This window comes from Psychrobacter sp. M4 (assembly GCF_055699795.1).
Genome location: NZ_CM146740.1, coordinates 2,191,519 through 2,249,189, shown reverse-complemented (window position 1 = coordinate 2,249,189; position 57,671 = coordinate 2,191,519). Strand labels below are relative to the sequence as shown.

General features: G+C 43.0%; 51 protein-coding genes and 1 pseudogene (2 of these 52 only partly in view). 39 read left to right on the top strand and 13 right to left on the bottom strand.

The genetic code is table 11. The features are described from left to right. The 5 genes and pseudogenes from ACR63N_RS09270 to ACR63N_RS09250 form a co-directional block, all read left to right on the top strand. On the top strand, positions 1–1,604 hold the 3' portion of the coding sequence (locus tag ACR63N_RS09270; protein WP_472781899.1) for a 5-guanidino-2-oxopentanoate decarboxylase. It extends 133 nt beyond the left edge of the window; only the last 1,604 of its 1,737 coding nucleotides appear in the window; its start codon lies beyond the left edge, outside the window; it ends in the stop codon at positions 1,602–1,604. A gap of 96 nt (positions 1,605–1,700) precedes the next feature. After that, positions 1,701–2,189, top strand: a complete 489-nt coding sequence (locus tag ACR63N_RS09265; RefSeq protein WP_367104096.1) for a YgjP-like metallopeptidase domain-containing protein — start codon at positions 1,701–1,703, stop codon at positions 2,187–2,189. A 175-nt stretch (positions 2,190–2,364) separates the two neighbouring features. After that, the gene (locus ACR63N_RS09260) at positions 2,365–2,787 is read left to right on the top strand and encodes a tetratricopeptide repeat protein (RefSeq protein ID WP_367107054.1); all 423 of its coding nucleotides are present in this window, start codon (positions 2,365–2,367) and stop codon (positions 2,785–2,787) included. A 210-nt stretch (positions 2,788–2,997) separates the two neighbouring features. Next, positions 2,998–4,578 carry an acetyl-CoA hydrolase/transferase family protein gene (locus ACR63N_RS09255; RefSeq protein ID WP_367104098.1) on the top strand — a complete coding sequence of 527 codons (1,581 nt, stop codon included), beginning with the start codon at positions 2,998–3,000 and terminating at the stop codon, positions 4,576–4,578. Between the two features lie 196 nt (positions 4,579–4,774). Next, positions 4,775–5,014, top strand: a pseudogene (locus ACR63N_RS09250) (hypothetical protein); the annotation flags it as partial. Between the two features lie 290 nt (positions 5,015–5,304). Here ACR63N_RS09250 and ACR63N_RS09245 read toward each other — a convergent pair. Further along, positions 5,305–6,114: an enoyl-CoA hydratase gene (locus tag ACR63N_RS09245; protein WP_472781898.1), complete on the bottom strand. Its 810-nt coding sequence runs from the start codon at positions 6,112–6,114 to the stop codon at positions 5,305–5,307. Between the two features lie 148 nt (positions 6,115–6,262). Further along, positions 6,263–7,420, bottom strand: a complete 1,158-nt coding sequence (locus ACR63N_RS09240) for a glycerate kinase (protein ID WP_367104101.1) — start codon at positions 7,418–7,420, stop codon at positions 6,263–6,265. A 128-nt stretch (positions 7,421–7,548) separates the two neighbouring features. On the opposite strand from ACR63N_RS09240, the gene cobT reads away from it, so the two are divergent. The 17 genes from cobT to amaA all read left to right on the top strand — a co-directional run bounded on the left by cobT (position 7,549) and on the right by amaA (position 28,669). After that, positions 7,549–8,595: a nicotinate-nucleotide--dimethylbenzimidazole phosphoribosyltransferase gene (cobT, locus tag ACR63N_RS09235; protein ID WP_367107051.1), complete on the top strand. Its 1,047-nt coding sequence runs from the start codon at positions 7,549–7,551 to the stop codon at positions 8,593–8,595. Continuing rightward, positions 8,595–9,431 (top strand): adenosylcobinamide-GDP ribazoletransferase, encoded by an 837-nt coding sequence (gene cobS / locus ACR63N_RS09230; RefSeq protein ID WP_367107050.1) that lies wholly within the window; start codon positions 8,595–8,597, stop codon positions 9,429–9,431. Before cobT ends, cobS begins: the two co-directional genes overlap by 1 nt. Before the next feature lie 176 nt (positions 9,432–9,607). Beyond that, entirely contained in the window at positions 9,608–10,171 is a 564-nt protein-coding gene (locus tag ACR63N_RS09225) for a histidine phosphatase family protein (protein WP_367104104.1), read from the top strand. 200 nt (positions 10,172–10,371) lie between these two features. Continuing rightward, positions 10,372–13,431 (top strand): contractile injection system protein, VgrG/Pvc8 family, encoded by a 3,060-nt coding sequence (locus ACR63N_RS09220; RefSeq protein ID WP_367107049.1) that lies wholly within the window; start codon positions 10,372–10,374, stop codon positions 13,429–13,431. Then, on the top strand, positions 13,431–15,716 hold the full coding sequence (locus ACR63N_RS09215) for a LysM peptidoglycan-binding domain-containing protein (RefSeq protein WP_367107048.1): 2,286 nt from the start codon (positions 13,431–13,433) through the stop codon (positions 15,714–15,716). Before ACR63N_RS09220 ends, ACR63N_RS09215 begins: the two co-directional genes overlap by 1 nt. A 17-nt stretch (positions 15,717–15,733) precedes the next feature. Continuing rightward, positions 15,734–16,399 (top strand): hypothetical protein, encoded by a 666-nt coding sequence (locus tag ACR63N_RS09210; RefSeq protein ID WP_367107047.1) that lies wholly within the window; start codon positions 15,734–15,736, stop codon positions 16,397–16,399. Between the two features lie 103 nt (positions 16,400–16,502). Continuing rightward, positions 16,503–17,156 (top strand): hypothetical protein, encoded by a 654-nt coding sequence (locus ACR63N_RS09205; protein WP_367107046.1) that lies wholly within the window; start codon positions 16,503–16,505, stop codon positions 17,154–17,156. Positions 17,157–17,512: 356 nt separating this feature from the next. Continuing rightward, positions 17,513–18,745: a M23 family metallopeptidase gene (locus ACR63N_RS09200; protein ID WP_367107045.1), complete on the top strand. Its 1,233-nt coding sequence runs from the start codon at positions 17,513–17,515 to the stop codon at positions 18,743–18,745. A gap of 2 nt (positions 18,746–18,747) precedes the next feature. Further along, entirely contained in the window at positions 18,748–19,170 is a 423-nt protein-coding gene (locus ACR63N_RS09195) for a hypothetical protein (RefSeq protein ID WP_367107044.1), read from the top strand. A 453-nt stretch (positions 19,171–19,623) separates the two neighbouring features. Beyond that, a complete protein-coding gene (locus ACR63N_RS09190) occupies positions 19,624–20,178 on the top strand; it encodes a hypothetical protein (RefSeq protein WP_367107043.1) in 555 nt (184 codons plus the stop codon). A gap of 46 nt (positions 20,179–20,224) precedes the next feature. After that, positions 20,225–20,758: a hypothetical protein gene (locus ACR63N_RS09185; RefSeq protein ID WP_472781897.1), complete on the top strand. Its 534-nt coding sequence runs from the start codon at positions 20,225–20,227 to the stop codon at positions 20,756–20,758. 195 nt (positions 20,759–20,953) lie between these two features. Further along, a complete protein-coding gene (locus ACR63N_RS09180) occupies positions 20,954–21,094 on the top strand; it encodes a GW dipeptide domain-containing protein (RefSeq protein WP_367107041.1) in 141 nt (46 codons plus the stop codon). Positions 21,095–21,309: 215 nt separating this feature from the next. After that, the gene (locus tag ACR63N_RS09175; RefSeq protein WP_367104115.1) at positions 21,310–22,257 is read left to right on the top strand and encodes a LysR substrate-binding domain-containing protein; all 948 of its coding nucleotides are present in this window, start codon (positions 21,310–21,312) and stop codon (positions 22,255–22,257) included. A gap of 260 nt (positions 22,258–22,517) precedes the next feature. Further along, the gene (hglS, locus tag ACR63N_RS09170; RefSeq protein WP_367107039.1) at positions 22,518–23,963 is read left to right on the top strand and encodes a 2-oxoadipate dioxygenase/decarboxylase HglS; all 1,446 of its coding nucleotides are present in this window, start codon (positions 22,518–22,520) and stop codon (positions 23,961–23,963) included. Between the two features lie 146 nt (positions 23,964–24,109). Further along, on the top strand, positions 24,110–25,600 hold the full coding sequence (gene amaB / locus ACR63N_RS09165; protein WP_367104117.1) for an L-piperidine-6-carboxylate dehydrogenase: 1,491 nt from the start codon (positions 24,110–24,112) through the stop codon (positions 25,598–25,600). Between the two features lie 274 nt (positions 25,601–25,874). Further along, on the top strand, positions 25,875–27,359 hold the full coding sequence (nhaC, locus tag ACR63N_RS09160; protein WP_472781896.1) for a Na+/H+ antiporter NhaC: 1,485 nt from the start codon (positions 25,875–25,877) through the stop codon (positions 27,357–27,359). A gap of 23 nt (positions 27,360–27,382) precedes the next feature. Continuing rightward, complete coding sequence (gene amaA, locus ACR63N_RS09155; RefSeq protein ID WP_367107038.1) at positions 27,383–28,669, top strand: L-pipecolate oxidase; 1,287 nt, start codon at positions 27,383–27,385, stop codon at positions 28,667–28,669. Between the two features lie 16 nt (positions 28,670–28,685). Here the strand turns inward: amaA and ACR63N_RS09150 are convergent, their stop codons facing one another. Further along, positions 28,686–29,684 (bottom strand): GlxA family transcriptional regulator, encoded by a 999-nt coding sequence (locus ACR63N_RS09150; protein ID WP_367107037.1) that lies wholly within the window; start codon positions 29,682–29,684, stop codon positions 28,686–28,688. Positions 29,685–30,049: 365 nt separating this feature from the next. Here ACR63N_RS09150 and ACR63N_RS09145 point away from each other — a divergent pair, with 365 nt between their 5' ends. The 3 genes from ACR63N_RS09145 to ACR63N_RS09135 are packed head-to-tail and all read left to right on the top strand — an operon-like array spanning position 30,050 to position 33,526. Further along, positions 30,050–31,870, top strand: a complete 1,821-nt coding sequence (locus tag ACR63N_RS09145; protein WP_367104121.1) for an acyl-CoA dehydrogenase — start codon at positions 30,050–30,052, stop codon at positions 31,868–31,870. 50 nt (positions 31,871–31,920) lie between these two features. Beyond that, complete coding sequence (locus tag ACR63N_RS09140) at positions 31,921–32,724, top strand: SDR family NAD(P)-dependent oxidoreductase (protein ID WP_367104122.1); 804 nt, start codon at positions 31,921–31,923, stop codon at positions 32,722–32,724. Between the two features lie 37 nt (positions 32,725–32,761). After that, positions 32,762–33,526: an SDR family oxidoreductase gene (locus tag ACR63N_RS09135; RefSeq protein WP_367104178.1), complete on the top strand. Its 765-nt coding sequence runs from the start codon at positions 32,762–32,764 to the stop codon at positions 33,524–33,526. 135 nt (positions 33,527–33,661) lie between these two features. Here ACR63N_RS09135 and ACR63N_RS09130 read toward each other — a convergent pair whose 3' ends face one another. The 8 genes from ACR63N_RS09130 to ACR63N_RS09095 all read right to left on the bottom strand — a co-directional run bounded on the left by ACR63N_RS09130 (position 33,662) and on the right by ACR63N_RS09095 (position 40,484). Further along, positions 33,662–34,732, bottom strand: coding sequence for a TRAP transporter substrate-binding protein (locus ACR63N_RS09130; protein WP_367104123.1), 1,071 nt, complete (start codon positions 34,730–34,732; stop codon positions 33,662–33,664). Positions 34,733–35,017: 285 nt separating this feature from the next. After that, the gene (locus tag ACR63N_RS09125; RefSeq protein WP_367104124.1) at positions 35,018–36,085 is read right to left on the bottom strand and encodes a 2Fe-2S iron-sulfur cluster-binding protein; all 1,068 of its coding nucleotides are present in this window, start codon (positions 36,083–36,085) and stop codon (positions 35,018–35,020) included. Positions 36,086–36,172: 87 nt separating this feature from the next. Continuing rightward, entirely contained in the window at positions 36,173–36,664 is a 492-nt protein-coding gene (gene paaD / locus ACR63N_RS09120) for a 1,2-phenylacetyl-CoA epoxidase subunit PaaD (RefSeq protein ID WP_367104125.1), read from the bottom strand. A gap of 37 nt (positions 36,665–36,701) precedes the next feature. Continuing rightward, complete coding sequence (gene paaC, locus ACR63N_RS09115) at positions 36,702–37,475, bottom strand: 1,2-phenylacetyl-CoA epoxidase subunit PaaC (protein ID WP_367104126.1); 774 nt, start codon at positions 37,473–37,475, stop codon at positions 36,702–36,704. Positions 37,476–37,503: 28 nt separating this feature from the next. Further along, a complete protein-coding gene (paaB, locus tag ACR63N_RS09110; RefSeq protein ID WP_367104127.1) occupies positions 37,504–37,785 on the bottom strand; it encodes a 1,2-phenylacetyl-CoA epoxidase subunit PaaB in 282 nt (93 codons plus the stop codon). A gap of 196 nt (positions 37,786–37,981) precedes the next feature. Then, positions 37,982–38,920, bottom strand: a complete 939-nt coding sequence (gene paaA / locus ACR63N_RS09105) for a 1,2-phenylacetyl-CoA epoxidase subunit PaaA (RefSeq protein WP_367104128.1) — start codon at positions 38,918–38,920, stop codon at positions 37,982–37,984. Positions 38,921–39,107: 187 nt separating this feature from the next. Further along, complete coding sequence (locus tag ACR63N_RS09100; protein ID WP_367104129.1) at positions 39,108–39,560, bottom strand: PaaI family thioesterase; 453 nt, start codon at positions 39,558–39,560, stop codon at positions 39,108–39,110. Between the two features lie 120 nt (positions 39,561–39,680). Next, the gene (locus tag ACR63N_RS09095; protein WP_367104130.1) at positions 39,681–40,484 is read right to left on the bottom strand and encodes an enoyl-CoA hydratase-related protein; all 804 of its coding nucleotides are present in this window, start codon (positions 40,482–40,484) and stop codon (positions 39,681–39,683) included. Between the two features lie 400 nt (positions 40,485–40,884). Here ACR63N_RS09095 and paaN point away from each other — a divergent pair, with 400 nt between their 5' ends. From paaN to ACR63N_RS09025, 14 genes are all read left to right on the top strand, one after another. Continuing rightward, entirely contained in the window at positions 40,885–42,570 is a 1,686-nt protein-coding gene (gene paaN / locus ACR63N_RS09090; protein ID WP_367104131.1) for a phenylacetic acid degradation protein PaaN, read from the top strand. A 212-nt stretch (positions 42,571–42,782) separates the two neighbouring features. After that, positions 42,783–44,324 carry a 3-hydroxyacyl-CoA dehydrogenase NAD-binding domain-containing protein gene (locus ACR63N_RS09085; protein ID WP_367107036.1) on the top strand — a complete coding sequence of 514 codons (1,542 nt, stop codon included), beginning with the start codon at positions 42,783–42,785 and terminating at the stop codon, positions 44,322–44,324. Further along, entirely contained in the window at positions 44,314–44,874 is a 561-nt protein-coding gene (locus ACR63N_RS09080) for a hotdog fold thioesterase (protein WP_367107035.1), read from the top strand. The genes ACR63N_RS09085 and ACR63N_RS09080 overlap by 11 nt, the downstream gene beginning before the upstream one ends. A gap of 99 nt (positions 44,875–44,973) precedes the next feature. Continuing rightward, on the top strand, positions 44,974–46,260 hold the full coding sequence (locus ACR63N_RS09075) for a phenylacetate--CoA ligase family protein (protein ID WP_367104134.1): 1,287 nt from the start codon (positions 44,974–44,976) through the stop codon (positions 46,258–46,260). A gap of 136 nt (positions 46,261–46,396) precedes the next feature. Further along, positions 46,397–47,173, top strand: a complete 777-nt coding sequence (locus ACR63N_RS09070; RefSeq protein ID WP_367104135.1) for an enoyl-CoA hydratase/isomerase family protein — start codon at positions 46,397–46,399, stop codon at positions 47,171–47,173. Between the two features lie 2 nt (positions 47,174–47,175). Beyond that, complete coding sequence (locus ACR63N_RS09065) at positions 47,176–48,012, top strand: enoyl-CoA hydratase-related protein (RefSeq protein WP_367104136.1); 837 nt, start codon at positions 47,176–47,178, stop codon at positions 48,010–48,012. Between the two features lie 44 nt (positions 48,013–48,056). After that, the gene (locus ACR63N_RS09060; RefSeq protein WP_367107034.1) at positions 48,057–49,418 is read left to right on the top strand and encodes a lyase family protein; all 1,362 of its coding nucleotides are present in this window, start codon (positions 48,057–48,059) and stop codon (positions 49,416–49,418) included. Positions 49,419–49,594: 176 nt separating this feature from the next. Further along, entirely contained in the window at positions 49,595–50,650 is a 1,056-nt protein-coding gene (locus ACR63N_RS09055) for a TRAP transporter substrate-binding protein (protein ID WP_367104179.1), read from the top strand. Positions 50,651–50,766: 116 nt separating this feature from the next. Next, positions 50,767–51,951, top strand: coding sequence for a bifunctional 3-oxoadipate enol-lactonase/4-carboxymuconolactone decarboxylase PcaDC (gene pcaDC / locus ACR63N_RS09050; protein WP_367107033.1), 1,185 nt, complete (start codon positions 50,767–50,769; stop codon positions 51,949–51,951). Positions 51,952–52,058: 107 nt separating this feature from the next. After that, on the top strand, positions 52,059–52,787 hold the full coding sequence (gene pcaH, locus ACR63N_RS09045; protein WP_367107032.1) for a protocatechuate 3,4-dioxygenase subunit beta: 729 nt from the start codon (positions 52,059–52,061) through the stop codon (positions 52,785–52,787). A 3-nt stretch (positions 52,788–52,790) separates the two neighbouring features. Continuing rightward, positions 52,791–53,414 (top strand): protocatechuate 3,4-dioxygenase subunit alpha, encoded by a 624-nt coding sequence (pcaG, locus tag ACR63N_RS09040; RefSeq protein WP_367107031.1) that lies wholly within the window; start codon positions 52,791–52,793, stop codon positions 53,412–53,414. Positions 53,415–53,490: 76 nt separating this feature from the next. Next, positions 53,491–54,711, top strand: coding sequence for a 4-hydroxybenzoate 3-monooxygenase (gene pobA, locus ACR63N_RS09035; protein WP_367104141.1), 1,221 nt, complete (start codon positions 53,491–53,493; stop codon positions 54,709–54,711). Between the two features lie 103 nt (positions 54,712–54,814). After that, the gene (locus ACR63N_RS09030; RefSeq protein WP_367104142.1) at positions 54,815–55,885 is read left to right on the top strand and encodes a TRAP transporter substrate-binding protein; all 1,071 of its coding nucleotides are present in this window, start codon (positions 54,815–54,817) and stop codon (positions 55,883–55,885) included. 57 nt (positions 55,886–55,942) lie between these two features. After that, entirely contained in the window at positions 55,943–56,734 is a 792-nt protein-coding gene (locus tag ACR63N_RS09025; protein WP_367104143.1) for a class II aldolase/adducin family protein, read from the top strand. Between the two features lie 22 nt (positions 56,735–56,756). On the opposite strand, the gene ACR63N_RS09020 is transcribed toward ACR63N_RS09025, so the two are convergent. Together ACR63N_RS09020 and yghU are read right to left on the bottom strand one after the other, a co-directional pair. Continuing rightward, positions 56,757–57,341 carry a TetR/AcrR family transcriptional regulator gene (locus ACR63N_RS09020; RefSeq protein WP_367104144.1) on the bottom strand — a complete coding sequence of 195 codons (585 nt, stop codon included), beginning with the start codon at positions 57,339–57,341 and terminating at the stop codon, positions 56,757–56,759. Positions 57,342–57,582: 241 nt separating this feature from the next. Beyond that, a protein-coding gene (gene yghU / locus ACR63N_RS09015) for a glutathione-dependent disulfide-bond oxidoreductase (RefSeq protein ID WP_367104180.1) crosses the window boundary here: on the bottom strand, positions 57,583–57,671 show its 3' end. It continues 772 nt past the right edge of the window; only the last 89 of its 861 coding nucleotides appear in the window; its start codon lies beyond the right edge, outside the window; it ends in the stop codon at positions 57,583–57,585.

The window sequence follows — 57,671 nt, the reverse complement described above, 5'->3', positions numbered from 1 at the left end:
GCGGCCTGCCCAGTACCGGTATTCGCCATATTACCCCGCGTCATGAGCAAGGCGCTGGATTCATGGCAGACGGCTACTACCGCGCCTCTGGCAAGGTTGGGGTGTGCTTTATTATTACTGGCCCCGGCATGACCAACATCATGACCGCCATGGCACAAGCGTTGGCGGACTCTATTCCGATGCTCATCATCTCAAGCGTCAACAACATAGCGCAAACGGGCAGCGGCGAAGGTCACCTGCACGAACTACATGATCAACAAGGCATGGTCAGCAAAGTCGCCCTCGCCAGCAAAACCATCTGGCAACCAGAAGCCCTACCTAAAACCATCGCCCAAGCTTTTGCTTTATTTAATGGCGGTCGTCCGGGTCCCGTGCATATCCAGTTGCCCATCGATGTCATCACCGCGGATGCCAGCCACGTTGCCAAACCGCCTACAAAAAACCAAGACGGCTCAAACCAAGCCAGCTCAAACCAAAACAGTTTAAATCAGTCCACAGCATCAACAGTTAAATTACCATCTCCTAATCCTGAACAGTTAGACCGCATTGTCGAGCAGCTACAAACCGCCAAAAACCCAGTCCTACTGTATGGCGGCGGCTGCGTCGATGTCGATAGCGACGCGCAGACACTGGCCGAGCTGATAGACGCACCAACCTTTTTAACTATTAATGCCAAAGGACTATTGCCGCCTGCACACCCTTTAAGCTTAGGCAGTAATCAATCCCTACCAGCGGGCCGAGCACTGATTGGAGAGGCTGACGTCGTACTAGCCATCGGTACCGAGCTTGGCGAGACCGACTATGACACCGTACTCGATGGCGGTTTCTCTATCAACGGCACACTGATTCGCATTGACTGCGATGCCGAGCAATTGCAGCGTCCCTTTATCGCCGATATTGCCGTATTGTCTGATGCGCAAAGTGCGATTAGCGGACTATGCCAGCGCCTAGAAAAAAGCGCTAAATCAGGATTAGATCATCAAGCTACCAATAAGGTAGAACAAGTTAAGCAAGTGATGACCCAAGAGATGCCTGCTAACTTCGCGGGACAAAACGCGCTACTAAAACTACTCAGAGATGAAGTTAAAGACGTCATCATCGTCGGTGACTCCACCCAGCCGGTTTATAGTGGCAACCATGGTTTTGAAGCACTAGCCACGCGTCGATGGTTTAATTCAGCAACCGGCTACGGCACCTTAGGGTACGGGTTGCCCGCTGCTATTGGTGCTATGCTCGGATCGAATAAACCGGTGATTAGCCTGATTGGGGACGGCGGTATTCAGTTTACCATTAGCGAGCTTATCTGCGCCGCTGAGCTTGAGCTACCACTCATTGTCCTATTATGGAACAACCAAGGTTATGGCGAGATTCGCACTTATATGGAGAATCGCGGACTGCCGCTGATTGGCGTCAGTATCAAAACCCCTAACTTTGAGCCACTAGCAGCAGGATTAGGAGCCGGGTATCGCCGGATCATCGCTAAGCAGCAACTACTAGACGCCCTACAAGAAGACACTCAAGGCAAGCAGCCAATCATCTATGAGGTGGATGAAAGCGATGAGTTTCTTAAAGAGTTGGGCGCGGTGTTTAGCTATTTTAGTTAAGTAGATATGACGACTTATATAGTCTATTTATTCTAAAATTTATATAGTGCTGCTGTTATAAGTTTTGTGCAGCACTTGTCTATTAGGCTGGTATTAATGACTTCTTTAAAATACATTGCTCATTACCCTGAGACTATCCAAATGCAAGCGGCTCAGCTGATTAGCAGCGGTCAGCTGGGTGATTATTTATCCAAAAATTATCCTAACACTCACCAAGTCCAAAGTGACAAGGCGTTGTATGAATATATCAACGCGCTAAAAAACGAGTATATGCGCAAAGTTAGTACGTTATCGCAGGTCAGCTATAGCGCTAAAGATAAAGTCCTTAAAAACGCGCTGGGCACGCATACTTTTGAGTCGCGCGTGCAAGGCAGTAAGCTTAAATCTCATAATAGTATCGCCGTAGCCAGCTTATTCAAAGAAGCGCCGCCGGAGTTTTTGCGGATGATAGCAGTGCACGAATTGGCGCATTTTAAAGAAAAACAGCATAACAAAGCCTTTTATCAATTGTGCTGTCATATGGAACCGAGCTACCATCAATTGGAGTTAGATACCCGTCTTTGGCTGCATTGGCGCGAACAGTAACTATAGTCAATACTAAATGAGATGGATACACTAGATTATGATGTGAGACTGGGATGAATTTTGTGCAGCCTCTGTCTGCGCAGGCACAGCACGCAAATAAAATTTATACCAGTCTCACTACGTCTTTTTTATATTGACCTGACTATATCGCCATTTATTTAATAGAGAAAAAGTAATGATCAATACCAAAATATATAAAGCGATTTATACTTTAGCAGAAGATCTATTGGAGGCGGATAACAAGGGCGATCAACAGCAGTTTGACGCGCTTTATGCCAAGTTAAAAGCGCTATGCATTGATAATGAAAATACTGACAAAGACCATCCTGAGCAGTGGGAGACGCTAGCTGACTTCACTGAGGACTTAGAAGCAGCTTTGGTTATTTACGATAAGGCACTGAGCAAAGCCAAAGCTATCAACTCCAAAGACCATTTATCCTCGATTGCTTATTCGATGGCGGTACTGCAAGTTGAGTTGGGCCGGAAAGACGCCGCTATCGAAAACCTACAACATGCCAAAATCAGTGCCAATAAAATCGAAGATAAAGAGTTTAAAGTTGAGATAGATGAATTGTTGGCTAAGTTATTAGCAGAGTAAGGAAGTAGACAAGTAGGCTATGACATTAACCTAGCCGCTGTATCTGTAAAAAACAGTCTAGTTTTATTAAAACAGATATACTTATGCCGATAGGCTTGTATTTTGTATCAAAATTGTCCAAAATACGGCAACGAAATCGTATCAGCGGCTTCGTCTCAATATGCCCTCACAAGGGGTAATTTTAATATGGAAGTTATTAGGAGAATCGGTATGTCAATTAACCATGAAGGTCGGGTACTGCACGAAGGTTTGCGCGAAAAAGTGATGTCTGCTGATGAAGCGGCTGCTTTTATCAAAAATGATATGAATGTGGGTATGAGCGGCTTTACTGGCGCAGGATATCCAAAAGCCATCCCTAAAGCGCTTGCTAAACACATGGAAGAAGCGCACGCTCGCGGCGAAGATTTTCAAATTGGCCTATTGACAGGTGCTTCTACCGCGACCGAATGTGATGGCGTATTGGCTGATGCTAATGGCATCAAATGGCGCACTCCGTATCAATCGGAGCCGGCTCTACGTAAACAAATCAATGCTGGTAAAGCCTATTACTTTGACATGCATCTATCGCACGTGGCGCAGCAAAGCACCATTGGTTTTTATGGCGACATGCATATGGCAGTCGTTGAAGTCGCTGGTATCTTGCCAGATGGTCGCCTGATTCCATCGACCTCAATCGGTACCAGCAATGCTTGGCTTGAAAATGCTGACAAAATCATTTTAGAAGTTAACGCGCAGCAAAGCTTGATGCTTGAGGGTATGCATGACGTCTTTAACGACATCGGTATGCCGCCTAATCGCAAACCCATTCCACTAGTCACTCCCGGCGGACGCATTGGTGTGCCGTACCTGCATTGCGACTTGGATAAAGTAGTAGCGGTAGTGTTGACCGACTCACCAGATCGTAATAGCAAATTTGCTGATCCTGATGAAAAGTCTAACAAGATCGCCAGCCATATCATTAACTTTTTCCATGACGAAGTTAAAAAAGGCCGGATGCCAGAGAATTTATTACCGATCCAATCAGGCGTCGGTAACGTTGCCAACGCGGTATTGGCAGGGCTTGAGAACAGTCCTTTTGAGAATTTGACTGGTTACACCGAAGTACTACAAGACGGTATGCTTGATCTGATCATGTCGGGAAAAATGACCATGGCCTCAGCTACCGCTTTATCATTAAGCCCAGTGGCATTAGAGAAGTTCAATGCCAATATCGAAGAGCTACGCGCGCGCATTGTCCTGCGTCCGCAAGAGATCACTAACCATCCTGAAGTGTCACGTCGTCTTGGCGTCCTTGCCATTAATGCGATGATTGAGTGTGACCTCTATGGTAACGTCAACTCAACTCACGTCATGGGCACCAACATGATGAATGGTCTTGGCGGCTCAGGCGACTTTGCCCGTAACGCTTATACGTCGTTCTTCGTATCGCCATCAGTGGCAAAAGATGGTGCAATCTCTTGCATTACGCCGATGGTATCGCATCACGATCACACCGAGCATGACGTCATGGTAATCGTGACCGAACAAGGTTTAGCGGATCTGCGTGGTCTTGCGCCGCGTCAACGTGCGCAAGCGATTATCGATAATTGTGCGCATCCGGATTACCGTCCGATGCTACAAGACTACTTTGACCGTGCCTCAGATACCGCTGGCATGCAAACGCCGCATATCTTGGACGAAGCCTTGTCATGGCATAAGCGCTATGTCGAGACTGGTGATATGCGCATAAAGCCAGAGGCTTCTAACGAGCAGAGCGAACAGATCGAACAGAAGAAATACAAAACGGCTTAATAGCGTTTAGTTTTCAGCTCATAAAAAAAAGGATACGGTATCTATATCGTGTCCTTTTTTTATTATTGGTTGAGACTTATGCCAGACCTTATTCAATTTTCTGAATTACGTTATAATTGGCAGCATGTATTTTTGCTGGATCAATATAGGACATTCTATGATGATATCCGCTTCAACTACCCAAACCAATCTAGCTGACCTGATTAACTATGCTCAAACCGTGCGCGATAAAATGACAGAAAACACAATCGTTATGAAGCAAATTACTAACAACCCCCCAGAGCAGGCTATGCTAGGCGACTTTCCAACGGCGATGAACCATGCGGTAATGGAGAACAGTAAAGCGCATTAAGAGCATATGATGCAATTGTTATCTGATCCTACCAAATTTCGCCAGTTCCCAAAGGTAGTTTTCAATATGCTACTAAGTGCGTAAGGTATGGTGAGATAATTGTAATTAAGTTTTTTATTAAAAATGTCCTACATAAGTTCAACTTTATTATCTATACTCCACATCAACTGCTATTATAGCTGAGCGATTATCTTGTAGTATAAATACTTATTTACTTTCAATAGTTTGGTTTTTTAGGAGTATAACTTGGGAATTATCGGTGTTATTTTATTTTTTATATAGTTTTATTTAGGATTAACAATAGAATAAAGCTGATGCTTTTTGCACCAGCCCTTTAAGCGAATCGTTAAATTCTTTTTAAACCAACCATTAATTTAACGCCCCGTCCACACTGCATGACGCTTCTCAATAAAGGCATCAATACCTTCGCCTACGTCGTCTGCCATCATATTACAGGTCATAATCTTACCAGCGTAGTCATAAGCCGCTGCTAGATCCATATCCAGCTGCTTATAGAACATGTCTTTGCCCGTGATAGTCGCCACCGAAGATTTGGCAATGATGGCATCAATTAACGACTGTAGCGTGTCGTCCAATTGCTCGCTAGAGGCAACGCGATTGATCAAGCCTTGTTGCAAAGCTGCATCAGCGTCAATAAACTCGCCGGTGATTAGCATCTCAAAAGCCTTTTTGCGCGGCAGATTACGACTGACAGCGACGGCTGGGGTGGAACAAAATAGTCCGACATTGATGCCGGAGGTGGCAAATTTAGCATGGTCAGCAGCCACTGCCAAGTCGCACGCCGCCACCAATTGACAGCCTGCTGCGGTGGCAATGCCTTGTACTTTAGCGATCACTATTTGCGGCATGCGGTTGATACTGAGCATCATCTGGCTGCACTGCTCAAATAGCGATTGATGAAAAGCCTCGTCCGTATTGGCACGCATCTCTTTTAGGTTGTGCCCGGCGCAGAACGCCTTACCACTGGCGGCCATCACTACCACGCGCACAGAGCTGTCATGAGTGATGTCATCCAGCTCTTTTTGTATTGCCGAGAGCATATCTACAGATAAAGCGTTGAATTGTTTGGGACGGTTCAAAGTCAGGGTAACGACGCCATTTGCGGCATTTTCTCTGATGACAAAAGGTTCGTTAGTGTCGGTGGTGGGATTGGCGTTTGACATTTATCATCCTTGATAGTTGATATAGAGTGGGGATTTGGGATTGCAAAGGTTTGTACAGCCACATAATTAATAGCCTGTGCTGCAAGTTATATCACAATTGAGACACGAATTGCACTCCAGTAAACAACGAACATACATTACTAACTATTTAAGAAGAAAGCTGCTGCCCCAAGCGCATAGCCGCTGCCATATTCATCGCGGTGGTTTCGATATTCTCGTAGCCGTTTTTTAAGACCTCATCGATAGGGTCCAGCTTTTGAATACTAGGCATGACCACATTAAAGGCTTTGGGTTGGGAGGTTTTTGAACTCTCCTTAGTTTTTGGTTGATTCACTGCACCGCAAATAGCGATAACTGGCTTGCCGTTTGCGCGTGCCAGCTTGCTAATACTGCCTGCAACTTTGCCCATGGCGCTTTGTGAATCAAGCATACCCTCTCCAGTAATGATTAAATCAGCACTGGCAATATGCTCATATAAATTAACTGCTTTAGCGACAGTATCAAACCCGGATTGCAGCTTAGCGTTACAAAATCTCATCAAGGCAAAGCCAAGACCACCTGCCGCGCCTGCACCCTTTATATTCTGATAATCCTTATCGCCTTGCTTATGACTTATCGTTGCAAAGTTATTCAAGGCATTGTCTAAAAGCTGCACTTGCTGCAAATTGGCGCCTTTTTGCGGGCCAAAGATAGAACTTGCACCCGTCTCGCCGCACAAAGGATTGGTCACATCGCAGGCCACTTCAAAGACCGTATCCAAAACCTTTGGATTGAATTTTGTATCATCTATTCGTTGCAAGCGTGCAAGCTGCAGACCACCTTGCGCCAAAGAGTTGCCATCATAATCATAAAAATTCATTCCAAGCGCCATTAGCATTCCGAGGCCCGCATCGTTGGTGGCACTACCGCCAAGACCAATGATAATGCGTTTTGCGCCCTCGTTTAGCGCATCCATAATCATCTCACCGACGCCATAGCTGCTGGTAACCAAAGGGTTTCTTTCACTACTCGTCAGCAAGTGCAAACCGCAAGCTTGCGCGATTTCAATCACCGCAGTGCCATCAGAGAGTAATAAATATTTTGCCGTGATAAGCTGCATCAGTGGGTCATGAACGCGCACTGACTTCCAGCGTCCACCAAGCGCATATGACAATACGTCTGAGGTGCCTTCGCCGCCGTCCGCCATCGGCAGTAAAGTATAATTAGCATTGGAAAAGACTTGGCTAAATCCTGACTTTATCGCACGGCAGACATCGATAGCGGCTAGGCTTTCTTTAAAGGAGTCGGGGGCGATAAGTATTTTCATAGGGTGCTCGAAGAAGTTAGTATTTTGTTTGAGGTATTCAGTTTATCAAACCTAATCATATCATCATAAATTAGATAATCTGCTACCATAGACGCCTGTTTTATTAATAATACGATTAGGATCAAGCTTTGACTACATTTATCACCCCTCCGATTGCTAACCTTGAGAACAACGACTTACGCGAGCAGCTGCAGCAGATCATGGATACCAAGACTAAACCGCTTGGTGCGCTTGGACGTTTAGAGGCGCTGGGACTACAAATCGGTATGATTCAAGGAACGACGACTCCGCATATCGAGCAACCGCAGATCCGCGTATTTGCCGCTGATCATGGTTTAACTAAGCATGGTACATCGGCGTATCCCAGCGCGGTTACCGCGCAAATGGTAAATAACTTTTTAAATGGCGGTGCGGCAATTAATGTGTTGGCGCGCCAGCATAACATTGAGCTAAAAGTCGTTGATGCGGGCGTAGTCAGTGATTTTGAGACTCATGCAGACTTAATAAGCCACTATAAAGTTCGCCAAGGTAGCCGCGATGCGCTAACTGAGCCTGCGATGACGGATGAGGAGTGCTTACTTGCGCTTAATAACGGTATGAAAGTAGCTGAGACGCTTAGAGGCAGTTTATTTATCGTCGGTGAGATGGGCATTGGTAATACCTCAGCCGCTAGCTTACTTTTAGCGCGTTTGGGCGATTTGCCGATTGCGGATTGCATTGGTCGCGGTACGGGTCTTGATGATGCAGGACTTGCGCATAAAGAGAGCGTTTTAACTCAAGTATTAGCGCGTCATCATGAGGCCAAATCACCATTTGAGGCTCTTGCAGCTTTGGGCGGGCTTGAGATTGCGATGATGGCAGGGGCGCTTATACAAGCGGCGAGTGATAGAAAGGTTTTGTTAATCGATGGTTTTATTGCCAGCGTGGCTTTACTCGTTGCCGAGCGTTTAGCGCCTGGCGTAGTGCAGTACGCGGTGTTTGCGCATCATTCCGCTGAGCCGGGACATATAGAGTTGCTAAAATTGTTAGATGCCAAGCCGTTACTGGATATGGATATGCGTTTGGGCGAGGGTAGCGGGGCGGCGCTAGCCTATCCTATTTTGCAATCGGCCTGCGCTATTATTAATGAGATGGCGAGCTTTAGTGATGCGGGCATTAGCGAAAAGGGTAATTGATGTCAGATAAATCTGAACAAACCTCTAAACCACTGCCCAAAGCAATCAAACACGAATGGACATTATTATTAGTTGCCACCCAGTTTTTGACCCGTTTGCCCGTTCCACAGTTTAGCCACTATGAGCCGCAGTGGCTACATCAAAGCAGTCGCCATTTTCCGGCAGTAGGCCTGCTGGTTGGACTGGCTTGCGCGGGCGTGTTTTGGTTGACCAGTAGCCTGTTTACACCACTTGTTGGTGCAGTAATAAGCACCGCTTTTGGCATTAAGCTTACTGGCGCTTTTCATGAAGACGGGCTTGCTGATACTTGTGATGGCCTTGGCGGCGGTCTCACCCGCGAGCGTACGCTTACCATTATGAAAGACTCACGCCTTGGGACTTATGGGGTTCTGGGACTTGTTTCAGCGCTACTGATTAAGATAAGCCTGTTAGCGTCTATGCCGGTATCTGTAGCTATTGTCGCTTTAATTATCGGACATACTGCCTCGCGCCTGCTTTGCATTAGCCTGATTGCGCTACTGCCTTATGGCGGCGAGATTGAACATGCCAAAGCCAAACCGATGGCGCAGCAATTAACCTCAAAACAAGGCATTATCGCTAGTGGCTGGCTAGTATTGGGACTAATTTTAGTTATTGTTTTATTCCCAAATACTATTAGTCAGATTAGTATTTGGCAGTGGGTTTTGGCTTTGCTATTGGGTTTAATTGCCACCGATTATATGCGCCGATTATTACGCAGACGCCTGCAAGGCTATACGGGTGATGGGCTAGGGGCAACGCAGCAATTAAGTGAAGTGGCGATTTATGCGGGGTTGGCGGCAGTATTACCGTTTTGATTTTTTTAAATCTCGACGTATTGGCTATTGTTGCGTTAATTTGAAACGAAGACAGTGTGGCTGGGAGAAATTTTTGTAGCCTCTGTCTGCGCAGGCATAGCACGCAAGAAAATTTTTACCAGCCGTACGCTTATTACAACTTTTCTATTATGTACTAACTGTAGGAACAATAACTAATGCTTCTATACATTTGGCGTCATCCTAAGCCGCTTGCCGCCAATGGTCTTTGTTTGGGTCACACTGATATAGGCGTCCATCCGCGTAAACTCAAACGCCTTGCCAATCAGATTCAGCGTTTTGTACGGCTGCATAAACTGCCAAAGGTGATTTGGGTCAGTCCTTTGCAGCGCTCGTTAAAAGTGGGTAAGATGCTAGCACAGAAGGGCTTTGAATGTCGTGTTGCGCCTGATTTGATTGAGCTGGACTTTGGTACATGGGACGGTCGATCTTGGTCAGATATTCCCAAACAAGAGATTGATAATTGGTGCGATAATTTTGCGCATTCTGCACCCTATAATGGTGAAAGCGTGCAAGAGCTATTTACGCGGGTAGAGGGGCAGATTCAGGCTTGGCAAAATAGACAGATTGATACCGGAGATAACGACTCAATACTAGCGGTCGGTCACGCGGGCTGGATTAATATGGCTAAAATGCTCGCTGCTGGAGAAGGAGTGCCGCAAGTGGCTGCTGACTGGCCGCGTCCCGTTGGCTATCGAGAGTTGAGTAGTTTGAGGTTTTAAAGTGCGTATTATATTTTTAAACGATGTCTCTAGTTGCTAAAATTAAACTTCTGTTACTTGTAAAAAACACTAAACATTATACTACTAATACTTGACAATATTTCAGTAATCTCTATACTTTTCTCATTACTCAGTTTAATAACTTTTGTTGATAAACTGTCCGTTCTGCTGTGACAGCAGCGATGATGAGAAACCCTTTTATGTCCTCACAACATGCCCGTCTGCACCAGCTCTACGTAAAATCTGATATCTTACCTTTTGATTCTCTATATCCGGTGGCCTTCTCATTAGCAAGCGCGATCAATCAGCTGGCTTTAGGAAATATCTTAATATACAGCCACACCTTTTTAGATGCAGGCGTTTGTTTATCTTTAATTGGCTCACCGCTTTGCCTTACCACCCTCAGCGCTGACCGCACGCCTACCTATCGTACTGGGCTTATTAACACGGTAAACTATCAGCACTCAGACGGCGCGACTCATTTTTATAGCCTAGAGGTAGTCACCCCTAACTGGTTACTCACCCAATCCATTCATACCCGCAGCTTTGTCAATCAATCCACGCTCGATATCATCACCGCCATCCTTAGTAATTATGACTTTGACTGGCAAATATCAGAGACGCTACTATCAGCAGATAGTATTCATACGCATACCTCATCCAGATTAACCGCACCATTAACGATGCGCAGCCAATCTGATGTCAGTGACTATGACTTTATTATGGGATTGCTATCTGACATTGGCATCTCAACCTTATGGATAAATGGCGACTCCATTGACAATCTCGGTCACTGGCTACTGTTAAGCGGTTTGGATGAAAGCGAGCTTGCACCCGTAGACTACCGCTACGCGACCTCTTCAGTACAATCAGGGAATGACACCGTTGATGAGCTACAAATGAGTGCCAAAAAGCTTGGTACATCTACCGTGGTCGTTCGCGCTGATGGTCTGGCCGCTGATACCATTTTCGAGGGACGCGCGTATGATGACTCACCACTGGCACTAGATACGACTGCCGTATTACTCGGTGCGCCATCTCGAGTGGATAGCGATGAAGCAGCCATTCGTCTTGCTGAGCAGTGGGTTGCTGCTAATCACTGCAACCGCGAATACTATACCGCCACCGGCCCGATGCGCGGCATACATATCGGCAGTCCGGTTCATATCGACAATTTACCGACCATCAATAGCTTATCAAGTTACTGCACCAGTTTGCAGATTATTGGTATTGAGCCTGACAGTGATAGCGTCTCCTATCATCATGCTACCTTGATAGAAAACTGGCTCACCCGTACTAGCAAACACGCTCATCGAAACCAAAGCCAAGAGCAGCAAACAGGCTTATCGAAGCCAAAGCCAAGCGCACACCGCCTGCATACCGCCATTCCCCAGTACGGGATTGAGATCGCCCAAGATACTGGGGTTTGGGTGACTGCCACCTTATTAGAGCAGTCTATTCCCTACGCGCCTTATCCAAGCAAGCAATCCTTTGTCAGCAGCACCTATACCGGTGTCACTCAAGCGCGCACCGGTGATCAAACTACCTCAGCGGCGCCAAGCTACGCCTCACAAGTTACCGATGATGGTCTGCAGCGTACCGTGACCACCCCCGTATCCGCGGGTATCAGCCCGCATGATGATGGCGTCACCCCGCCACTTAGATCCCTACAACTCTCCTCAGGTGCCACCCACGGCTGGCAGTTTGCCCCAAGACTCGGACAGTCGGTGCTGCTCAATCACTGGTATGGGGATAAAGACAGCCCGCTAATTAGCCGCAGCCTCTATGACGGTATTGGTATGGGTGATCGTGATGATAACGACATCACTACCCGTGACGCCGGACTCTCCAACCGGCATAACCTACAAAACGGGTCTTCTCCAAGATGGCATGGCGGCGGACTCAGTCACTCGCAAATCAAGGATGATGATAGTCACAGTGGCTGGATCTCTGGTATCGCTCAGTACGGATTGACCTCAGACTCTGAGGTCACCCTTCTCTTTGATGACACCCCAAACCAGATCGGCACGCAGTGGAGCGTTAATACCAACGCCCATGCTAACGCACAGCACCCAACGACCACCAACAAAGCAGTCTTCGCCCCTGACGAGCACGTCTTAGAGCTTGGCGTTCTACGTCATCGCTATAGCAACCATCAATCGACAACCAGCGGACAAGGCATCAACCTTGCCACTGACCATGGGCTGCAAGCCATAGCAGACAGTGGCGTGCTGCTCTCTACCTTTGGGATCCGGCACACCCAATCCGAGCATGAATCGGCTTGGGTCAATGACGCCGGACAACGTCAGCTGAAACTGGGGGCAGAGCTGACCGAGACCCTAATGGAAGCCAAACAAGCACACTTGCAATCAACGAGAGAGATAAATAGCGCCAACGATTCTATAAAAGCGTTTGAAAAGGCAGCGCAGGTGATGGACGAGACCCTACAAACTGAAGTCTTAGGTGCACCTGATGTGATGCTAGTCAGTAAAGACAGCATCCTGACCTCAGCCAGCAACACGCTAACCACAACCAAGACCATCGTTAGACAATCAGGCGCTACCCAATCGGATGTGGTGGCAGGCAGTTATACCTTAACAGCAGATCGTATCGAGTCGTTATCAGGTATCGCCGGACAGGCCGCAAAGTCGGGACTACATATCAGCGCCAATACCAAGCCAGTAGCGATACAAGCACAAGGCGGTGAGCTGCAATTGCATAGCCAGCAAGGTATGACCATCGGTAGTGAGTCGGGTCAGGTGAATATCGTAAGTCCCAAACGTATTAAGTTTCAGACCAGCGCGGGGGCGTCACTGACGATTGATGAGAGCGGGATTAAGCTGGTGTGTCCGGGTGAGATTAAGATTGAGGCGGTGAAGAAGAGTTTGGTGGGCGGGGCAAGAGCTAATTACTCATTACCGATGATGCCTGAGACGATTCCGCTGTTTAGTAATAAGCTGGATGTTTATGATTTGTTTTATCATAGCGATTTTAGTGAAGTTGATTATGTTGCGATGATGGACGATGGCCAGATTGTTGAAGGAACATTGGATGAACATGGGCGGACTGATAGATTGATGTCTATGGAGTCTAAAGGCGCTGAAGTGTTAGTAGGATATCTAGATAACTGGAGTATAGAAATTGATACAGAAGAGGAGGAGTCTGAAGCCATTGAAAATGTTGAATTTGAGTACTCAGATGAAGAGTGTCACTGTCAAGCATCAGAAGAAGATATTGATTTTTTAGAGGATGAAGAATAATGCCAAACAGTCAAAAGAAAATCACGGCAGGATTCATACTACTCGATGCAAATAGCAAACTTTTAAAAAATATTGAATATAAGGTTACAACAGTTGCCAATGAAAAAGAGCATCACTTAGTCAAAGGTAAGACTAATAGTAAAGGTGAAACTTACGAATTTGTCAAACCAATAAATACTAACGTTTGTCTGTATGTAAAAATAGGAACAAAAGACTTTCAAAGGGTTGCCTGCTTACTGCTACCTTCAACTGAGAAAAGCAAACTTAAAATGAGAGCAAGAGTTAGCGCTATTTTAATCGACTCAAAACTAGAAAAACATGGCGAAAGCCCAGGTAGTATTAAGCGTAAAGACTATCAAGTAGTCAAAGGCGACACTTTAGAAGGTATTGCTAAGAAACATAATACTAATGTAGCGCAGTTGAAACGCTTAAATCCAAAGATAAAAAATATTCATAAAATTTATGAAGGTAGTTGGTTAAAGGTTCCTGCTCACGTAGGAGACGCTAGTAAAGAAACTACGGACGACCCTTCTCCTAAATCAGAACCAATGGAACTAGATACAGTAGACTCTAAAAACGATACTTCTATAGATTCAGAGCAACCTTGGTATGAGGAGGTATGGGATAGTGTCAAAGAGACTGCTGATGAAGCAGACGCTATGATTGATAAAGCAGAAGAAGCAATCAAGCAGGGACAGCAAAAAGTAATAGATGAGACTGTTGATGCGGTAGAGAGTATCTCTGATGCAAGTGAGAAGCTATATGATAAAGTATTTGATGATAAGGAGGATACTATACCATCTAATACCAATCCTCCCCAAAATAAGGGTAAAGTTGATAAACCCAAATTAGATGTGAAGAAAGAAACTGGCAATAATCAAAAGGGTAACCCTACCGAACAAGTTACCTATAACAGTGATACGACTGTTTATCATATTTATTTTGATGGACGTATAGAACGTCAGCACCCCAAAGCAGAAAAATATGCTGCATTCGTTTATTATGATGAAGATGGCGGTAAACACTATTTAGGGAAAACTAAATATTTTAAAACGAAAAAGTGGATTAAAAAAAATATTTTAGGTACAAACTACGTATATTTGGTAAACATAGGTAGTGACAAAGATAATGGATTAACCGGAAGTACAAAAGAACAAGGGTTATCTAAATACCGAAAAGGGAATGTCGGTTACAATATATTTATGAACTCTAGTAGTCAACGTTATTACACTTCAGGAGCTGTAATGGCAGCTTTTTTAGGAGCCCTATGTAAGCTAGGATATGATGACATTTCATTTAATGGAGCGAGTAAAAAAGATGGAAGTCCTGGCGTGAGTTCAAGCCATATTAATGGTAGTTGTATCGATGTCAGATATCTTAGAAAAGATAAGGCTGCCAAAAAAGTTTTGTTACAGGATTCAGAATATGATCATGAGAGGACTTTGAGTATGGTAAATACTTTTCATGAATTTGGGTGGGGCACAGCGAAAAGGCTAAATGGAACAATAATCAAAATGTTAAGTGAAAGATTTACTAACAAAGTTGCAGGAGTTAATTCTACTACTTTACTACCACATTGTAGCCATTATAATAAAACGCGTCACAACAATCATCTCCATATGCAAGGTTTTGAGCCAAATTTAAGAGATATTGATGTTATCCATAAGGTCGATAATTCAGTAAATGAGAACTTTAAATCACTAGATTTAAACAGAGTTTTTGAAGCTATTGTTAAGGAAGAAGGGTTCACTACCTACATGTATTTAGATACTTCAACACGTGGCAATAAAAGTAAGGTTACTATTGGCTACGGCAAAATGATCGGTTCATCAGAAGAAGCAACTAAAATCCCATTTGAGATTGATGGGAAGGCTGCTTCTGCAACGCAAATTAAAGAAGATTGGAATAGGGTTTATAATTCAGTATCTGGAGTAAATACCTATAGACATACATATTTTGAATCAAAATCAACTATAAGAATAACTAAGTATACTGCTAAACAGCTAACTATTGAACATATAAGATCAGATCTACAAAATGCAAGAAAAAGGTTTCCTGATTTTGATAAATATCCCATATTAGCTCAAGAGGCAATTCTAGATATGAGTTATAACTTAGGTTTTTCAGCAACAGGAATTGATAAATTTCCTACTTTTTCTCAATATATTAAAGCTAAAGATTTTCTGTCTGCAGCTAAAGAATCAAATAGACCTCAATTAAAAGACTCAAGAAATATACATGTTAAAAAACTGCTAGAAGCAGCGGCTGAAGAATATAATAATTAATTAATAAAGGATTGTATATGAGATTGTCTTTAATACTTATTATAAGTCTAAATCTAATATCGTGTGTAGATAGTTCAAAGTTTTTTGCGATAGATATCCCAGAAAATAAAGAGCCGGTATACTTGTATAATATTGATATTGTAAACAGTGGGTTTAAAAATATTTCTATCGAAAATAATGAAATGTATTTTGATGATAGCTTTATCGATGGAGAGTTGACTAATATCAAATACAATGGGAGTTTAATAACTTTGAATAATTGTAGTGATCTAAAAAAATATAAGTTAGAAGAGATCGAGAACCTTGTTTTAACAGATCTATATATTTTAAAGAAACGAAAAAGAACATGTAATTTTCTCTCAAAGATTAAAAATATTTTAAATGAAGAAAAAAATAACGTAGTTTTAAGTCATGAAATAAATAAGAATGTATTATCTGAAGTTAATATTAAACAAATCCTACTCTCTACCGAAGAAAAATATGAAGATTTTAATTGCACTACACCACCATATAATAAACTTTCTAAAGTCTGCGAAAGTAATTCTACCCACATAAATATTATACCTGTATCAAATGAAGGAGACTTTACAGTCTTTTTCGTTGATTTTGAGTATGGACGTATGCAAGACTTTTATACAGTAACTCTCTCTAATCAGAGAATAGAATCTAAGATTCAGTTATAAAAGGTATTTTTAAATATAAATATTAAGCACTTCTCTTAATTATTTTAAATTATAAATATGAAGGTTGAAAGATGGTTTTTTATTTAAATATATGGAACTAATAATGAGTATATCTATGAAATTTATTATTTTGTGCTTGGCTCTAATGCAGACAGCATGCTTTTCAAATCAAGAAGAGAGTATATCTAAAGGTAGCCTCAATACTTATGATACTGTAGAAAATAAAATATCGATAAATAAAAAGACTATAGAAAATATTCAGTCAACAAAAAATATAGCAACTAATTTAAAGCATACATGGAAGAAAGATGACGACAAGATAGTAAATTCTAATGGACTTTCTAACTTTATTATTAACGATACCGTATCAACTATTGAAAGAAACATTCACAGGTCATTAGATATTAGTAGTATTTCAGATACTTGTTCAGTAGCAGAGTATGGTAATCTTATACAACTTCTATTTATGCAAAATAAACTTATATCCATTGAGGTGTTAAACAGTAACTATGTTACAGATAAAGGGTTTAAAGTTAATGATTCGGTTGCAACGCTAAAGCGAATCTATCCTGATATAGAATACGGAAGTTTTCAAAGCTTATCAGAAGATGCTATACAGACAGACTACTTTAAAACACTACCTAACAGCGATGGTAACTATTATGAATTTAGAGTATCAGACGTAAACAGTCATATCATTGATTCTTTTTCAGTCAATAATATTCAGTATGATTATAAAAACTTATGTGATATATAAGCTATTTATTTCTCTTATAAGATCTATGTATTTACTCATAGTATATTAATAGAAAATCTAATAAAAACGGAGAACTTATTTGTTAAACCTACTACTGTAACTATATAGAACTTGTTAATAGACAACCTATTATCGATTCAAATAGATCTGACGAAGTCACCTTCAACATAAAACTAGTCGAAGGCGACACAGGTAAGCCATTACCCAATACAACCTACCATCTCGAGTACAAGAACAATATCAAACCCCATAAAACCGACAGCTCAGGTATCGAAACAGGTATAACAGCTGATGTTAGCCAATCTATCAGCGTCTATCTCGATGATGACGATGGCAAAAAGCAATCTATTTACAGCATGGCATTTCCCGTCATAGGCGACTTAAATGGACAGACCAAAGTACTCAAAGTCCCAGTTGTTGCCTTTAGCATCAAATTTGTCGACAACAACAATCAACCCATACCACATTACGAGTTTAAAACCCTATATCGTGGCAGACAATCTGCTATAAAAAGAGCAAACAGCCAAGGTGTTAGCACTATAAAAGCCCTTGCTGGTCAAAAGCTTACCGTTATCGATGGACAAGATAGAGCGCAAACTACCGCCATCGTTAGCTATGGCTCTAAACAATGGACTATGATCATAGGCACAGATATCACCGAAGAAGATATAAGCAATATATCAGATACCTTGAGTCAAGAAGCATCGACTACTCCAGAGACCAGTAAACAAGAGGACAAGCCAAAACCTCAAACAGAGCAAGACCCTGTTATCAAAGTAGAAAAGCCGAAGGTAACAGAGGTTGAAAAAAAGACAGAGACAGGGCCAACGCTTGAGGTTGCCTCAGATGAAGCTAAAATCACCATAAAGTTCGTTGATGAAGCAACGAATAAGTCACTATCAGGGCTTTCCTATATTACTCAGTCTACTAAATATGGTAAAAACACTTCTGTGATCGGAAATGATGGTACAAGAGGTAGAACACATGATTCGCTGGTAGGTGTTGATATAACCGTATTGGTGTATGAAGACGGTAAGGAAGTTAAGAAAGATGTCATTACAGCAAGTGCTGATCGGAATGGTATTCCTTATGTTTATAAGGCTAAGAAGCCTAAAAACTACTTATACCCATTGCCGATAGATGCAACTGCAGATTACAAATCAGGTATGAGATCTTTTGGAAGTAATCGTTCAAGTGGTAAACGCAAACATGCAGGAGCAGATCTATATGCACCGACTGGAACGACAGTAAGAGCAATGGAGTCAGGTATTGTGTTAAGTACTGGTAGTTTTTATGCTGGTACCGATTTTGTGACTATTAAACATCAAAATCACATTATCAGATATGGAGAGTTGGCACCTGGTTCGATAAAAGTTAAAGCAGAAGATGAAGTAACTAGAGGTCAACCTATTGGTGCTGTCGGAAAACTCAAGGGCATCAATGTTCCAAGCAATATGTTACACCTTGAAATGTATTCAAATACTAATGATACTTCTAACCTTACTATTAAAGGAGCAGCGGGTGGAAAATTTAAACGTAGAAGTGATTTAATAAACCCTAACTCTTTTTTGGATAATGCGGATAAATAATCATGAAAAAATTTTCTTTTTTTCTTTTTTCTACTTTAGTACTAACTTCTTGCTACAACAATGGTACAACTACAGAATCAACTACTCCAAGTATAAAAATAAATGAAACCGAAGCAACATCAGAGCTATCATTTTCTAACTTTACATCGGTATGTTCACATGATGAAGTGAAGCCTATGAGTATTAATAATGATTTAGCAGTTTGGGGCTTTGATCCATTACTATCCGACAAAGAGCGAAAATGTGAAAAACTTAATCTTAATAACTTCTCAGCAATGAATTGTAAATATGATGAAGATTTAATACAAAATTCAGGTATTCATCTTTATGAGGGTTCTGAAGGTTGGTACAAATTTATATATGAAACCGCTGATATTTGTACTAATGCCTTAAACACTTATGCAGCACAAAGTGAAGAGCTTTAAACAGATCCATAATAAATCGATACTATCTTCTACTCTAATACCTCATCTTTTGTCAGCAGCACCTATACTGGACTGACCCAAGCACATACCAGTGACCAAACTACCTCAGTAATCCTAAGCTATGCTTCACAAATGATCGATGACGGCTTGCAGCATACAGTGACGACTTCGGTATCCGCTGGTATCAACCTCCATGATGATAGAGTCACTTCGCTGCTTAGAGGGTAGTTGCAGTGAGCAAAGAAGTTAGTCATGTATGTTTTGTAATAGGTAGAAAAAATGAGGATAGATTCTACAGGTTAGGAGGTAACCAAGATCAAATGATAGCATTCGATAGTAGAAAAATTAGTACGTATATTTATTACTATCCTAAAAAAGCTTGGGGTTCACACTCTCAGCAACCAGCACCTATAGTTGATACCCAATCTTTAATTGATCAAGGACTAAACTCCCATGACTCTACCTCGACTCGATAGTGTAAAGAAAACGGTTAGTTGGATTGCACTTCTACTGCTAACCACATCTGCCAGCACACAGGTAGAAATACACGATAATCAATTGAACTCAAGTGAAGTGATTGATGTTCAATACTTAATAAGCGAATCTACGTTGAACTGTTCTTTTAACACCTCAAGTGGAGAATTAATAAGCTTTTATAAGAATCTTTTGGAAAATTCATCAATAAAGCAAAGAAATAGCCAGTTTATCATTGGAAATAGATATAAAGTAAAAAATGTAAAATCAATAAATAGTAAATTTAAGAAAACGAAAAATGAAATATCTAAAAATATGGATACCGATTTCAATAAATTCGGTGTGAGAGTACTTAGGATTTCTAGTTTTACTCAAAATGGAGATAGTGAAAATTTCGGATATTACATTATTTTAAAAGGTAAACCTTCATTCAATAAGAGTATTTTACAGAAGCATAATATAGAATTAGCCTATTCAACTATAGAAGAGACAATTGGTGGTAACACACGGGTTCGATGTATTTTAGTCGGTTAATAGTTATATTTAAAAACATATTGTTGGTAATTTGAAGGTTGAAATCATGTTTAAGATATCACTTTTCCTATTAGGTCTTTTATTTTTAGTATCTTGCACCCATGATGCTGTTAATCATAGTATTGAAGAAGAGAAAGGGTTAAATACCATAAATGATTTATATAAAAACACAGCATTAGAAATAAAAATTTACTTTGATAGTAAAGATATAGAGTCATTTAGCACGTCTGAATATATTATTAGGCAATCAAATACAAGTAATACTTTAGATTTTTCTATAAGATCTTATCTTGACGGTGTAAGTGAGGAAGAATTAGATTTAGGTTTTAAAACAAACAACTTAGGGATTAAATCTTTTGAAATTGAAGTTAAAGATAGGACAGCTTTGATAAACTTTATAGGTAAAGACCTAGATATTAAGAGTTCAGAACAAATCTTGAACTTTGACTATAATATTTATAAGACAGCTGAGCAATTTGATTATATAGATGATGTTAAAATATGCATCAACAATATTTCCAACTACCAAATGTCTTTTCTGGCCAAAGAAGAACCAATTGATTGTCCATTTAGTTTCTAAATCAGTTTTTGGTAATTTTAAGTATACTAAAGCCGTATTTCTGTTCATGCCTACCAGATAATTTACAATACAGACAGGTGGCTGAATGATTCTACGATAGTGTTGTGTTAAGAATGGTGTATTTACATTCCATTACCGATAAAGTATCAAGTTAAAACAGATAAAGCAGAAATACTGTCCAAGAGCTTTAAATCAATGTCTCCACCGAACTATTATATCAAAGGTGATTCGATCGAAGCTTTTGATCAAAATGAAGACTGGGTAAAAGTCTCTTATAAAAACGGCACTAAATTTGGTTGGATCGATAAGCGTCATTTGAGTCCAGTTTTAAACTAATCCTTGATATTCTCTACTTTAAGCACCTATATCTTAGTGATCATGGTATGAGTATATAGGTCAATACCACCTACTAATACATCTCTCAATACGGCTTCGACCCTAAACTTAGCGCCTTAGCCATCTACCATTTCCTGCCATCTTATACTATCTTTATCTAAACAAAATACTGTACATTATAAGCCATAAAATACAATGAGTAAGAAAGTACAGTCATGAAAACAGATACCAATAACCCACTAACCTTTCGAAAATACCCTTCAACGACCGCGCTACAATGCTTTGAGACCGCAGCTAGGCATTTAAGCTTTACCAATGCCGCGCAAGAGATGCACATGACTCAAAGCGCTATTAGTAAACAAGTCGCGCAGTTAGAGGAGATGTTAAATATTGCGCTTTTTTATCGCACCCCGCAGCGTATCTCACTGACGCCTGCTGGCAAGGCTTATTATCTTGAAGTGCTCAGTATCCTTAAACATATCGAGGTGGCAACCACTAATTTGATGTCGCACAGTGATAACACTGAGGTGCTCAAAATCGTCTCGTATCCAACGCTTTGCTCGCGCTGGCTGCTTCCAGCTCTCAGCGGCTTTAGTCAGACTTATCCATTAATTAATTTAGATATTAGAGAGCAGGCGGGGCCGTTTTTCTCCGAAGATCAGAATGCTGATGTTGCTTTTTTATACGGCGATGGTATTTGGGCAGGGATGGAGGCAATCAAACTGTTTGATGAGTACAGTGTCGCCGTTTGCCAGCCTGAATACTTGCAGAATAAAAACCTTAATGCAGGCACTATGGATAATTTCACACTGCTACAATTAAGCTCTCGTCCTAGCGCTTGGTACGAGTATTTTAAACAGCAAGATATTAGTATGGATGGCACCTTTGTCGGGCCGCGTTTTGATACTTTTCACGCTTGTATAGCTGCAGCTTTGCTAGGTTATGGAGTAGCCTTAGTGCCGCTGCGTTTGGTCGAGCCTGAGCTGCAGACTGGCTCACTGGTCATGGCGTGGGATTATGCGGCAAAGGGGCGGGGGGCTTATTACTTTTGTTATCCGTTGTCCTTGGGTCGGTCGCATAAAGTAAAAGTGCTACAAGAATGGATTACTCATTATCTTAAAACTTCGGATCATGATAAAAAAGAGCTTAAAATTACTTTTTAACGACAACCACGATTCTATTGTCAATTGACCAAAAAATTTGGGCTTATACTCAGATTTTTTGCGTTTAAGCTCACATTTTTATATTAACAAGATGCAATGACAAAAAGGAATGCAGTCACAACTATTATTCGTTTGCTGGTTGCCCTAGGTTTTGCTGAAATGGCTGAAATATCTAACGCATTGTGGTTTTGCTTTTAAAATAGATTAATCTTACATTTTGTGCTCTGCTTAATATGTCAGTTTTCAAAAGGATAACAGTTATGGATAACGCTAGTGCTTCTATAAACAGTGCTTTTACAAATAATGATGATTTTATAAGTAGTGATGATATTCGTCATGAGTTTGCGCTTGCGATGTCCGCCATGTATCAGCAGGAAGTACCGCTTTATGGCGATTTGCTTGATTTGGTTGATGAGGTCAATACAGAGGTGCTAGCCAAGCAGCCCGATATCAAAGAGCAGCTTGAGTACACAGGAGAGCTTGCAAGATTAAGTATGGAGCGTCATGGTGCCATTAGATTGGGTACAGCGGATGAGCTTAGCACGATGCGCCGACTGTTTGCGGTGATGGGCATGTATCCGGTTGGCTATTATGATCTAGCGCCAGCAGGTGTTCCGGTGCATTCTACCGCTTTTCGCGCTATTGATGCAGAGGCGCTAAGTAACAGTCCTTTTCGGGTGTTCACTTCATTATTACGCTTGGATCTTATTACCGATGAGGTGCTTAAGCAGCAAGCAAAGGCTGCGTTAAGTAAGCGTAAAATATTCACTGACCAAGCAATTGCGCTTATCGACAAGTTCGAATCTCAGGGCGGGTTAAATTTAGCGGACACGAAACAATTTATCATTGAAGCATTAGAGACATTTCGTTGGCATGAGCAAGCGCCCATTTCAAAAGGTCTGTATCAACAACTTGCCGATCAGCACGCTCTGATCGCTGATGTGGTTGGTTTTAAAGGTCCACACATCAATCATTTAACGCCAAGAACCCTAGATATCGATGCGGTACAACAAGGTATGCAGGCGCGCGGTATACCACCTAAAGCTATTATTGAAGGACCACCAAAACGCGACTGTCCTATATTATTAAGACAAACCAGCTTTAAAGCGTTAGAGGAAGCGGTTAGTTTTAAAAATGAGCAAGGCAGCTATGAGCAAGGTCAGCATACTGCTCGCTTTGGTGAGATCGAACAGCGCGGGGTAGCACTTACGTCTAAGGGTAGGGCGCTTTATGATAAATTGCTTAACAAGGCGCGTCATCAGCTAGGCGCGACGCCGAATCAAAATAATGCCTCAGACTATTATGAAATTTTAGCGAAAAGCTTTGCCGCGTTCCCTGATGATTATCAGACTATGCATGACGAGGGGCTGGCTTATTTTTACTATCAAGCGGTTGAGCAAAGTATCAATGTTGACGCCAAAACTAGACTAGCAAAAGCAGAGATAACGCAATTAATCAATCAAGGTGCTATTCGTATTGAGCCTATTGTTTATGAAGACTTTTTGCCAGTAAGCGCGGCTGGTATTTTTCAGTCCAATCTAAAAAACGCTGAGCAAAATGACGAGCCGGGTTATAAAGGTAATTCAAATAAACAAGAGTTTGAGCAAGCGCTAGGAGCTCAGGTCTATGACGAGCTTGCCTTATACGAGGCCATGCAAGCTCAAAGTCTAAAACAGTGTCTGACGGCAATAGAGCGCTGTGCGTAGATAAATGGTTATTGTTTTTGGTCCATTCCAAAAAGGAATGAGATTAAGAATTTTATTATTTTGCAACTTTTTGAGCCGTAAGGTAATTTAAAAGGTCTATTAAGAGTGTTATCAAAGGACGTTATCAACCACACAAAGGATTGAATATGATTAAGCAATACATGTCAGCCATGGGCGTCAAAGAAGAACAATATCAACATGGTGATTTTGAAGTGACCACTCCTATTGATGGCTCAGTCATCGGTAAAATTACCCTAGATAGCGTTGATGACGTTAATACTAAAATACAGAATGCCAAACAAGCTTTTAAAGAGTGGCGCACAGTTCCTGCTCCTAAGCGTGGTGAGCTGATTCGTCTGCTTGGTGAAGTGCTGCGTGAGCATAAAGAAGATTTGGGCACGTTATTATCTTATGAAGCAGGTAAAATCACCGAAGAAGGCCTAGGTGAAGTGCAAGAAATGATCGATATCTGCGACTTTGCAGTCGGAGTGTCGCGCCAGCTCTACGGCTTGACTATTGCCTCAGAGCGCCCCGGTCATCACATGCGCGAGACTTGGCATCCACTCGGCGTCGTCGGCGTCATCTCTGCCTTTAATTTCCCGGTCGCAGTATGGTCTTGGAATACCGCTCTTGCTATCGTCTGTGGTAATCCGGTTATTTGGAAACCCTCAGAGAAAGCGCCTTTGGTGGCGCTTGCTTGTCAGGCACTGTTTGAAAAAGCTTTAGCCAAATTTGGCGACGCTCCTGAACATTTATCGCAAGTGATATTGGGTAAAACCGATATCGGCAATGCCTTAGTCGAACATAAAGACGTGGCCTTAGTCAGTGCAACCGGTAGCACGCGCATGGGACAAACGGTCGGTCCAAAAGTCGCTGAGCGTTTTGGTAAATGCTTGCTTGAGCTTGGCGGTAACAACGCTATGATTTTAGCGCCAACCGCAGATCTGGATTTGGCATTACGCGGTATCTTGTTCTCAGCGGTAGGTACTGCCGGTCAGCGCTGTACGACTCTGCGCCGTGTTTTTGTGCACGAGTCCGTCAAAGACGATATCTTACCACGGGTCAAATCTGCTTATGAGACTGTCAGTATCGGACATCCGCTAGAGGGTAACCTCGTCGGCCCGCTTATCGATAAAGACAGTTTCGATAATATGCAAGCCGCGCTCAAAAAAGCCAAAGATGCGGGCGGTAAAGTCATGGGCGGCGAGCGCGTACTGGCAAATAAATACCCTGATGCCTATTACGTCAAACCAGCAATTGTCGAATTTGATGAGCAAAACGATGTAGTAAGAACGGAGACCTTTGCGCCTATTTTATACGTCATGCCCTATAGTGATTTTGATGAGGCACTCGAGATGCAAAATGACGTGCCCCAAGGGCTGTCATCTTGTGTGTTCACCAACGATTTACGTGAAGCGGAGCTGTTTTTGAGCGATCGCGGTAGTGACTGCGGTATCGCTAACGTCAATATTGGTACTAGTGGTGCTGAGATCGGCGGTGCGTTTGGCGGTGAAAAAGAAACTGGCGGCGGCCGCGAATCTGGCTCCGATGCTTGGAAAAACTATATGCGTCGTCAGACCAATACGGTTAATTATTCAACCGAGCTACCACTGGCGCAAGGCATTAATTTCGGATAATGGTGTTGTTAATACGCTGTACTCAATTACTGGTAATAAGAAGCGTCTAAGTATGTCTTATCGCAGTAGATTTCATTTGTGCTCAGACGCTCTAACAATAACAATGCTTAAGTTGGTTAAAGTTTCTATCAGTAATGTATTAGCAGTAGTGTATTAGCAGTAGTGTATTAAAGATAAGCAGCCATGGATCGGTTGCAACTATGATAAATGATTAAGATTTAAACCCAATATTACTCTCTACTAGCATTTAGGCCAACACTAAGGAAGGTGTCGCATGCTTGAACCCAGACCTCGTAATTTTGACCCTAATAGAGATGGCTATGGCCCATCCTCTAGCTTTTTACTCGATATCGCCCCTTTAGTATTGACTGCCATAATCCTCATGGTGCAGTTCTTCGTATTCAAAGACTTCACGCCGCATATTCCATTAGCTTGCGGTATTTTGATCACCGGTTTGTTTATGAAGCTGCGTGGCCGTGATTGGGAAGGCATGGAGGAGCGGTTTTTAAGAGTCATTAAAATAGGTCTGCCGGCGATGATTATTCTGATGGGCGTTGGTATGCTTATCGGATCATGGATCATAGCTGGCACAGTTCCGACTATTCTTTATTATGGCTTTAGTATTTTTTCTCCGTCCTCGTTTTTATTCTCTGTTTGTATTATCTGCGCCATTATCTCTGTCGCTACAGGTACTTCGTGGGGAACGGTAGGTACGGTTGGACTTGCAATGATGGGCATCGGCGTTGGGCTGGGTATTCCGGCGCATTTTACTGGCGGAGCTATTGTCTCCGGCGCGTTTTTTGGCGATAAAATGTCGCCTTTGTCAGACACCACTAACCTGACGCCTGCCGCCGCTGGCGTCGAGCTTTGGGATCATATTCGCGGCATGCTACCAACCACCGTTCCTGCCATGATTGTCGCTTTGGCTATTTACGCGTGGATTGGCATGGGCTATGGCGATGACAGTATTGATCTGTCATCAATTCAAGCTTTGCAAACCAACTTGGCTGACAATTACAACTTAAGCATTATTACTTTACTGCCAGCTCTGGTAGTAATTGTCGCCGCCGTTATGAAAATGCCAGCTATACCTACTGTTTTAAGCGGTGTGGTTGTAGCGTCGCTCATCGCGTTTTTTATGCAAGGGGTAGGGGTTAGCGATATTTTTAATGTATTGCAAAATGGCTTTGTTAGTGAGACTGGCTTTGAGGTGGTTGATCAGCTGCTCTCAAAGGGTGGCGTCATGTCGATGACTTGGGTCATTACCTTGACTATCTTTGCCCTAGCATTTATCGGCTCGCTTGAACATTACGGTACGCTCAAAGCGATCATGGTAAAAATAAATAAAGTGGTAAAGTCGCGTTTAAGTCTGATTTTAACCACTTATGCTAGTGTTTTGGGCGTCGGTACGTTGATAGGCGATGTTTACACCACGCTAGTGCTGCCTGGACGCTTATTAAAAGATAAGTACAAAGAGATGGGTTATAAGCGCACGACACTGACACGCTCCATTGAAGATAGCGGGACGCTGTTATCGCCGCTTATCCCTTGGAACATGGGCGGCAGCTTCGTCGCTGCGACACTTGGTATAGCCACATTAACCTATGCCCCCTTTGCTTTTGCTTGTTGGTTATCACCTCTATTTGGACTGCTATGGGCATTTACCAATAAGTTTATACCGCGCGAGGAACCATCAAAAGAAGGTATTGATTCTGCTTCTTCTGTAAATATGGACTCTACTGTTAATAAAGCATCGTAGGTCAAGGATAAGGGAAGTTAACAATGTTACAAGACCAATGCTTATGGAACATGACAGCGCCCAATATTGATACCTACAGTCAGTTAAGTAACGACACTCAAGCGAGCGTTTGTATCATTGGCGGCGGTTATACTGGGCTATCAGCAGCGATACATTTGGCCGAAAAAGGTGTTAAAGTTGTCTTGCTTGAGAGTCAAGCGATTGGCAATGGCGGTTCAGGTAAAAGTGTAGGTTTGGTCAATGCAGGAACTTGGGCGCGTCCCGATGATCTGAACGTTACTTTAGGCGAGTCGGTAGGTGAACGCTTAACCGAAGCGCTTGGACTAGCGCCAAGCTTGGTATTTGATTTAATCAAGCGTTATGATATCGACGCGCAAGCGACGCAAAACGGCAACATTCATATGGCTCATAATGCCAAAGGTGAGGCCGATGTCGAAGTCAGATATGAGCAACTGCGCCGCCGCGGTGCCAATGTTGAGATATTAACCGGTAGTCGCTGTCATGAATACTGCGGCACCAAAAGCATTAATAAGGCCCTGCTAGATCACCGTGCCGGCACAATCAATCCGCTGGCTTATGTTAGAGGCCTCGCCAAAGTAGCGACAGATCTTGGTGTAACTATCTACGAGCATTCAGCCGTTGAAGCACTACAAAAAGTAGAGGGCTACTGGTATGCCAGAACCGCTAAAGCTCGCGTAAAATCTGAGCGCGTCATTATCGCCACCAATGCCTATACCGAAGGCGAGTGGACGCAAATTAAAAAGACCTTTTATCTGGTTTATTATTATCAAATTGCTTCTGAGCCGCTAACGGGCGCGGCAGCCGAGCGCATTTTGCCTCATAAAATGGGCGCCTGGGACACACGTCTTGCGCTATCTAGCTTTCGCCGTGACAAGGACGATCGTTTGTTATTAGGTACGGTAGGCGGCACCCAGCTTAAACCCAAATCCTTTTATCAAGCATGGGCCAATAATGTGCAAAAAAGCTATTATCCTGATCTGCCCGCCTTTAATTGGCAGTATGAGTGGTGCGGTAAATTTGGTTTTACGCCGGATCATATTTTTCGAGTATTAGAGCCCGATGAAGGTATCATAACGGCCACTGCTTACAATGGTCGCGGTATCACCACGGGAACTATGATGGGTAAATGTTTTGCCGATTATATTTTGAGTGGAGATAGAGCGAATATTCCTTTGCCGTTTAAGACGTTAGAAGAGTGCAAAATACCGCTAAGTACGCTTAAATCCACTTTTACCGAGGTGGGATTAACGCTTTATCATGCCGGACAGTGTTTGCGGATTATTGGGTAAGATGGTTAGAGCGTTCTTAAGAGTTGGAGCGCGAAAACTTATCCTGATATTGTTTTGGCGTCAGTTCAGTTGCGCGTTTAAATAGCCGACTAAAGGATGAGATATCACTATAACCAACTTGAAAAGCAAGCGACTTTATCGTCACCTCTTTGGACTCCAACAGCCGCTTGGCCTGCTCAATTCTCACCGCTTGTATATACTCAATCGGGCGCATGGCAGTACAAGCCTGAAAGCGCCGGTTTAACGTGCGTGGGGTGATGTTGACCATGGCGGCCAAAGTACTAACTTCAATGGACTGACTAAAATTATTTTCGATAAAGGCTTGCACCTTTTTAACCAAGGCATCTGAGTGCGGCTTATGCAAAGTCACATTGCTATAGCTGCCTTGACTGCCACGTTTGCTATCAATAATTTGCGTTTTTGCCACCTGCGTTGATACCTCCCGCCCGCAGTAGCGCTCGATCAATAACAGCGCCAAATCATAAAAAGCACTACCGCCCGCCGCGCAAAATATATTCTCTGACTGAGTAACAAATTGGTTCTCTTGCAAGTCAACCAGCGGGTAATCGCTTTTAAACTTATCTGCATAACCCCAATGGGTAGTGGCGGTTTTGCCGTCTAGCAGCCCTGCTTTGGCTAAAAAAAACGCACCGCTGCAATTGCTGGCGATATCGGCTTGCGTGCTGGCAAGACGCTGTAAATGCGGTAGTAATTCACGATTTTGTAGCAAAACCTTATCTATCGAATCGCCAATGGTCGGAATAAGTAATAAATCGCAGTCTTGCACTTTAGCAATATCACAGTGCGCCTGCATGATTAAGCGGTTGCTACATCGAATATCTCTGCCGCCAAGACTGGCGATTTGCACCTTAAATTTAGGCTGCACCTCCATATCTAAAAAACGCTGCCAACTGACGCCAGTAAATGAAAATAGATCCAGCGCCCCTGATAACACACTACCTAACACGCCATCGAATCCCAAGATAATGACTTTAAAAGGCTCGCGGTTTGGCATGGGTTTATGTCCTTTTATCATTTTCTTTTAGTTTTGTAGCTGGCTTAACTTTAAAGATATGCAACATTGTGCTACTGGTATAAATTTTCCTTGCTGGCTGCTTACATGAATTTCACAGAGGCTGCGCAAAATTTATCCCAGTAGCACTGTTACACCTCCGAAGTGTTACAACTATATTTAGATTTGATTAGTTGACGTATGCTTGTGCTTTTAGCACATTATTTTGCTATAGCTAATAAATAAATGTCGCTTTTCACCTTAATTATGTCATAAATGACAATACGGTACAGGGCTAAATTAGATTACTATTGATACAACCACTACTTTTATTATTCACTGACCAAACACGACTTAACGAGAACACTATGGCCACCGATACCCTGATTAATGACTTTGAATTACCGTTTCAACTATATGATGTACTAAATGTTGAAGCTTTGACCCAGCATCCTAAGTTCTCCGAGCACAACCGCGAGACCTTTGATGCGGTATTAGATACTGCTGATAAAATTGCGACCAATTTATTTTTACCGCACAACCACCTTGCCGATAAAGACGAGCCTTACTTCAATGGTAAAACGGTGTCGATGATAGACGAGGTCAAAGTAGCCTTTGATGCTTTTCGTGAGTCCGGCTTTATCGCTGGTCGTTATAGCTTTGAAGACGGTGGTATGCAATTACCTGAGACCGTAATGACGGCGGTGGCAGGCTATTTTATGGCGGCTAATCCCTCGACGACCGCGTATCCTTTTTTAACCACCGCCGCGATCAATGTGATCTCTCATTTTGCCAGCGACGAGGTCAAAGACGCCTTTATGCCGCGTATGCTCACCGGCGAATTCACCGGTACGATGGCCTTGACCGAACCGCATGCAGGCTCATCGTTATCGGATATTAGAACCACTGCAACTGAGCAGGAAGACGGCTCTTATCGTATCAAAGGCAGCAAGATTTATATCTCCGGCGGCGACCATGAGCTGTCCGATAATATCGTGCATTTGGTACTGGCAAAAATTCCAGGCGGGCCTGGCGGCGTTAAGGGAATCTCTTTATTCGTGGTGCCCAAATACCGTCTAAAGGAAGATGGCTCAATAGGCGAGCGCAACGACGTACATCTCACCGGACTGCTGCACAAACTGGGTTATCGTGGTACTACTTCTACTGCTTTGAGTTTTGGTGATAAAGGCGAGTGCTATGGTTACCTTGTAGGCGAACCACATTTTGGTCTGCGTTATATGTTTAAGATGATGAACGAGGCGCGTATTGGAGTCGGATTTGGTGCGGCGATGATTGGCTATCGCGGTTATCAATACTCGCTTGATTATGCTAAAGACAGAACTCAAGGTCGCATCGCACCTAAGAATAAACCTGAAGATGAAGCCATCGCTATCATCAATCACGGTGATGTCAAACGTATGCTGCTGGCACAAAAGGCTTATACAGAAGGCGGCATGGCGCTATGTCTCTATGGCTCCAATATTATCGACCGTATTAATACTACCGATGACGAAACCCTCAAAAACGAGCTGTCAGAATTATTAGATTTATTAACGCCAGTCATCAAAGCATGGCCGTCTGAATATGGTCCCAAGGCCAATGACTTAGCCATTCAAGTGTTGGGCGGTGCCGGATATACGCGCGAATATCATGCTGAGCAGTATTGGCGCGACAATCGTCTCAATCCTATTCATGAAGGTACTAATGGCGTACAAGCACTAGATTTGTCATTTCGTAAACTGTGGCAAAAGGATGGTCTGGGCATTCAGGTTTTAAAACGTGAGATTACGCAAGACTTGGAAAGTATCAGCACACCAGGGGCGGCAAAATTGGCGGGTAAGCTAACACCTTATATGGCTCATTTGCATGAAGTATTAGTACATTTAAGCAAGATATTACCGACTGAAAAAGCCATTACTTTAACCGGCAACGCGCAAGCCTTGATGAATGTATTTGCTTCAATCGTGGTTAGCTGGATTTGGATCCGCCAAGCGAGTAAAGCGGAGCAATTGCTTGCTAATGAGCAAAACTCTTCTACTAAAGACAGCGATAAGCAAAACTTCTATCATGGTAAAATCCAAGCGGCAAAATATTATATCGATTGGGAATTGCCAACCATTCAGCGCGATATTGCTTTGCTTAATAATGATAATGCCGTGTGCACCGATATGCAGGCGGAATGGTTTTAAAAGTATTTATTTAAAATTTAAATTTAATCAAAACTTTAAAGGAATAAACAATGACAATAAATGGCGTTCAAACCACAGAACTTGTTAATCTACCCGCGTCAAACGTAGCGGACAAACGGATTTTAATTACTGGCGGTGCCTCCGGTATTGGTGCGGCTAGCGCACTGCTATTAGCCAGTCGCGGCGCTAAAGTAGTGATTGCTGATTTGAATGAGGAGCTAGGTGCAGCGGTCGCTAAGCGCGGGCAAGACGCGGGCAATAGCGTTAGCTTTCATAAGGTAGATGTGACTAGCGGTAAAGAGGTACGCGCGCTATTTAAGTTTGCTATGGACAAGCTTGGTGGTTTAGATGTGGTCATAAATAATGCTGGTATCGACCATCATCCAGCACCTATGCACGAGATCAGCGAAGAGGACTTTGACCGTAATATCGCGGTGAATCTAAAAGGCGTCTGGCATTGTATGCGCGCGGCGGTTGGCTGCATGGCACCCAATGGCGGCGGTCATGTCATCAATATTGCCTCCATTGCCGGATTGCGCTCAGCGCCCTTATTGTCAGCTTATAGCGCGGCCAAACATGGGGTGATGGGATTGACCAAGTCCGCCGCTCATGAGTACGCGCGGGTCAATATTCGTTTCAATGCCGTTTGCCCCAGTTTTATCGATACGCCAATGGTACAGAGCACCATGGCAAAAATAGATGAGCGCGCCCAACAAGCGACCATTAAAGCTAGTCCGATGCGCCGTTTAGGAGAAGTCGATGAAGTCGCAGGCGCGATTGCATGGCTGGCAAGCGATGAGAGCAGCTTTATGAATGGTCATGCGTTCACCTTAGATGGTGGGATGTTAGCTTAGAGATTGATTACTTTTAGTATTTTACAAATAAGGGAAAATTATGAAAAACCTATTTGATTTAACCGGAAAAATTGCATTGGTGACTGGCGCCAGTCGCGGTATTGGCGAATCTATTGCTCGTCTGCTTGCAGCGCACGGTGCCCATGTGATTGTCTCTAGCCGCAAAATTGACGCTTGCCAAGCGGTCGCTGATAGTATTAACGAGAATGGTGATAAGGCCAGCGCCTATGCTTGTCATGTAGGTGAGATGGAGCAGATTGATGCTATCTTTGAGCATATAAAGAATGAGTTTGGCCGTATTGATATCTTAGTTAATAACGCTGCTGCTAACCCTTATTATGGACATATTTTAGATACCGATTTAGGCGCGTTTCAAAAGACCGTCGATGTCAATATCCGTGGCTATTTCTTTATGTCGACGGCGGCAGGTAAAATGATGCGCGAGCAGGGCGGCGGGGTTATTTTAAATACTGCTTCAGTTAATGGTATTGTAGCCGGCGACAAGCAAGGCATTTACTCTATTACCAAAGCGGCGGTGATTAGTATGACTAAAGCCTTTGCTAAAGAGTGTGGTCCGTTGAATATTCGTGTCAATGCATTATTGCCGGGGCTTACCGATACTAAGTTTGCCTCAGCTTTAACTACTAATGAGAAAGTGTTAAATATGGCACTACATGCTATTCCATTAGGACGAGTCGCTGACCCTGATGAGATGGCAGGTACAGTTCTATATCTGGTCTCTGATGCCTCAAGCTATACTACTGGTGCGTGCGTACTGGTCGATGGTGGGATGCTGGCTTAATTATTTATCAACCTTATCAGCCACAATTGGACAAAATAAAAGGACAAGTTATTTAAATCTTGTCCTTTTATATTATGTCGATATTAAATACGTCATCTTTTAAGAGATATATTTATATAAGCATTACTTCTTAATTTATCCTTCACAGGCGGCGCTGGCAGCTTGGGCTTTTTCATAAACTCCATCGGCGTCCAACCCTAAAGCGTTAACGTCAGCCAAGTATTTATTAGTGCCTTCTAATAAAGGACCTTTCCAATCAGGATCGTTTAAGGGATCGGGAATATCAATAATGGTATCGCCTTTAGCACGCGCCTCTTCCATAAACTTGGCGTCTTCTCTATCAAACATCTCTCCTGCGATGTCAGCCATCACTCTACCTGAATTATCATCAATGATCTTTTTCAAATCATCAGGCAGGCTTTCATACTTATCCTTATTCATGGTGACCAGCAAGGCTGAGCTATAAAAGGGGATATTGGTATGAGCACTGGTTATCTCTGTGAGTTTAAAATCACCAGTAGGACTCCAAGGCAAGCTTAAACCGTCAATAACACCTCTTTGCAAAGAGGTGTAGATATCAGTTGCTGGTAATCCTACAGGAGAGGCGCCAGTCGCCTCAATGATATCGCCTGCGACTGCCGAAGGTCTACGAATGCGCATACCTTTCATATCTGCTGGTGTACGAATAGGCGTATCTACGGTATGCAATACCCCAGGACCTGCACCCATCATAAATAGTAGATGCGTATCTTCGTATTCGCCCGCAAGCGTACCATCGTCATAGAGAGTTTGTAGCATACAACTCATCTGACCCGCTGAATTCGATAAACCTGGCAACTCAGCAATAGTTGTTAAAGGAAAGCGTCCGGCTGTGTAGCCATGAGCCTGCGAGCCGATATCAATGGTACCCTTAGCAGCAGCATCGTAAGTAACATCAGGTTTGCTTAGCGTTGCTGAGGGATAAAGCTCTACTTTTAAGCGACCGTCTGATTCTTCTTCTAGCCTTTGAGCCCAAGGTGCGAACACATCCGTATGCATAGCTGAAGTTGCTGGCCAAAAATGCGAAAATCGTAAAGTAGTGGTTTCCTGTGTCGCAGTAGCAGCAGAAGCCTCTTCATTGCTATCTGTTTGATTAGAACAACCAGCCATGCCTAGCGCTATTGCCATAGACAAAAACATAGCCCCAACTTTAACTTTAGTAGTCATATTTATTACTTCCTTGTAGATAAATTAAAAACATTAATTACTTGCAATATACTACACAAAATTTACAATGATGTAATCGTTTTTCTCAACTAAATATTGTTCAGTTTGATATAAATTATGGTTTGATGAAGTTAATAAAAAAAACCTCATGGATATTCAATACAATATCCATGAGGTTTTATTATAAAATTAATAGTTTTTTCTCAGACCACCTCTCTTATATTCTATATCTTTTGTAGTCTGTGTAAGTAACGAGCATGCTCTTTTTTTAAGCATTTAACAGAGTTAAACATCAAAATCTACTATCGCCGTTTCAGTTTGCACATGAGCCTGGCAGGTCAGTACGTAGCCAAGATCTACTTCATAATCTTCAAGTCCGTAATTGACGTCCATAGTCGCCTCGCCTTCAACCATTTTGGCTTTACAAGTGGCGCAGACACCACCCTTACAAGCAAAAGGTACACTTGCACCTGCATCAATCGCCGCGTCAAGTACACTTTGACCTTCGGCTAGCCCAATAACTTGCTCGCGACCACCAGAGATGATTTTGATTTGTTTATCAGCATCGCTATGGACAACAGGACGACGTACCGTTTGGCTAGTAGGGGTACCAAATAATTCAAGATGAATCTTCTTTTTATCAATACCTTTGTCAATCAAAGCCTCTCTAAAACCTTCGATAATAGGTAGTGGGCCGCATAAGTAAGTGTGATCCAAGGTATCTGTATTAATAAAAGCGGATAGTAATTGCTCAAAGCGCGCGCCTTCAGGACGAACCGACAAAATCTCTAAATCTCTAGGCTCACGGGTTAACACATGAACGATGGAGAGGCGATCCATATACTTATTTTTTAGTGCTTCTAGCTGCTCAAAAAACATCACAGTTTGTCGCTTGGCATTAATATAAATAAAATCTACCTGCGTATGTTCAGTGTTTTCAAGTAAGTAGGTCGTCATTGCCAAGATAGGCGTAACACCGCTACCAGCTGCAACAAATAAATACTGCTTTGCTCGCTGCATCTCTTCAGTATCATCTATCGGCAAGCGAAAGTCGCCTTGCGGTGCCATAACCTCTAAAACATCACCTTCTTTTACCGTGCTAGAGATATGCTGCGAGAAGACGCCCTCGGGTACATTTTTAATACCTACACGTAGATAATTATCACCCATTTGGCATATCGAATAAAAACGCTCAACATCTTCATCAGCAATTTGCATTTTGAGTTTGAGGTGTTGACCGGGGAGGGCTTTGAAATGATCTGATAGATCTTGCGGGATATCGAATTTGAGTGTCACTGCTTCATCAGTTTCAGGTAGTACTTCAACAACCTTTAGCGGGTGATAAACAGACATAGTTATTCCTTTAAAATTTGTCTATGAAGTTAGTCGTAAATTTCTAAAATTAGCTGCAACAAATGATCAAGCTAGTAAAACTTTGAGTTAATGACATTTAAAGTATTCAAACGGCTCTTTGCATTCAAGACACTTATATAGAGATTTACAGGCCGTAGCACCGAACTGACTGACCAATTGGTATTCAAGGCTACCACAGTTGGGACAGCGTCTGGGCTCATTGTCATCTCCTGTACCAGGCGGAGCTATGCCATAAGTCTCAAGCTTGACGATCGCTTCAGGTGTGATCCAATCCGTCGACCATGCTGGAATCAACTGCTCTTTTAAAAGGGGCTCAGGATAGCCTGCATCAGTTAAAGCATCACTAACCATTTTTCTAATAGCAGCGGTAGCAGGACAGCCAATATAAGTAGGAGTAAGGGTAACTGTAATAGTTCCAGCTTTATCATCAATACTGACATCACGAATAATACCTAGATCATCTAACGTAAGTACCGGTACCTCAGGATCAGGCACTTCAGCCAAGATTTGTTTGATCTCATCAATATCAAGCATCGGAGTTAGTTGAATCTTAGTCATATTAGTACCTATCAGTTAGTCATTACTTACTAGTCACCTACCATTTAGCATCAGGAAACTGGCGACGTAAAGATTGCATCTCTGCCAGCATCAGACCAAGGGTTTCGGTATGCAAACCTTGCGTACCACCGCTATGGTGGTAAGTATCTTGCGGTAAAGTCAGACCTGCTTCTTCAATAAGGGCAAGAGCATCTTCACGCCACTTTGACTTTATGGCAGACATAGAGCTTATAATGCCAAGCTCTTCAGCCGACTGAATAGTTTCGTCCTCTTCAAAGAGCTCATTGGTGTAGGCCCAAAGGTCATTTAAAGCATCCTGCAATCTTCGGTGACTCTCTTCTGTGCCATTACCCAAACGTACTAGCCAAGCACGCTGATGAATATAATGGTATTGCACCTCTTTTGAAGATTTAATAGCAATATCTTTAAAAGCCTCGACACTACTATTTTGCATCTCTTGATAAAGATAATTAAAATAAGTACTAATAAAGAAGCCACGTAAGGTGGTGACAGCAAAATCTCCTTTGTCCAGCTCAGCTAGCAGATAATTGGTATACTCACGCTCATTGCGAAAATAAGCCAATCTATCGGCATCTCTTTTTTCTTCGTCGTGCTCAGCTGCCACCTCTAACCAAGCCATAGCCTGACCTAAAGTATCTAGGCCAATATTTGCAAGCGCCAATTCTTCTTCGATAGTGGGCGCATGACCCACCCATTCACAATGACGCTGCGCTAGTATCAGCGTAGTATCGCCTAAGCGTAGGGCGTAATCAAAAAGCGTTTTTTCATTATTTATAGCAGTAGTATTCATAACAGTATCCATTAATAAATATCGTCAATTACATATGGCCCACTTCATCTGGAATCGTATAAAAAGTAGGATGACGATAAATTTTATCAGCGGATGGTTCTAAGTAGCTCTCTTGATCGTCAAAATCTAGCGAGGTAATACTATTAGATCTAACCACCCAAATAGAGGTACCTTCACTGCGGCGGGTATATAAATCGCGAGCGTTTTGTAGTGCCATCTCATCATCGGTGGCATGTAGGGACCCGACATGCTGATGAGATAAGCCAGCTTTGGCTCTGATGAATACTTCGTATAGTAGCGGTTTACTCATTGCTAACTCCTTTAGCTTGGAAGGAATATCAGATAGTAACTGAAACGTTTTCTGACAATCAGATCCATCTGATGATGTGTTAATTAAGAATAGATAGAATTAAAAAATAATGAGTAGCGATAATAGTTAACTATCGCCACTCTAGGTAGACTAATTTTGAAAGTATATAAAAAAGCTACTTGATCGAAAAAGTTGATTAAGCTGCTTTTTTTACTCTTTGTTTGGCATCATAGGCAAGTCCAGCTTCAACGACCCATTTGCCTTCTTCTTGAGCCTGACGACGGGTGTTCATGCGATCTTTGTTACAAGGACCGTAACCACGGACCACTTGTTTAAACTCCTGCCAGTCTATTGGACCATGGTCATAATGCCCCGTTTCTTCATTCCACTTTAGATCAGGATCAGGGATAGTCAAACCTAAGTACTCTGCTTGCGGTACGGTTATGTCAATGAACTTTTGACGCAGCTCATCATTACCAAAACGTTTGATTTTCCACTCCAATGATTGATCAGTGTTAGTCGAATCCTTGTCGTGAGGTCCAAACATCATTAGTGCCGGCCACCAAAAACGATTGATTGAATCTTGTACCATCGCTCTTTGTTCATCATTGCCTTCTTTGACCAGCTCGGTCAATAACTCATAGCCTTGACGTTGGTGAAAAGACTCTTCTTTACAGATACGTACCATAGCGCGAGCATAAGGACCGTAAGAAGTACGCTGTAAAGCTACCTGATTAACAATAGCTGCGCCATCTACTAGCCAACCAATCATACCCATATCCGCCCAGCTTCTAGTAGGATAGTTAAAAATAGACGAGTACTTCATCTTACCCTCAAGCATAGCATCAATAGTCGCTTGTCTCTCAGCGCCTAACGTCTCTGCTGCACAGTACAAATAAAGACCATGCCCCGCTTCGTCTTGAATCTTAGCCATCAAAATGGACTTACGGCGCAATGAAGGCGCGCGAGTTAGCCAGTTCGCTTCTGGCAACATACCAACGATCTCAGAGTGAGCATGTTGTGATATTTGACGGATCAAACTCTCACGATAAGCTTCTGGCATCCAGTCTCTTGGCTCTATTTTGACATCACGGGCAATTTTATCTTCAAACTTGTTAAGCTCAGCATTACTCATAATTTACTCCTTGTTATAGGCTTTCCATGAATAGTAGAAGGTATTAGCTGTCTAGTATTCTAATAACATAGAGTCTAAATAAGCTTTAAAATCTACATTATATTTAGAGGCTGATATTTAAAAATTGTATACTACTAATTATATAATAATAACTATATAACATCAAATTACATTGTAAAAAGTATAATTAGATATAAATATAGCATATTATTGATAGGGCACACAGTTCATTATTTGTATCAAGTATTTCTACCTGACCTCTAATTACCTTACTGCCTGCACGTATCACTTTAGCCTTGATAGTAACTTTACCAGACTTTACGGGTCTTAAAAACTCAGTACTCGAATTTAAAGTGACTATTTCTCTATCTTGCTCGATTTGAGCCAAAACCGGAAAAACCAATAACGAGTCTGCTAAAGCCATAACGGCTTGACCTGATAGAAGCTCATAAGCATTTGGTGCAGGCACTTTTCTATATAAATCAGGATTGTAAGCCAACTCATATAAAGCCTTACCTGCTGTTAGTTCTATTATCTCTACCGAGAAATTATTGAGTACCCAAGCAGGAAAAACATCATTGATTTGTTTATCAATAATATGACCATACTTTGTCGTAATATTAGCATTCGCTTTAATCATTAGTAAAAAATTCCAATCAAGATGTATTTTATTCTAAATGGTTTTTTAAAATCTAAAAACAGCAAATTATTTAAAATCTAAACTAGGTTTCTATTAATTTTCCTATTAGCTCTAATGGTGCTATTTGTTTTTATAAAAAACGGCAGGACGCTTTTCTAAAAAAGCGGTAACGCCTTCTTTATAGTCATCACTAAAACCGGCTTGTTGCTGATAATTGGCTTCAAGCTTAAGTTGCTCTTCTAATGAGTTATAAGTGGCAGCATTTAATGCTTTGATAGTCAGTGCGGTACCAAGCGCTGGACCATGAGCTAGGGCAGTTGCCAGAGCAAGAGCTTCATCCATAAGTCTCTCGGACTCATAAACCCTCCAAACCAAACCATATTCTAAAGCTTGCTCAGCACTCAAAGTGGCATTGGTCAGTACCAAAGCTTTAGCGCGGGCAAGGCCAACGAGTTGTACTAAAGTCCATGTCAGGCCTGAGTCTGGTACCAAACCTATTTTGCCAAAAGCCATAGCAAATTTGGCTTTATCAGCACATAAAACGATATCACAAGCCAAAGCAATACCAATACCAGCGCCAGCCGCGACACCGTTCACGACTGCGATAGTAGGCTTACCTAAATCTTTTAGACGTCTCATTAAGGGGTTGTAAAACTCAGTAATGGTTTGACCTAAATCATAGGTCTGCTTACGAGGGTCGCGATTGCCCAGATCTTGTCCAGCACAGAAGCCTTTGCCTGCACCGGTGATAATAACGGCTCTTACTTGTTCGTCTTCTACTACCTCATCAAGGGTAGCGGCTAGAGCTTTATGCATCTCTTCATTGAACGAGTTGAGCTGTTTGGGACGATTTAGGGTGATAGTTGCGACACCATTTTGAATGGTCAGCTGAATAGTATCTGATGAATTGGTTTTAGCAGTCATTATTATTCTCAGTCCATTGAGTTCTTTGAAAATAGGTTAGTTTTTAAAAATAGGTTAAGGTTTTTTATACCATAGTGCTTGTTCAATAATAGTAGTGAATATTATCAATATAGACAAGCTAAAAAAAGAAAAACAGCCAAAAATAATAAAATTTGACGTGTCTTTTATATTAATTATTATTATAAGTTATTGATATTAAACAACAATACAAAGACACTAGCTTAACTATATTTTGTGTACTAGTGTACACTCTATTGCATCACAAATCATAATGTAGTATGGTTTTTTAACTTATTAGGATGTATCAACGAATAAAAGTAAAACTCTAAAAGTAAAAAAGATTAGGTTAACAAAACGTAAAGACTGTAATAGCTATTTTAATCCCTACAAGGAGCAGTAAATGTCAGATTTATACGAAAAACATGAAGAGACCTTATCAAAGGCCAGAGACGTTATCCATACTCGGGAAGAATGGTCAGCTTATCCAGAGATGCCTAGCGAGAAGCATTTTGGTGAAGGCTCAAAGCAGAAGGGCGAAGATGATTTCAAGGCGCTCTTAGGCGGCAAGTACGAATTTAAAGTACCTATGCAAGATGCCGAGTATGTTCAATGCGATGCCACATCCCCTTATGGTATTGACATGAGTATGCAATACCCAAAACTTGATAAAGATACTTTATTAGAACGCTCACAACAGGCTCAAAAACAGTGGCGTAAGCTTGACAACGACACCCGTTTTGGGATTTGTATGGAGATGCTTGATAGACTATCTAAGCAGTCGTTTTTGATGGTGCATAGCATCATGCATACCACCGGTCAGCCTTATATGATGTCGTTTCAAGCAGGTAGCGCCCATGCGCTAGAACGCGGTCTAGAAACGGTTGCTTATGCGGCCAATGCTATAGAATCAACTGCCAAGACTATCCAGTGGGATAAAGTGACAGGGAAAGACAAAGAAGGCAATCTCATCTCAGTTAAGATGGATAAGACCTTTAAACCCCGCGGTAAAGGCGTTGGCGTTATGATTGGCTGCGCCACTTTCCCGACGTGGAATGGTTATCCTGGACTATTTGCCAGCTTATCGACGGGTAACAGCGTTATCGTTAAGCCCTCAGATAAAGCAATCCTACCTTTGGCTATCACTGTCGATATCATGCGTGAAGTCTTACAAGACAATGATATCAACCCTGATGTGGTACAACTGGCGATCTCTAATGGCGATCATAGCTATACACAAGATATTGTCCAAGATGATCGTATTAAGATGATTGATTTTACTGGTGGTAATACCTTCGGTGATTGGCTCAAGAAGAATACCGATGGCGTACAACTGTATTTAGAACAAGCGGGTCTTAATAATATTCTTATCGAATCAACCGATAATTTTAGAGCAATGACCAGCAATATTGCTTTCTCGTTATCGCTATATTCAGGTCAGATGTGTACCGCGCCGCAAAATATTTATATCCCAAAAGACGGTATTGACACCAACGATGGTCATAAGAGCTTTGATGAAGTCGCTGCTGGTATCGCTACCGCAACTGAGAAGTTATTAGGTGATGACAGACGTGCTTTTGCCTTACTAGGGGCGTTAAACAGCGAAGATGTTAATAAACGCGTACAGCAAAGCGCCGATAGTAATAAAACCTTTGTACTTGGGATGAAAACCGCAGATTACGCTGATTTCCCTGATGCCAAAACAGCCAAACCGCAGCTCATCAAAGTCAGTAAAGATGATGCAGAGATGTATGAAGAGCAGTTTGGTCCGATAGCTTATGTGATCGCTACCGATGATGCGCAAAACGCACTTGAGCTGGTTTGTGACAGTATTGAGCAGCATGGTGCAATGACCACGGCTTTGTATAGCACAGCAGAAGATTTCAAACAGCAGGCTATGGACGAGATTGCGGACGCAGGCTCGCCACTATCCGTGAACTTGACTGGCGGCGTTTATGTCAATCAGTCCAGTGCTTATTCAGACTTTCATGGTTCAGGTCTTAATCCTGCGGCTAATACCTGCTTGACCGATTTGGGTTTTGTAGCCCCGCGTTTTGGTTGGGTTACGGTTCGCGAACAGACTAATTAAGCCTTGAGGTCTATATCAAAGTTTAATATATAAGTTAAGAAATTAGGCTTATTTTAGAGTACCTACAAAGGTACCTATAAACTACTAATAGAGCCTATTAGCGATACGCAGTAGGCTTTATTGTTTTGGTCTTCTATCTTATTTATACCGTTATTGGTGGGTATAAACGCTGATCATAGATACATAAGTTTTATGATATACAAGGATGTAGTATGAGTAACGAGAATGTCATCGTTGGTGTCATCGGTGCCGGTACCATGGGTCAAGGCATAGTGCAGCTGGCGCTACAAGCAGGCCACAGTGTCGTACTTGTCGATCAAGCAGACGAGCAACTACAGTCTGCGAAGTCAGCACTTGACGATCTATTCACCAAATTTGTCAAAAAACAAAAAATCACCCAATCCCAAAAAGACAGCTGGCTATCCTCGCTTACCCTAAGTGAGGATAGCAGTCAGTTGACTGATGCAAAACTGGTTATCGAAGCCATCGTTGAGCGTATGGATATCAAGCAGCAAGTTTTTAGCAAGCTTGAATCTATTGTTAGCCCTGACGCTATTTTGGCGACCAACACCTCCTCTTTGTCTGTCACCGCTATCGCCTCAGCGCTGGCAAATCCGCAGCGCTTTATTGGCTTGCACTTTTTTAATCCGCCCGGCATCATGCCTTTAGTTGAAGTCATCGACGCGCTACAAACCGATGCTAAAACTACCCAAACCTGTATGGATCTTATGCAAAGCTGGGGCAAATCGCCCGTACGCTGCAAAAATACGCCGGGATTTATCGTCAATCGCGTCGCCCGTCCTTTTTATACCGAAAGCTTTCGGCTGCTTGAAGATCAAATCACCACGCCTGCCAACCTTGATGCCAGTATCCGTAGCGCTGGCTTTAAGATGGGGCCTTGTGAATTGACGGATTTTATTGGGCAAGATATCAATTATGCGGTGAGCTGCTCTTTGTTCGACAGCCTGTTTTACCCGGCACACCTGCGTCCAAGTTATATACAAGGTAGCTTAGTGGAAGCAGGCTTCCTAGGTCGCAAGAGTGGCAGAGGTTTTTATGACTATGATGATAGCGCTAAAAATACTCAAGATTCTTCCACAAAGACAAATCAACAACGGGTAAGTTTCTCAGCTTATGGCAAGCATCCTTGGATCATTGAGCAATTAAATAATAAAGATGTTCAAGGTACTGATAGCGACTTGATGTCAAAAGCCGCTCTAGCGGACGCACCAACATTAGACGCTCTTATCGGCGTTTTAGAAAACAACGTCCATTTATACGCCTCAGATGGCAAGCTAGCTGAAGATTGGGAAGCAGCGCTACAAGTTCCAGTTGTACTAGTAGATATCAAACATCCTGATAAAAACGAGGCAGCGGTAGCGATAGCTGTTGGGCCTAAAGCGACTGATCTGATGACCGGTAAACTACCGCAAACTTTAGGTAAGATTGATTGGATCGAAGTTGCTGATTGTCCCGGTTTAATTAATCTACGCGTTATTAGTATGATTATCAATGAAGCCGTCATTTGTGCCACGCAAGGTATCGCTAGTCCTGAGGGAATCGACAGCGCGCTCAAAGGTGGGGTTAATTATCCGCTAGGCGCTTTTGAATGGCTGGAATTTATCGGAGTTGAGATCATTGTCAATACACTCACAGCGCTACGCCAAATGTATGGTAGCGGCCGTTACGTAGTACCGCGTATGCTGGCTATGCAACTAAATGATATGCAAAAAGGAGCTAGCAATGGCTTATAACAATGATAATGGCCAAGCAAATATAAGCAACGAGTCAACAAGAGCGCCAAGTTACAATAGCTCGTTGCCTTTAGACGCAAGTCTAAATGTATCTAACAACACTAAGATTGGTGATGACGCTCAAAAAGGCGCGGATGAGAAAGCATTAACTATCGCTAATAAGATGTTGGCTGAAGATCATTATTCACAGCATTTAGGCATTGAGATAGTCACGGCTAAAGCGGGCTACTCGGTGTGTAAAATGCAAGTTCAACCCTTTCATTCAAACGGACATGGCAACTGCCATGGCGGCGCTATATTTAGCTTAGCGGATACTACCTTTGCACATATTTGTAACGCTCATAATCAAATCACCGTGGGTCATATTTGTACAATTGCTTATTGGCGTCCTGCTAAGATCGGTGATGAGCTGTATGCTTATGCATATGAATCAGGGGTGCATGGGCGCTCCGGATCTTACCGTATAGAGATCACTTGCGGGGACAACGGTGAGCTGATCGCTGAATTTCAAGGATTTAGCCGCTCGTTGAAGGGTCAAAACCATTTGTAATCGCTGCTTTTAAAATATTTCTGTCAAGCGCATTATCATATCCAACGTTATACAAACTTATTAACCCAGTTTAGTCACTATTTTAAGAAGGAATTTAAAATGAGTTTAGAATATTACAACCGTATCGAAGTTGCCTCTCGTGATGAGATATCTGCCCTGCAATTAAAACGTCTTAAACAAACCGTCAAACATGCTTTTGAAAATAACGATTTTTGGAAAAACCGTTTGGCAAGCGCCGATGTACATCCCGATGATATTAAGTCGTTAGAAGATATTAGCAAAATTCCCTTTATGGTCAAAAATGACTTTAGGGATAATTATCCGCTAAAACTACTTTGCTCCGAGCGCCGTGAGGTCGTCAGGTTACATGGTTCATCCGGCACGACAGGGAAGCCTACTATCGTTGCTTATACTCGTAACGATATTGAGATGTGGTCAGAGGCGGTAGCACGCTCATTGGCTATTGCTGGGGTAACCTCAGATGATATAGTGCAAGTGGCTTATGGTTATGGGCTGTTCACTGGCGGCATGGGCGCGCATTATGGCGCTGAAAAACTGGGTGCTATGGTTATCCCCATCTCAGGGGGTATGACCAATCGTCAAATTCAGATCATTGAAGAGCTCAGACCGGAGGCGATGATGGTCACCCCCTCTTATATGGTTAATATCGCAGAAGCTATGGAGAAAATGGGGCAAGATCCGCGTAAGACCAGTTTGCGTGTCGGTATCTTTGGCGCTGAACCATGGACCAATGAGATGCGTACTCATATTGAGGAGCGTTTTGATATGGATGCGGTAGATATTTATGGACTCTCTGAGGTAGTAGGTCCTGGTGTTGCGCAAGAATCAGTCGTCAGCAAAGGCGGACTCACCTTTTGGGAGGATTTATTCTATCCTGAAATCATTAATCCAGAAACGGGTGAAGTATTACCTGATGGTGAGCAAGGCGAGCTGGTCATCACCACTCTTATGAAAGAGGCGATGCCTGTTTTGCGTTATCGCACGGGTGATATTACCCGTATCCTACCAGGAGATGTGCGCTCAATGCGCCGTATTGAGAAAATAACCGCTCGCAATGATGATATGATTATTTTGCGCGGGGTCAATATTTATCCTTCCCTGCTAGAAGAGCAGATTATGAAAGTATCTGGCCTATCCTCTAACTACCTAATAGAGCGTTACCGCATGGGTGCTATGGATCAGCTACGTATACGTGTAGAGCCAGTTGACGAAGATCAATCCAGCTCACGGTTGAAAAATGAGCTTATTTACAACATTAAATCGAATATTGGCGCTAGTGTCGATGTCATTATTGAGCCTGTTGGTATTTTGCCGCGCTCAGAGGGCAAAGCTAAACGGGTTATGGACTTACGTAGAAACATGTAGTAGTTAAGTCAATTTTTTTAGAATCAACTAAGAGGGCTTATAGGACAACCTTTAAGCCTCTTTTTAGCATCATTAGCCTACACCCAAAAAATTAAACCGTTGAAAATGAGACTTTAGAATAAATAGGAAGGAACTTATGGAACAAAAGGTATTTTTGCAGGTTACCGCATTGGATAATGGTGTTTATCAATTGGGTCTCAACCGTCCTGAGCGTAAGAACGCCCTCAATACCGAGCTAGTAGTACATCTAGCCGATACTCTAGAGTTTTTAGTCAATACAGAATCGGCTAGAGTCATCGTTATACATGGGCTGTCAGGAGATTTCGCTGCGGGTGCTGATATTGATGAGATTGCAACATTAAGTCCAAAACAAGCGTTGCTAGATGCGCGGGTCAGTGCTTGGCGCCGTATCAGACAATGTCCAATTCCTATCATCGCCGCAGTTGAAGGCTATTGTCTTGGCGGTGGTATGGAGCTGTTATTGTCTTGCGATTTTGCTTTGGCACATATCAATGCCAAATTTGGACTACCAGAAGTCAAGCTTGGATTGATGCCGGGCGCTGGCGGTACACAAATTCTGCCAAGGCTTATTGGTAAAAACCGCGCTGCAAGAATGATATATTCAGGCGAGATTATGCCAGCGTCTACTATGGCCGAGTGGGGTGTGGTGACTGATTTAGTGGCTGACGATGTGCTAGAAGCGGCAGTGTCGGTTGCGACTAAGATCGCTAGAAATGCGCCATTTGCTATTAGCCAAGCCAAGCAATCATTGAATAACTCAGTAGAGATGGGTCTTGAGACGGCCATGAGTTTTGAGCGCCAAGCTTTTTCTATGTTGGCCTCTACGACTGATAAAACAGAAGGCATTACCGCTTTTAAAGAAAAAAGGCACGCCAAATTTACGGGAAATTAATTATGAAAAAGGACTCAGTAGCAAAATCGAAAGAGCTGACAAATGATATAAAAACTATCCTAGAAAAATATGAGCTGGTAAACGTCAACAAACACGACTTTGGTGTTTATCAGCTATCTTTAAATAGACCTAAAGTGCTCAACGCTCTAAACGATGAATTGATGCGTCAGCTAAGTGACGTGATTACTCTACTGCAAAACCATGAAGCGCGTTGTTTTGTATTAACAGGTAGTCAAAAGGCCTTTGCTGCTGGCGGCGATATCAGTGAGATGAGCGGTAAAAGCTACGCGCAAGTGACCGAGGAGCAGTATGTAACTTCGATATGGTCAAAACTTGAGCAGCGTCATATTCCTATAGTAGCTGCTGTAAATGGCCTAGCACTAGGTGGCGGCTGTGAGCTTGCCATGCTGTGCGACATTATAGTCGCAGGTTACAGCGCAACTTTTGGGCTACCTGAGGCAGGTTTAGGTATTATCCCTGGTGCCGGGGGTACGCAGCGGCTCATACGAGCAGTAGGTAAAGCCAAAGCTATGGATGTCATATTAAGCGGTAAGACACTAACTGCGATAGAAGCCGAGCGTAGCGGCCTAATCTCACGAGTTATTGATGACGATAAAGTGCTTGCAGAGGCATTGTATATCGCCAGTAACATCGCTAAGCGCTCCAAACCTGTAATTAGCATGGCCAAAAAAGTAGTGGATTATGCTCATGAGTCCAGTTTGAAAAATGGCATGCAATATGAGCAGCAAAACTTTTATGCCACCTTTGCCTTAGAGGATCAAAAAGAAGGCATGCAGGCTTTTTTGGAGAGACGCAAACCGAATTGGCAAGATAAGTAATCAAGGATAACTCATTGAGAATAAGCAACTGAGAATAAATAGCTATGGACATCGCTAAGCTCATTAATCAGCCTTTTATGCATCCTGATACCGCACAGGACTTTTCTGCGCGCCTGTTTGTACAGGCAATGCTAGATTTTGAGTTGGCCATTATCGCCGCTCGAGAACAGCAAAACCTCATTCCTACAGGTACGCTTCAGCAGTTTAAGCAAGTGCTAGCAATAGGCAACTTTGATATAGAAGCGATTGGTGCACAGACTTATCTTGGTGGTAACGCTGCTATTCCCTTTGTTAAAGAGGTCAAAACCTTACTGCCAAAAGAGCTAAAGCCTTATTTCCATCAAACGGTGACCAGTCAAGATGTTGTTGATACGGCGATGATGATGATGTTAAAACCGGTACTCAAGCGTATTAATCAGGATTTACTTGAGATTTTACAAGCATGTTCGTTATTGATTGAGACTCACCAAGCCACGCCGATGACTGGCAGAACGTTATTGCAGCAAGCACTGCCAATTACTTTTGGAGTAAAAGTTGCTCAATGGGTGTCCTCACTAACCACCGTTTTGCCAAATTTGCAGCGTTTGGAGCATGAAGGTTTGTACTTGCAGTGGGGCGGTCCTGTTGGGGTAAGCGATGCAGAAAATGAGCACTATGAATTGCCTAAGCAGGTAGCAAGCTTGCTGGACTTATCATTACCGTTGCTGCCTTGGCATACCAATCGCCAGCCCATTCATGCGCTAGCTTCTGCTTTAGATGCATGCGTCAGTGCGATGGAAAATATCGCCCAAGATATTGCTTTGATGAGCCAATCCGAGCTTGGGGAGGTGGCGGAACCTGCTATAAAAGGCATGGGCGGCTCTTCATCGATGCCGCACAAACGTAACCCAGTACTGTGTGCGCTAATCAAAACCGCTGCTTTAAGAATGCACGGGCATTTGAGTGTGATCAGCAATACTACTGCGCAGCCGTTTGAGCGCGGGCTTGGTGAGTGGCACGCTAGTTGGACACCTCTAACAGAAGGCATGGCTTTGGTTGCAGGCGCTGCATTTTATCTAAAGACTTTATTGCAAGGGTTACAAGTCTATCCTGAGCGTATGGCAGCCAATTTAGACTTAAATAGCGATGCTTATTTGGTTGAGCCATTAAAAAGTTATTTTGCAGACTATCAAAAGCAAGTTTATCCTTTAATAGAGCATGCCGGTCAACAAGCCCACAAAGAGCATAGAGGCTTTGTGCAAACTTTTTTAGAGTTAGTAGAAAAACAGTCTATAGAGCTCAATAGCGATAATAAGTTTACAACAATCCTATCGCCTTTAACCTACTGCGGTGCTTCAAGTAGACAATGCCAAGCAGTGCTACAAGCTATTGCGACTTTAACTCAAAGTTTGAACAGTAGAGAATAAAAAGCTAACTTTGAGTTATAGAGGAATAGAGGGTAGAACAATCAGATAAAAGCCAAATCCATTAAAAGATTAAGGTTTTATCGAGCTAAGGTGTTGACAAAACCTTTAAAAGGGTACAAATTAATTTAGTACACAAGCAAATATCAAAATTATTAACCATCAAAAAAGGATTTATGATGATAAAGATGCTGCCACTAAGTATGGCACTAGCCGCTTTGATAGGGCTTGCTGGTTGCTCGCCTGCCAATGATACAGCGAATGACGCTACTACTGCTAGTGAAGAGCCCACCATACTACGTTTTGCGCACTTTTGGCCAGCGACCGCTGCAACCCATACCGATGTCTTTGAGCCTTGGGCAAGACAGATCGAAGAGGAGTCCGGTGGTAGATTAAAAGTTGAGATTTACCCTTCAGCCACTCTAAGTAAGCCTGATTCTACTTATAGCGCTGTTGCCAGTGGTACTGTTGATATAGGGTCACAGCTGCAAGGCTATACTAATGGCCGCTTTCCTCTTACTCAAGTCGCAGAGCTTCCTGGGCTTTCCAATTCAGCCACGCAAATGAACTGTATGCTGCAAACCTTGTATGATGATGGGGTGATAGCGGGCGAATATGATGATACGCATTTGCTGTTTATGATGGGTACAGGTCCCGGCGGTATGCATACGGTAGATCAGCCTATTCAAAAGCCCAGTGACCTACAAGGCTTACGTATGCGCCGTCCCTCAGCGATTGCTGGAGATATTATCGAAGCCGCTGGTGGCACCCCTGTTGGCTTACCGGCTCCTGATATTTATACTTCTTTGCAGCGCGGGGTATTGGATGGGGTGAGTTTGCCATGGGATGCTACTGGCTCTTTTAGACTAATTGAGCTGACCAATACGCATACCAACATCCCTTTTTATAGCTCAGCCATTATGGTGACGATGAATAAAGACAAATATGAAAGCCTGCCTGACGATCTAAAAAAAGTCATTGATGATAATTCTGGTAAAGCCATGGCAGCGGTTGCTGGAGAAGTATTCGATGCCGAAGACGCCAAGTTTATGGCTGAGGCCGAAGCTAAAGGCGATACCATAATAGACATTCCTGATCCGTTAAATGATCCAGACTGGCAAGAACCGCTAGAAGCAGGTATTCAAAAATATTTAGCCGATACCGAAGCTCTTGGACTGGACGCACAAACGGTTTATCAAAAAGCCCAAGAAGCCAGTGCAGCTTGCAAGGCTTAAAGAAGCACATGTGCTTTTTACTGATCAATGAAGTTAATTTATTTTAACAATGATATTAGTAGCACCTAAATGTTAACGTACTAACTTTATTTAGTACTAAATAGCAAAGGATAGACATGACATATCTAACGACAAAGTCACATCTTATCGCTTATCAAGACAGCGGCGAGATTTATTTGCCAGCCTTGATTATGGCACATCCTTTGGGCATGAGTCGTGCGGTTTGGGACGAGATATGTGACCGACTGCATGGACATTACCGATGTATCCGCTGGGATTTGCCGGGGCATGGTAGCAGCGGGGAAGCTGCAAACGATTTAACTATCCCTATGCTTGCCAAAGACGTGCTAGATTTAGCTGACGCTTTACAGATTGAGAACTTTAGTTTTATTGGCACCTCAATTGGCGGCGCTATTGGTCAAAGCTTGTGTCAGATGGCAGCAAAGCGGTTAGATCAAGTTTGGCTCACCAACACAGGCGCGGTAATCGGTACGAAAGAGGCATGGGCAGAGCGTGCCAAAAGTGTGCGTCAATTGGGATTAGCGCAGATGGCTGAAAATATCGTCGCGCGCTGGTTTGCGCCAAATTTTGCCAAGCAGCATCCTGAGATTGTACAAGGCTGGCAAGTACAGTTATCACGCAATGATAATGAGAGCTATGCCAAGCTTTGCGAAGCACTAGCAGAGGTTGATAACCGCGACAAACTCATAAGTTATGAGGGTCAGATCAATCTGCTGGCTGGTGCAGAGGATGTATCTACGCCGCCTGCAACCTTAGAAGCTTTACAAAGCGCATTTTCCGACGCTCATTTAACCGTATTTGCAAATGTAGGTCATGTGCCGTCAATTGAAGCCCATGAGCAATTGGTCGAGTACATACAAACCAACACTGCACGTGCGACTGTTGGGCAAACTGGCATTAGTTATGAGCAAGGGCTTGTGCAACGTAAACGCATTCTTGGCGCGGCACACGTTGAAAAAGCCTCCAAAAATGCCACCACTCTAGATCAGCCGTTTCAGCAGTTTATTACCCGTAACGCTTGGGGCGAGCTGTGGGGCGATCCTAGTCTCACCGTGCAGCAGCGCAGTATGGTCACTACCGCTATGCTGGCAGCGCTTGGGCGTGATGGCGAGCTAGGACTGCATTTGCGCACTGCCAAGCGTTTGGGGATCAGTGAGGCGCAGTTACATCAAGTACTCATGCATGTGGCGATTTATGCTGGCGTACCTGCTGCCAATCACGCTTTTTCTTTAGCTAAAGATAATGGCTGGGGCGAGTCGATATCACAACATCAAAGCTGAAGTAGCTGCAAAATAACAGTAATTAGAGTGTTGAAGTAGTATCAAAGGACTGAGATATTAAGCGTTTTTGATGCTTTAAACCTTTTATAGAAATGGAGATTCTTCTTATGAGTCAAAACTACCCTTATTTTGTTGCTCGTAATCGCTCATGGCAACCTGCGCAATATACTCCCAGTTATAAAACATCGATAACGCGCTCGCCGCGTCAAGCCTTGGTGAGTATTCAAAACGCCAGTCCTTCAGAGCGCAGCGGTCCTACTTTTAACGATCTAGATATGGGGCCGCATGATAATGATTTATTAATGAATTTTCGCGCTGAGGGCACGCAGGCGGGTTTGCCGATTGGCGAGCGTATCATTATGCATGGCCGTATCATTGATCAGTTTGGCAAACCTGTACCCAATACCTTAGTTGAGATGTGGCAGGCCAATGCTGGCGGTCGTTACCGCCACAAAAAAGACGGCTATCTGGCACCATTAGATCCCAATTTTGGCGGGGTTGGCCGCTGTCTTACCGACGCTGAGGGCTACTATCGCTTTCGTACCATCCGACCAGGGCCATATCCGTGGGGCAACGGTATTAACACTTGGCGTCCAGCGCATATTCATGTATCCGTAATGGGGCCTTCAATCTCAACTCGCCTCATTACTCAGATGTATTTTGAAGGTGATCCTTTGGTCCCACTGTGCCCAATCGTGCAAGTACTAAAAGATGCTGATGCGGTTGAAACTATGATTGCCCGCTTAGATATGTCAATGAGCCGGCCGATGGATTGTCTTGCGTATCGCTTCGATGTAGTGATTCGCGGCGCCCTGCAAACCTATTTTGAGGAGTAAAACATGTATAGCCAATATAAATTATCGCAAATACCGCAGCTACTTCATGAAACCGCCTCACAAACGGCAGGGCCCTTTGTACATATCGGTTTAGCTTTAGAGATTGCAGGTTTTGAATCAAGGCCGGACGAGATTTGGCAGGACTTAGCCAAAGAAGGCGCTACAGGTGAGCATATCGAACTGGTCGGCTGTGTCTATGATGGCAATGGTGATCTGGTGCATGACGCTTTAATTGAGATCTGGCAAGCGGATAGTCAGGGCAACTATATTAGTGAATTCAATAATAAACAGCCCTTTAGCGGCTTTGGCCGTAGTGCCTGCGCGGCTGATGGCGAGTTTAAATTTAATACTATTAAACCTGGAGCTGTTGACTTTAATGGCACGCTAATGGCACCGCATGTCAATATCGCTATTTTCGCTCGTGGTATCAATATTCACCTGCAAACCCGCGCTTATTTTGCTGATGAGCAAGAGGCTAACGACAAGTGCCCCATCTTAAATAGCGTGCCATCACCCATACGCCGAAAGACACTGATAGCAGCAAAAGAAGAAGGTGATGACAAACCGCGCTATCGCTTTGATATTCGTTTGCAAGGTGAGAACGAGACGGTGTTTTTTGATTTTTAAAAGCTAGATTTGGCTTTTGAGAGTGAGACGTTTTATCGAATTTAAAAGGATTTTATTAGATATAGCGAGGGATACGATGACAGAAATAGAAGAAACTAACCATAAAGCGCCTACAAAAACACAAGTGGCGATTATCGGTGCTGGCCCATCAGGGCTACTGCTTGGTCAACTATTGACCAAAGCAGGTATTGATAACGTTATTTTAGAGCGGCAAACCGGAGAATATGTGTTGGGACGTATCCGTGCTGGCGTGTTAGAGCAGGGCACGGTCAATCTAATTCGGGAAGCAGGTGCTGGCGCGCGGATGGATAAAGAAGGCCTGATCCATACCCATACTGACTTTAGTTTTCAAGGTGAGCACTATCAGCTCGATATAGAAAAATACAGCGGCGGCAAACACGTGGTGGTTTACGGTCAAACTGAGGTGACGCGTGATTTGATGGAAGAGCGCGAAAAAGCAGGAGCTATCACTATCTATGAAGCCGATAGCGTTAAACTGCATGATATTGAATCGAATCAGCCTTATGTTACCTACCAGCATAACAATGAGTTGCACCGTCTAGACTGCGACTATATCGCGGGCTGCGACGGCTTTCATGGGCCGTCACGTAAAGCGATACCCTCTAATAAGATTGAAGAGTACGAAAAGGTTTATCCCTTTGGCTGGCTAGGTCTTATGAGTGATACGCCGCCGGTCAATGATGAGCTGGTTTACTGTGCTCACGAGCGCGGTTTTGCCCTGTGCTCCATGCGCTCGCCAACCAGAAGCCGCTATTATATCCAAGTGCCTGATACTGACAAGATTGAGAACTGGACTGAAGAGAGGTTTTGGAAAGAATTAAAGCGCCGCATACCACCTGAGATGGCGGAGCGTTTAGTCACCGGTCCTGCTTTGGAGATGAGCATCGCGCCGCTGCGCTCTTATGTATGTGAAACTATGCAATACGGTAAACTATTTTTACTTGGCGACTCCGCGCACATTGTGCCACCAACGGGCGCTAAGGGTTTGAACCTCGCTGCCAGTGATGTCGATACCGCTTATCGTTTGTTCGTCAAAATATACAAGGAAGATCGCACTGATCTAATTCCCCGTTATCAAGAAATCTGTTTGGCGCGCGTTTGGAAAGCAGTACGTTTTTCGTGGTGGATGACGATGCTATTACATCGTTTTGAGAGCGGCGGGCGTTTTGATTTTCGAGTACAACAAGCTGAGTTTGATTACTTTATCCACTCTGATGCCGGCAAAACCACTATCGCTGAGAACTACGTTGGCCTACCTTTTGAGGCGTTAGAGTAGAGGGTAACTATCAATACTATCAATGACGAGCTATTCTTATTTTAAAGTTAAAGCTATTTAATTTTCATACTGTTATTTTCATAGGTTGTTAAAAGGATTTGTTATGAAAAAGGATTTTCTAAAAAAGACTATAACAGCAGGCATTGTATTGACTGCTACGTTTGGCTCTATAGGTTGCTCGCAATCTAATGATGCCAATGAAACGGCTGCTGTGTCCACAGATGAGGTCACCACGCTTAGGTTCTCGCACTTTTGGCCGGCTACGGCAGCATTGCATACCGATGTGTTTGAGCCTTGGGCTAGAAAAATAGAGGAAGAGTCAGATGGCAGACTCGAAGTTGAGATTTACCCTTCAGCGACTCTAAGTAAGCCTGATATCACTTATGATTCGACGGCTAAAGGTACAGTTGATATAGGAGCGCAAGTGCAAGGCTATATTAGTGGCCGTTTTCCCTTGACTGAAATTACCCAGCTGCCGGGTCTTTCAAGCTCAGGCACTCAATTAAGCTGTATGCTGCAAACCTTGTATAACGATGATGTGATAGCAAGTGAGTATGAAGATACCCATCCGCTATTTATGATGGCCTCAGGGCCTGGCGCTTTTCACACTATCGATAAACCTATCCGAGTACCAGAAGATCTTGAGGGCATGCGTATTCGTCGCCCATTAGAGATAGCGGCTAATATTATCGAAGCGGCAGGGGGTACGCCAGTTGGTATGCCGGCCTCTGATCAGTATACTTCTTTGCAACGCGGTGTCATAGATGGGGTGAGCACGCCTTGGGATGCAGCAGGGGCTTTTAAGTTGGCTGAATTGACCAATACCCATACGACCATGCCTCTATATGGCTCGGCTTTACTTGTGACGATGAATAAAGATAAATATGAAAGCTTACCCGATGATCTAAAACAAGTTATCGATAATAATTCAGGTATGGAGATGGCAAAGACTGCTGGTAACTTATTTGATAGCGAGGATGTTAGAGTTATAGCTGAGGCTCGTGCTCGCGGTGATACGATGATAGAGATTCCTGACCCCTTAAATGATCCAGCTTGGGGCGGTATACTCAAGACCGAGATTCAAAATTACTTAGATAATCTTGCAGCCCAAGGGCTCGACGCGCAAGGTGTCTACGAACAAGCGCAAGCAGCTAGCGCGGCTTGTAAAACTTAAAGCATTATACAGCTAGCCTGAAAAACATTCGCCATTAATAAAAGTTATGGAGGACATATGGACAATACTGCAGAAGATATTTTTGCCTCAAAAGTGACGCCACCAGCTTATAGTGACATTGAATGGAAGGCGAGAGTAGAGTTGGCACTTTGCTACAGAATGGTGGATTATTATGGCTGGACGACCCAAGTCTATAATCATATTTCCTATCAAATACCGGGTACCGAGCACTTACTCATTAACGCTTTTGGACTATTATATAGTGAGATTAAACCCTCAAATCTGGTAAAAATTGACTTTGAGGGTAATAAAATTGATGACTCGCCTTATCCTATCAATAAAGCGGGCAGTGTTATTCATACCGCTTTGCACAAAGGCCGGCCCGATGTGCACTGCGTTATGCATACCCATAACTCTGATATTCAAGCGATAAGCGCTCTTGAATGCGGGTTTATACCTTTGTACCAAGAAGCTTTTATGTTCTATGAGCGTATCGGCTACCACGACTTTGAAGGCATTGTATTGGATCAAAGCGAACAGCAAAGACTAGTAGAATCATTAGGCCCAACCAATCATACCTTGATGCTCAATAATCACGGCGTTGTCACTACCGGTCCTGATGTCGCTTGGACGTTTATGAGAATGTACCAAATCATTCAAGGCTGTCAAGTGCAGCTCAAGGCTATGGCATCTGGAGGTAAAATAATAAAGGTTAGCGAAGATGCTATGAGAAAAACCAGAGAGCAGTTTGAAGGTGGAGACGCGCAAGCTGGCGCTCAAGTAAGACTACCTGAATGGCCTGCCTACTATCGCTTGATGAGTAGGCTTGATCCAAACTGGGATCAGTAATAATGGGTAAGAAAAGAGGTTTTTATAGCAACCTCTCAAATATACCATCAATGTACTTTTCTACCGCATCCGTATTATTGCTGACTTGCGCATAAGTTCTTAAGCCTATGACTTGAATTTGAAAGTAGCGGGCCAGTTCAGCGGGATCTTTATCACTGCTAATTTCACCATTATCAATGGCTTGCTGAAAGGTCTTAACAAAAGAAGCTTCAACACGTTCTAAAATGCTTGTCGCGTGATTAAGCAGTTCTGGACTATCGTTTTGCGTCAACTCACCAATAGTTTTGACCACCATGCACATGCCGCTGGGTGCAGTGCCTTTACTACAAACAGTGACGCTATGAATAAACCGTTTTAGGCCAGCAAGCACTGTTTCTTCTTGGGCAATGCTATTGGCAAGATTCGCAGCACCTTCTTCCGCATAGCGATTTAATGCCTCTTTAAACAAATTGTCTTTATTACCAAAAGCGGCATAGATACTACCGGGGCGCATATCAACGACATCTTGCAAGTTTCTCATAGAGGTAGCGTGATAGCCCTTTTCCCAATAGAGATTTTTGGCTTTTTCGATGACATCATCACGATTAAATTTCGCTTGTGCACTCATAATTTTCACCTTAAAAGCTAGTATCTTATTAAAGATATGAGCTTATTAAAAATATAGTCTTAAAATCTGGAAAACCAAGTCACACTAATATTATTGTCAGATATTATTGGTAGCGTTAATCCTAAACAACAAAAGCATAACCATTATAACGTGCTGCTAGGATAATTTTTTCTTGCGTTATAGCTAGCCGTTCAATGCTGCAAAAAACTTATCCCAGCAGCCCTGTATTGGTGAGAACCAATTACTCTGGTTTTAGTGCCAACACTTTATCGATATCTGTCGCACTATGGCGATTTTCCAGCTGTTCCCATTCTTCACCGTGAGTACGGT

Coding starts and splice junctions, on each gene's coding strand:
- ACR63N_RS09265 (WP_367104096.1), top strand. CDS start 1,701: ATGACTTCTTTAAAATACATTGCTCATTACCCTGAGACTATCCAAATG.
- ACR63N_RS09260 (WP_367107054.1), top strand. CDS start 2,365: ATGATCAATACCAAAATATATAAAGCGATTTATACTTTAGCAGAAGAT.
- ACR63N_RS09255 (WP_367104098.1), top strand. CDS start 2,998: ATGTCAATTAACCATGAAGGTCGGGTACTGCACGAAGGTTTGCGCGAA.
- ACR63N_RS09245 (WP_472781898.1), bottom strand. CDS start 6,114: ATGTCAAACGCCAATCCCACCACCGACACTAACGAACCTTTTGTCATC.
- ACR63N_RS09240 (WP_367104101.1), bottom strand. CDS start 7,420: ATGAAAATACTTATCGCCCCCGACTCCTTTAAAGAAAGCCTAGCCGCT.
- cobS (WP_367107050.1), top strand. CDS start 8,595: ATGTCAGATAAATCTGAACAAACCTCTAAACCACTGCCCAAAGCAATC.
- ACR63N_RS09225 (WP_367104104.1), top strand. CDS start 9,608: ATGCTTCTATACATTTGGCGTCATCCTAAGCCGCTTGCCGCCAATGGT.
- ACR63N_RS09220 (WP_367107049.1), top strand. CDS start 10,372: ATGTCCTCACAACATGCCCGTCTGCACCAGCTCTACGTAAAATCTGAT.
- ACR63N_RS09215 (WP_367107048.1), top strand. CDS start 13,431: ATGCCAAACAGTCAAAAGAAAATCACGGCAGGATTCATACTACTCGAT.
- ACR63N_RS09210 (WP_367107047.1), top strand. CDS start 15,734: ATGAGATTGTCTTTAATACTTATTATAAGTCTAAATCTAATATCGTGT.
- ACR63N_RS09205 (WP_367107046.1), top strand. CDS start 16,503: ATGAGTATATCTATGAAATTTATTATTTTGTGCTTGGCTCTAATGCAG.
- ACR63N_RS09200 (WP_367107045.1), top strand. CDS start 17,513: ATGGCATTTCCCGTCATAGGCGACTTAAATGGACAGACCAAAGTACTC.
- ACR63N_RS09195 (WP_367107044.1), top strand. CDS start 18,748: ATGAAAAAATTTTCTTTTTTTCTTTTTTCTACTTTAGTACTAACTTCT.
- ACR63N_RS09190 (WP_367107043.1), top strand. CDS start 19,624: ATGACTCTACCTCGACTCGATAGTGTAAAGAAAACGGTTAGTTGGATT.
- ACR63N_RS09185 (WP_472781897.1), top strand. CDS start 20,225: ATGTTTAAGATATCACTTTTCCTATTAGGTCTTTTATTTTTAGTATCT.
- ACR63N_RS09180 (WP_367107041.1), top strand. CDS start 20,954: ATGTCTCCACCGAACTATTATATCAAAGGTGATTCGATCGAAGCTTTT.
- ACR63N_RS09175 (WP_367104115.1), top strand. CDS start 21,310: ATGAAAACAGATACCAATAACCCACTAACCTTTCGAAAATACCCTTCA.
- hglS (WP_367107039.1), top strand. CDS start 22,518: ATGGATAACGCTAGTGCTTCTATAAACAGTGCTTTTACAAATAATGAT.
- amaB (WP_367104117.1), top strand. CDS start 24,110: ATGATTAAGCAATACATGTCAGCCATGGGCGTCAAAGAAGAACAATAT.
- nhaC (WP_472781896.1), top strand. CDS start 25,875: ATGCTTGAACCCAGACCTCGTAATTTTGACCCTAATAGAGATGGCTAT.
- amaA (WP_367107038.1), top strand. CDS start 27,383: ATGTTACAAGACCAATGCTTATGGAACATGACAGCGCCCAATATTGAT.
- ACR63N_RS09150 (WP_367107037.1), bottom strand. CDS start 29,684: ATGCCAAACCGCGAGCCTTTTAAAGTCATTATCTTGGGATTCGATGGC.
- ACR63N_RS09145 (WP_367104121.1), top strand. CDS start 30,050: ATGGCCACCGATACCCTGATTAATGACTTTGAATTACCGTTTCAACTA.
- ACR63N_RS09140 (WP_367104122.1), top strand. CDS start 31,921: ATGACAATAAATGGCGTTCAAACCACAGAACTTGTTAATCTACCCGCG.
- ACR63N_RS09130 (WP_367104123.1), bottom strand. CDS start 34,732: ATGACTACTAAAGTTAAAGTTGGGGCTATGTTTTTGTCTATGGCAATA.
- ACR63N_RS09125 (WP_367104124.1), bottom strand. CDS start 36,085: ATGTCTGTTTATCACCCGCTAAAGGTTGTTGAAGTACTACCTGAAACT.
- paaD (WP_367104125.1), bottom strand. CDS start 36,664: ATGACTAAGATTCAACTAACTCCGATGCTTGATATTGATGAGATCAAA.
- paaC (WP_367104126.1), bottom strand. CDS start 37,475: ATGAATACTACTGCTATAAATAATGAAAAAACGCTTTTTGATTACGCC.
- paaB (WP_367104127.1), bottom strand. CDS start 37,785: ATGAGTAAACCGCTACTATACGAAGTATTCATCAGAGCCAAAGCTGGC.
- paaA (WP_367104128.1), bottom strand. CDS start 38,920: ATGAGTAATGCTGAGCTTAACAAGTTTGAAGATAAAATTGCCCGTGAT.
- ACR63N_RS09100 (WP_367104129.1), bottom strand. CDS start 39,560: ATGATTAAAGCGAATGCTAATATTACGACAAAGTATGGTCATATTATT.
- ACR63N_RS09095 (WP_367104130.1), bottom strand. CDS start 40,484: ATGACTGCTAAAACCAATTCATCAGATACTATTCAGCTGACCATTCAA.
- paaN (WP_367104131.1), top strand. CDS start 40,885: ATGTCAGATTTATACGAAAAACATGAAGAGACCTTATCAAAGGCCAGA.
- ACR63N_RS09085 (WP_367107036.1), top strand. CDS start 42,783: ATGAGTAACGAGAATGTCATCGTTGGTGTCATCGGTGCCGGTACCATG.
- ACR63N_RS09080 (WP_367107035.1), top strand. CDS start 44,314: ATGGCTTATAACAATGATAATGGCCAAGCAAATATAAGCAACGAGTCA.
- ACR63N_RS09075 (WP_367104134.1), top strand. CDS start 44,974: ATGAGTTTAGAATATTACAACCGTATCGAAGTTGCCTCTCGTGATGAG.
- ACR63N_RS09070 (WP_367104135.1), top strand. CDS start 46,397: ATGGAACAAAAGGTATTTTTGCAGGTTACCGCATTGGATAATGGTGTT.
- ACR63N_RS09065 (WP_367104136.1), top strand. CDS start 47,176: ATGAAAAAGGACTCAGTAGCAAAATCGAAAGAGCTGACAAATGATATA.
- ACR63N_RS09060 (WP_367107034.1), top strand. CDS start 48,057: ATGGACATCGCTAAGCTCATTAATCAGCCTTTTATGCATCCTGATACC.
- ACR63N_RS09055 (WP_367104179.1), top strand. CDS start 49,595: ATGATAAAGATGCTGCCACTAAGTATGGCACTAGCCGCTTTGATAGGG.
- pcaDC (WP_367107033.1), top strand. CDS start 50,767: ATGACATATCTAACGACAAAGTCACATCTTATCGCTTATCAAGACAGC.
- pcaH (WP_367107032.1), top strand. CDS start 52,059: ATGAGTCAAAACTACCCTTATTTTGTTGCTCGTAATCGCTCATGGCAA.
- pcaG (WP_367107031.1), top strand. CDS start 52,791: ATGTATAGCCAATATAAATTATCGCAAATACCGCAGCTACTTCATGAA.
- pobA (WP_367104141.1), top strand. CDS start 53,491: ATGACAGAAATAGAAGAAACTAACCATAAAGCGCCTACAAAAACACAA.
- ACR63N_RS09030 (WP_367104142.1), top strand. CDS start 54,815: ATGAAAAAGGATTTTCTAAAAAAGACTATAACAGCAGGCATTGTATTG.
- ACR63N_RS09025 (WP_367104143.1), top strand. CDS start 55,943: ATGGACAATACTGCAGAAGATATTTTTGCCTCAAAAGTGACGCCACCA.
- ACR63N_RS09020 (WP_367104144.1), bottom strand. CDS start 57,341: ATGAGTGCACAAGCGAAATTTAATCGTGATGATGTCATCGAAAAAGCC.